This window comes from Paracoccus limosus, assembly GCF_009711185.1.
In the GTDB taxonomy this organism is placed as follows: domain Bacteria; phylum Pseudomonadota; class Alphaproteobacteria; order Rhodobacterales; family Rhodobacteraceae; genus Paracoccus; species Paracoccus limosus.
Window position 1 is genome coordinate 57,672 of sequence record NZ_WMIF01000009.1, and the last position, 57,167, is coordinate 114,838.

52 protein-coding genes, 1 tRNA gene and 1 pseudogene (2 of these 54 cut by a window edge) are annotated in these 57,167 nt (G+C 65.0%); 10 read left to right on the top strand and 44 right to left on the bottom strand.

From position 1 onward, the window contains the following. Positions 1 to 1,233: the 3' portion of a propionyl-CoA synthetase gene (locus tag GL279_RS08355; RefSeq protein WP_155064175.1), read on the top strand. The gene continues 672 nt to the left of window position 1, outside the view; the window shows 1,233 of its 1,905 coding nt (coding positions 673–1,905); its start codon lies beyond the left edge, outside the window; its stop codon occupies positions 1,231 to 1,233. A 135-nt stretch (positions 1,234 to 1,368) separates the two neighbouring features. Here GL279_RS08355 and aroA read toward each other — a convergent pair whose 3' ends face one another. The 31 genes and pseudogenes from aroA to moaA form a co-directional block, all read right to left on the bottom strand. Continuing rightward, entirely contained in the window at positions 1,369 to 2,700 is a 1,332-nt protein-coding gene (gene aroA / locus GL279_RS08360; RefSeq protein WP_155064176.1) for a 3-phosphoshikimate 1-carboxyvinyltransferase, read from the bottom strand. A 111-nt stretch (positions 2,701 to 2,811) separates the two neighbouring features. Further along, positions 2,812 to 3,522, bottom strand: a complete 711-nt coding sequence (gene trmB / locus GL279_RS08365; RefSeq protein ID WP_155064177.1) for a tRNA (guanine(46)-N(7))-methyltransferase TrmB — start codon at positions 3,520 to 3,522, stop codon at positions 2,812 to 2,814. A gap of 36 nt (positions 3,523 to 3,558) precedes the next feature. Further along, positions 3,559 to 5,235: a ribonuclease J gene (locus GL279_RS08370; protein ID WP_155064178.1), complete on the bottom strand. Its 1,677-nt coding sequence runs from the start codon at positions 5,233 to 5,235 to the stop codon at positions 3,559 to 3,561. Continuing rightward, positions 5,228 to 6,007: a type III pantothenate kinase gene (locus GL279_RS08375; protein WP_155064179.1), complete on the bottom strand. Its 780-nt coding sequence runs from the start codon at positions 6,005 to 6,007 to the stop codon at positions 5,228 to 5,230. Before GL279_RS08375 ends, GL279_RS08370 begins: the two co-directional genes overlap by 8 nt. 9 nt (positions 6,008 to 6,016) lie before the next feature. After that, positions 6,017 to 6,763: a biotin--[acetyl-CoA-carboxylase] ligase gene (locus GL279_RS08380; RefSeq protein ID WP_211371286.1), complete on the bottom strand. Its 747-nt coding sequence runs from the start codon at positions 6,761 to 6,763 to the stop codon at positions 6,017 to 6,019. Next, the gene (nuoN, locus tag GL279_RS08385; protein ID WP_155064181.1) at positions 6,756 to 8,273 is read right to left on the bottom strand and encodes an NADH-quinone oxidoreductase subunit NuoN; all 1,518 of its coding nucleotides are present in this window, start codon (positions 8,271 to 8,273) and stop codon (positions 6,756 to 6,758) included. Before nuoN ends, GL279_RS08380 begins: the two co-directional genes overlap by 8 nt. A 10-nt stretch (positions 8,274 to 8,283) precedes the next feature. Then, a complete protein-coding gene (locus GL279_RS08390) occupies positions 8,284 to 9,825 on the bottom strand; it encodes an NADH-quinone oxidoreductase subunit M (RefSeq protein ID WP_155064182.1) in 1,542 nt (513 codons plus the stop codon). 1 nt (position 9,826) lies between these two features. Then, positions 9,827 to 11,953 carry an NADH-quinone oxidoreductase subunit L gene (nuoL, locus tag GL279_RS08395; protein ID WP_155064183.1) on the bottom strand — a complete coding sequence of 709 codons (2,127 nt, stop codon included), beginning with the start codon at positions 11,951 to 11,953 and terminating at the stop codon, positions 9,827 to 9,829. A gap of 7 nt (positions 11,954 to 11,960) precedes the next feature. Further along, positions 11,961 to 12,266 (bottom strand): NADH-quinone oxidoreductase subunit NuoK, encoded by a 306-nt coding sequence (nuoK, locus tag GL279_RS08400; RefSeq protein ID WP_155064184.1) that lies wholly within the window; start codon positions 12,264 to 12,266, stop codon positions 11,961 to 11,963. A 101-nt stretch (positions 12,267 to 12,367) separates the two neighbouring features. Beyond that, the gene (locus tag GL279_RS08405; RefSeq protein ID WP_155064185.1) at positions 12,368 to 12,970 is read right to left on the bottom strand and encodes an NADH-quinone oxidoreductase subunit J; all 603 of its coding nucleotides are present in this window, start codon (positions 12,968 to 12,970) and stop codon (positions 12,368 to 12,370) included. Continuing rightward, complete coding sequence (locus GL279_RS08410) at positions 12,967 to 13,371, bottom strand: carboxymuconolactone decarboxylase family protein (protein WP_155064186.1); 405 nt, start codon at positions 13,369 to 13,371, stop codon at positions 12,967 to 12,969. The genes GL279_RS08405 and GL279_RS08410 overlap by 4 nt, the downstream gene beginning before the upstream one ends. Further along, the gene (gene nuoI, locus GL279_RS08415; protein ID WP_155064187.1) at positions 13,368 to 13,859 is read right to left on the bottom strand and encodes an NADH-quinone oxidoreductase subunit NuoI; all 492 of its coding nucleotides are present in this window, start codon (positions 13,857 to 13,859) and stop codon (positions 13,368 to 13,370) included. Before nuoI ends, GL279_RS08410 begins: the two co-directional genes overlap by 4 nt. Then, positions 13,859 to 14,041 (bottom strand): hypothetical protein, encoded by a 183-nt coding sequence (locus GL279_RS08420; protein WP_155064188.1) that lies wholly within the window; start codon positions 14,039 to 14,041, stop codon positions 13,859 to 13,861. Before GL279_RS08420 ends, nuoI begins: the two co-directional genes overlap by 1 nt. Before the next feature lie 2 nt (positions 14,042 to 14,043). Further along, a complete protein-coding gene (gene nuoH, locus GL279_RS08425; RefSeq protein ID WP_155064189.1) occupies positions 14,044 to 15,081 on the bottom strand; it encodes an NADH-quinone oxidoreductase subunit NuoH in 1,038 nt (345 codons plus the stop codon). 18 nt (positions 15,082 to 15,099) lie between these two features. Next, positions 15,100 to 15,882, bottom strand: a complete 783-nt coding sequence (locus tag GL279_RS08430; protein ID WP_155064190.1) for a hypothetical protein — start codon at positions 15,880 to 15,882, stop codon at positions 15,100 to 15,102. A 3-nt stretch (positions 15,883 to 15,885) separates the two neighbouring features. Beyond that, entirely contained in the window at positions 15,886 to 17,907 is a 2,022-nt protein-coding gene (gene nuoG / locus GL279_RS08435) for an NADH-quinone oxidoreductase subunit NuoG (protein WP_155064191.1), read from the bottom strand. 90 nt (positions 17,908 to 17,997) lie between these two features. Further along, positions 17,998 to 18,447: a hypothetical protein gene (locus GL279_RS08440; protein ID WP_155064192.1), complete on the bottom strand. Its 450-nt coding sequence runs from the start codon at positions 18,445 to 18,447 to the stop codon at positions 17,998 to 18,000. Positions 18,448 to 18,455: 8 nt separating this feature from the next. Then, positions 18,456 to 18,854 (bottom strand): DUF5333 domain-containing protein, encoded by a 399-nt coding sequence (locus GL279_RS08445; protein WP_155064193.1) that lies wholly within the window; start codon positions 18,852 to 18,854, stop codon positions 18,456 to 18,458. A gap of 149 nt (positions 18,855 to 19,003) precedes the next feature. Further along, complete coding sequence (gene nuoF, locus GL279_RS08450) at positions 19,004 to 20,299, bottom strand: NADH-quinone oxidoreductase subunit NuoF (protein WP_155064194.1); 1,296 nt, start codon at positions 20,297 to 20,299, stop codon at positions 19,004 to 19,006. A gap of 4 nt (positions 20,300 to 20,303) precedes the next feature. After that, on the bottom strand, positions 20,304 to 20,552 hold the full coding sequence (locus GL279_RS08455) for a DUF5337 domain-containing protein (RefSeq protein WP_155064195.1): 249 nt from the start codon (positions 20,550 to 20,552) through the stop codon (positions 20,304 to 20,306). Further along, complete coding sequence (locus GL279_RS08460) at positions 20,552 to 21,175, bottom strand: hypothetical protein (protein ID WP_246175246.1); 624 nt, start codon at positions 21,173 to 21,175, stop codon at positions 20,552 to 20,554. The genes GL279_RS08455 and GL279_RS08460 overlap by 1 nt, the downstream gene beginning before the upstream one ends. 79 nt (positions 21,176 to 21,254) lie before the next feature. Next, positions 21,255 to 21,953, bottom strand: a pseudogene (gene nuoE / locus GL279_RS08465) (NADH-quinone oxidoreductase subunit NuoE); the annotation flags it as partial. Further along, on the bottom strand, positions 21,953 to 23,194 hold the full coding sequence (locus GL279_RS08470) for an NADH-quinone oxidoreductase subunit D (RefSeq protein WP_155064197.1): 1,242 nt from the start codon (positions 23,192 to 23,194) through the stop codon (positions 21,953 to 21,955). The pseudogene nuoE and the gene GL279_RS08470, both read right to left, overlap by 1 nt. After that, on the bottom strand, positions 23,191 to 23,619 hold the full coding sequence (locus tag GL279_RS08475) for a GFA family protein (RefSeq protein WP_155064198.1): 429 nt from the start codon (positions 23,617 to 23,619) through the stop codon (positions 23,191 to 23,193). The genes GL279_RS08470 and GL279_RS08475 overlap by 4 nt, the downstream gene beginning before the upstream one ends. After that, positions 23,619 to 24,230, bottom strand: a complete 612-nt coding sequence (locus GL279_RS08480) for an NADH-quinone oxidoreductase subunit C (RefSeq protein ID WP_155064199.1) — start codon at positions 24,228 to 24,230, stop codon at positions 23,619 to 23,621. Before GL279_RS08480 ends, GL279_RS08475 begins: the two co-directional genes overlap by 1 nt. A gap of 3 nt (positions 24,231 to 24,233) precedes the next feature. Continuing rightward, on the bottom strand, positions 24,234 to 24,758 hold the full coding sequence (locus tag GL279_RS08485) for a NuoB/complex I 20 kDa subunit family protein (protein WP_155064240.1): 525 nt from the start codon (positions 24,756 to 24,758) through the stop codon (positions 24,234 to 24,236). Continuing rightward, positions 24,758 to 25,123 (bottom strand): NADH-quinone oxidoreductase subunit A, encoded by a 366-nt coding sequence (locus tag GL279_RS08490; protein WP_343039749.1) that lies wholly within the window; start codon positions 25,121 to 25,123, stop codon positions 24,758 to 24,760. Before GL279_RS08490 ends, GL279_RS08485 begins: the two co-directional genes overlap by 1 nt. A gap of 191 nt (positions 25,124 to 25,314) precedes the next feature. After that, positions 25,315 to 25,704, bottom strand: a complete 390-nt coding sequence (locus GL279_RS08495) for a DUF4260 domain-containing protein (protein ID WP_155064200.1) — start codon at positions 25,702 to 25,704, stop codon at positions 25,315 to 25,317. Beyond that, positions 25,701 to 26,405 carry a 3-keto-5-aminohexanoate cleavage protein gene (locus GL279_RS08500; protein WP_155064201.1) on the bottom strand — a complete coding sequence of 235 codons (705 nt, stop codon included), beginning with the start codon at positions 26,403 to 26,405 and terminating at the stop codon, positions 25,701 to 25,703. The genes GL279_RS08495 and GL279_RS08500 overlap by 4 nt, the downstream gene beginning before the upstream one ends. Next, a complete protein-coding gene (uvrA, locus tag GL279_RS08505) occupies positions 26,406 to 29,264 on the bottom strand; it encodes an excinuclease ABC subunit UvrA (protein ID WP_155064202.1) in 2,859 nt (952 codons plus the stop codon). A gap of 125 nt (positions 29,265 to 29,389) precedes the next feature. After that, a complete protein-coding gene (gene moaA, locus GL279_RS08510; protein ID WP_155064203.1) occupies positions 29,390 to 30,397 on the bottom strand; it encodes a GTP 3',8-cyclase MoaA in 1,008 nt (335 codons plus the stop codon). Positions 30,398 to 30,538: 141 nt separating this feature from the next. Here moaA and GL279_RS08515 point away from each other — a divergent pair, with 141 nt between their 5' ends. After that, the gene (locus GL279_RS08515; RefSeq protein WP_155064204.1) at positions 30,539 to 31,087 is read left to right on the top strand and encodes a hypothetical protein; all 549 of its coding nucleotides are present in this window, start codon (positions 30,539 to 30,541) and stop codon (positions 31,085 to 31,087) included. A 108-nt stretch (positions 31,088 to 31,195) separates the two neighbouring features. Here the strand turns inward: GL279_RS08515 and GL279_RS08520 are convergent, their stop codons facing one another. The 8 genes from GL279_RS08520 to GL279_RS08555 form a co-directional block, all read right to left on the bottom strand. Then, entirely contained in the window at positions 31,196 to 31,885 is a 690-nt protein-coding gene (locus tag GL279_RS08520) for a DNA alkylation repair protein (RefSeq protein ID WP_155064205.1), read from the bottom strand. A gap of 104 nt (positions 31,886 to 31,989) precedes the next feature. Further along, positions 31,990 to 33,279, bottom strand: a complete 1,290-nt coding sequence (locus GL279_RS08525; protein WP_155064206.1) for a PQQ-dependent sugar dehydrogenase — start codon at positions 33,277 to 33,279, stop codon at positions 31,990 to 31,992. A gap of 420 nt (positions 33,280 to 33,699) precedes the next feature. Then, positions 33,700 to 34,320 carry an SCO family protein gene (locus GL279_RS08530; RefSeq protein ID WP_155064207.1) on the bottom strand — a complete coding sequence of 207 codons (621 nt, stop codon included), beginning with the start codon at positions 34,318 to 34,320 and terminating at the stop codon, positions 33,700 to 33,702. After that, a complete protein-coding gene (locus GL279_RS08535; RefSeq protein WP_155064208.1) occupies positions 34,307 to 35,302 on the bottom strand; it encodes a copper chaperone PCu(A)C domain-containing protein in 996 nt (331 codons plus the stop codon). The genes GL279_RS08530 and GL279_RS08535 overlap by 14 nt, the downstream gene beginning before the upstream one ends. 67 nt (positions 35,303 to 35,369) lie before the next feature. Further along, positions 35,370 to 35,825, bottom strand: coding sequence for a hypothetical protein (locus GL279_RS08540; protein WP_155064209.1), 456 nt, complete (start codon positions 35,823 to 35,825; stop codon positions 35,370 to 35,372). A gap of 379 nt (positions 35,826 to 36,204) precedes the next feature. Beyond that, entirely contained in the window at positions 36,205 to 37,017 is an 813-nt protein-coding gene (locus tag GL279_RS08545) for a sugar phosphate isomerase/epimerase family protein (protein ID WP_155064210.1), read from the bottom strand. Next, positions 37,014 to 38,702 carry an FAD-dependent oxidoreductase gene (locus tag GL279_RS08550; RefSeq protein ID WP_343039750.1) on the bottom strand — a complete coding sequence of 563 codons (1,689 nt, stop codon included), beginning with the start codon at positions 38,700 to 38,702 and terminating at the stop codon, positions 37,014 to 37,016. The genes GL279_RS08545 and GL279_RS08550 overlap by 4 nt, the downstream gene beginning before the upstream one ends. Positions 38,703 to 38,826: 124 nt before the next feature. Next, entirely contained in the window at positions 38,827 to 39,234 is a 408-nt protein-coding gene (locus GL279_RS08555; protein WP_155064212.1) for a metallopeptidase family protein, read from the bottom strand. A gap of 80 nt (positions 39,235 to 39,314) precedes the next feature. Between GL279_RS08555 and gltX the strand changes: the two genes are divergently transcribed. The 3 genes from gltX (at position 39,315) to GL279_RS08570 (ending at position 42,562) form a co-directional block, all read left to right on the top strand. Next, positions 39,315 to 40,640 (top strand): glutamate--tRNA ligase, encoded by a 1,326-nt coding sequence (gltX, locus tag GL279_RS08560; RefSeq protein WP_155064213.1) that lies wholly within the window; start codon positions 39,315 to 39,317, stop codon positions 40,638 to 40,640. A 328-nt stretch (positions 40,641 to 40,968) separates the two neighbouring features. Next, positions 40,969 to 41,045, top strand: a tRNA-Met gene (locus GL279_RS08565). Between the two features lie 407 nt (positions 41,046 to 41,452). After that, positions 41,453 to 42,562, top strand: a complete 1,110-nt coding sequence (locus GL279_RS08570; RefSeq protein WP_155064214.1) for an SGNH/GDSL hydrolase family protein — start codon at positions 41,453 to 41,455, stop codon at positions 42,560 to 42,562. Positions 42,563 to 42,685: 123 nt separating this feature from the next. On the opposite strand, the gene GL279_RS08575 is transcribed toward GL279_RS08570, so the two are convergent. After that, entirely contained in the window at positions 42,686 to 44,293 is a 1,608-nt protein-coding gene (locus GL279_RS08575) for an alpha-glucosidase family protein (RefSeq protein WP_155064215.1), read from the bottom strand. A gap of 132 nt (positions 44,294 to 44,425) precedes the next feature. Here GL279_RS08575 and glgB point away from each other — a divergent pair, with 132 nt between their 5' ends. From glgB to GL279_RS08600, 5 genes are all read left to right on the top strand, one after another. Further along, on the top strand, positions 44,426 to 46,597 hold the full coding sequence (gene glgB, locus GL279_RS08580) for a 1,4-alpha-glucan branching protein GlgB (RefSeq protein WP_155064216.1): 2,172 nt from the start codon (positions 44,426 to 44,428) through the stop codon (positions 46,595 to 46,597). A gap of 24 nt (positions 46,598 to 46,621) precedes the next feature. Further along, positions 46,622 to 47,881, top strand: coding sequence for a glucose-1-phosphate adenylyltransferase (glgC, locus tag GL279_RS08585; RefSeq protein WP_155064217.1), 1,260 nt, complete (start codon positions 46,622 to 46,624; stop codon positions 47,879 to 47,881). 93 nt (positions 47,882 to 47,974) lie between these two features. Next, entirely contained in the window at positions 47,975 to 49,402 is a 1,428-nt protein-coding gene (gene glgA / locus GL279_RS08590; RefSeq protein WP_155064218.1) for a glycogen synthase GlgA, read from the top strand. Then, on the top strand, positions 49,399 to 51,474 hold the full coding sequence (gene glgX, locus GL279_RS08595) for a glycogen debranching protein GlgX (RefSeq protein WP_155064219.1): 2,076 nt from the start codon (positions 49,399 to 49,401) through the stop codon (positions 51,472 to 51,474). Before glgA ends, glgX begins: the two co-directional genes overlap by 4 nt. Positions 51,475 to 51,688: 214 nt before the next feature. After that, on the top strand, positions 51,689 to 54,091 hold the full coding sequence (locus GL279_RS08600) for a glycogen/starch/alpha-glucan phosphorylase (protein WP_155064220.1): 2,403 nt from the start codon (positions 51,689 to 51,691) through the stop codon (positions 54,089 to 54,091). A gap of 27 nt (positions 54,092 to 54,118) precedes the next feature. Here the strand turns inward: GL279_RS08600 and GL279_RS08605 are convergent, their stop codons facing one another. From GL279_RS08605 to yihA, 4 genes are all read right to left on the bottom strand, one after another. Continuing rightward, entirely contained in the window at positions 54,119 to 55,057 is a 939-nt protein-coding gene (locus GL279_RS08605; RefSeq protein WP_155064221.1) for a class I SAM-dependent methyltransferase, read from the bottom strand. Between the two features lie 33 nt (positions 55,058 to 55,090). Next, positions 55,091 to 55,609 carry a SixA phosphatase family protein gene (locus GL279_RS08610; protein WP_155064222.1) on the bottom strand — a complete coding sequence of 173 codons (519 nt, stop codon included), beginning with the start codon at positions 55,607 to 55,609 and terminating at the stop codon, positions 55,091 to 55,093. A gap of 81 nt (positions 55,610 to 55,690) precedes the next feature. Beyond that, a complete protein-coding gene (gene argB, locus GL279_RS08615) occupies positions 55,691 to 56,590 on the bottom strand; it encodes an acetylglutamate kinase (protein ID WP_155064242.1) in 900 nt (299 codons plus the stop codon). Positions 56,591 to 56,653: 63 nt separating this feature from the next. Next, positions 56,654 to 57,167: the 3' portion of a ribosome biogenesis GTP-binding protein YihA/YsxC gene (gene yihA, locus GL279_RS08620; protein WP_155064223.1), read on the bottom strand. The gene runs 137 nt beyond the window's last position; the window shows 514 of its 651 coding nt (coding positions 138–651); its start codon lies off the right edge, out of view — the gene reads right to left on this strand; its stop codon occupies positions 56,654 to 56,656.

Consider the following 57,167-nt stretch of genomic DNA (forward strand, 5'->3'; position numbering starts at 1 on the left):
TGCGTCCCGGTCGAGGGCAATCACCCGGCCTATATCCTTTACACCTCGGGTACGACCGGCCAGCCCAAGGGCGTGGTGCGCCACACCGCCGGCCATCTGGTCGCGCTGCAATGGTCGATGAAGAACATCTACAATATCGAGGCTGGCGACCGCTTCTGGGCCGCCTCGGACGTGGGTTGGGTCGTCGGCCACAGCTATATCTGTTATGGCCCGTTGATCGCCGGCGGCACCACCGTGGTCTTCGAAGGCAAGCCGGTCGGCACGCCGCATCCGGGCGTGTTCTGGCGCATCATCCAGAACCACCGCATCAAAAGCTTCTTTACCGCACCCACCGCGCTGCGCGCGATCCGGCGCGAGGATCCGAACGGCGAATGGATCCGGCGCTACAAGCTGCATGACCTGCAGGCACTGTTCCTGGCCGGCGAGCGCGCCGATCCCGATACGGTGAAATGGGCCCAAGACCATCTGGGCGTCCCCGTGGTCGATCACTGGTGGCAGACGGAAACCGGCTGGGCCATCGCGGCCAACCCCATCGGCATCGAGACGCTGCCGACCAAACTTGGCAGCCCTTCGGTGCCGATGCCCGGCTATGACGTGCAGGTGCTGGACGAAGGCGGCAACCCGGTGCCCCCCGGCACGCTGGGCGCTATCGCCATCAAGCTGCCCCTGCCCCCCGGCACGCTGCCGACACTGTGGAATGCCGAAAGCCGCTTCCGCAAAAGCTATCTCGACCATTTCCCGGGCTATTACGAAACCGGCGATGCGGGCTATGTCGACGAGGACGGCTATCTCTACATCATGGCGCGCACCGATGACGTGATCAACGTCGCCGGCCATCGCCTCTCGACCGGCGCGATGGAGGAAGTGCTGGCCAGCCACCCCGCCGTCGCCGAATGCGCCGTCATCGGCGTGGCCGACAGCCTCAAGGGCCAGTCGCCGCTGGGCTTCCTCTGCCTCAAGGCCGGGGTCGACACGCCCCATGCCAAGGTGGTCGCCGAGGTGGTCAAGCTGGTGCGCGAACGCATCGGCCCGGTCGCGGCCTTCAAGGAAGCCTGCGTCGTGGACCGCCTGCCCAAGACCCGCTCGGGCAAGATCCTGCGCGCCACGATGGCGAAGATCGCCGATGGCGAGGCCTTCAAGATGCCCGCCACCATCGACGATCCGGCAGTTCTGGACGAAATCACCGAGGCGCTGCGCCAACTGGGCTATCCGCAGGTCGCGACAGCAGGCTGACCGCGGCGCCTACGGCAGCGCCGCATGGGTATTTGGAAAATGGCGAAAGACCGGACGGCGCGCCCGCTGCTCCGGTTCTTTCGTGGTCAAATATCCTCGGGGGTCCGGGGGCAGACAGCCCCCGGTGCCATGGTCTCAGGCGATCTCGGCGCCCAAAGCCTGCATCAGCGGCAGGAAATCGGGGAAGGAGGTCGCGATCGGGCTGCCGTCATCGACGCTGATCGGCTGCTGCGAGGCCAGACCGGCAACGAGGAAGGACATGGCGATGCGGTGGTCGATATGGGTCGCCGCCGTAGCGCCGCCCGTCAGCCCGCCGGTGCCTTCGACGGTCATGCTGTCCTCGGTCGAGGTGACCTTGGCGCCATTGGCGATCAGCCCGTCTTCCATCGCGGCGATGCGGTCGCTTTCCTTGACGCGCAATTCATGCACGCCCTGCATCACCGTCATGCCTTCGGCGAAGCAGGCGATGACCGACAGGATCGGAAACTCGTCGATCATGCTGGCGGCGCGTTCGGCGGGAACGGTCACGCCCTTCAGCGCCGAGTGGCGGACCAGCAGGTCAGCGACGGGCTCGCCGCCCTCTTCGCGCTGGTTTTCAAAGGTAATGTCGGCGCCCATTTCCACGAGCGTGACATAGAGGCCATCGCGGGTCGGGTTGCGGCTGACGCCGGGCACACGGATTTCCGAGCCGGGCACGATCAGCGCCGCCGCCACCGGAAAGGCCGCGCTGGAGGGGTCGCGCGGCACCGCGACCGGTTGCGGTTTCAGCTCGGGGCGGCCAGTCAGGGTGATGACGCGGCCCTCGTCGGTGATCTCGGTGGTGATGGTGGCGCCAAAGCCTGCCAGCATGCGCTCGGTATGGTCGCGGGTCGGCTCGGATTCGATGACCACGGTCTGCCCGGGCGCGTTCAGCCCGGCGAGCAGCACCGCCGATTTGATCTGAGCGCTGGCGACCGGGGTCTTGTAGCGCACCGGCACCGGATCGGCGGCGCCCTTGATCGTCACCGGCAGGCGCTTGCCTTCGCGCGCGGTGACCTCGCAGCCGAAGAGTTCCAGCGGGTCGGTCACCCGCCCCATCGGGCGGCGCGACAGGCTGGCATCGCCGGTGAAGGTGGCAGAGATCGGCGTGGTCGCCATCGCCCCCATGATCAGCCGCACGCCGGTGCCGGAGTTGCCGCAATCGATCACGCCCTCGGGCTCCGCAAAGCCGCCGACGCCGACGCCGTTGACCTTCCATTCACCGATCCCCAGACGCTCGATCTGCGCGCCAAAGGCCTGCATGGCCTTGGCGGTGTCCAGCACGTCCTGTCCTTCCAGAAGGCCGGTGATATGCGTCTCGCCAACCGACAGCGCGCCGAGGATCAGCGCGCGGTGGCTGATCGACTTGTCGCCGGGGATGCGGGCCTCGCCCCTGAGCGGGCCCGAGCGGCGCGCGGTCATCGGAAGCGGTTCGGCGGAATGTGACATCGGGGCCCCCTCGTGCTTGTCGCGCAAGGTGATAGCGGTCACGGGCGCCGGGCGCAATGCGCCGGAGTGGCGCGCCCCGAATTCAGCCGGTGAATTCAGCCCGTGCCGAATTCAACCCTGCCGGCGGAAGGTGACGTAATGCGGCACCCGGCCCTCGCGCAGGGCTTTTTGCTCATAACGGGTCGACAGCCAGTCGTCCCAAGGCTGCGGCCCTTCATGGACCAGATCGAATCCCGCGCCCGGCACCTCTTCCAGCGTCTGGCGGACATAATCGGGAATGTCGGTTGCCACGCGAAATTCGGCGCCGGGCTTCATGACACGGGCCAGCGGGATCAGATGCTCGGGCGTGACGAAGCGGCGGCGGTGGTGGCGCGCCTTGGGCCATGGATCGGGATAGTTCAGGAAAGCCTTGTCGATCGATTGCGCCGGCAGCACGTCCATCAGGTCGCGCGCATCGCCCGGATGCACGCTGACATTCTGCACTCCGGCGGCGCGGATCTTGCCCAGAAGCATGGCGACGCCGTTGATGAAGGGCTCGCAGCCGATGATGCCGATTTCGGGATAGCGCGCGGCCATGTGGACCATGTGCTCGCCGCCGCCAAAGCCGACCTCCAGCCAGACCGGGCGGGCATCGCCAAAGATCGTCGTGGGATCCACCGGCTTGCGTTCGGGGTTCTCAACATGGGTGATGCCGCGCGGCCGCAACTCGCCGAGATCCTCGGAGAGATAGCCCTTTTGCGACTGGCGCAGGGTCTTGCCATGACGGCGGCCGTAGAAGTTGCGGCGCGGCGGATTGGGATCGAATTCTGACTTTTCGCTCATGCGGGGGCTTTGCCCGGCCCCCGCAGCAAGGTCAAGTCATTCCGCAGCAAGGCGCGAGATGATCACCGTCACCTCGGGTTTCTTGCCGATCTCCTCCATCGAGACCTGCCGGGTGATCTTGCGGATCGCCTCTTCCAGCTTGTCGTCATTGCGCACCGTCTTGCCATCGGCACGGTCCAGGAATTCGGCCAGCTCGCCCTCGATGCTTTGCGCCACCGGCACGCCGGCGCGACCGGTTTCGGGCAAGCCCGAAAGTTCAACCCAAGCGTCGGGCAGCGGGCTGTCATCCTCATCGATAATGACGGAAACCATGGCATGACCGTTCAACGCCATGCGGATACGGTCGCGCACGACGCCGTCCATGGCGCCGATCAGCACGCTGCCGTCCAGATACAGCCGGCCGGTGTCGATCTGATCGACGACGCGCGGCACCGGGCCGGTCAGGTCGATCATGTCGCCATTGGTCGCCACCATCGCGGCCAGCCCCTTTTTCGTGGCCAGCTTGGCATGTTCGCGCAGGTGCATGTGTTCGCCATGCATCGGGATGACGATCTGGGGTTTCAGCAGGTCATGCACCGCCTCGATATCGGGGCGGTTGGCATGGCCCGAGACGTGATAGACGCCGTCATCGGCATCGAACAGATCGACGCCCATTTCCGAAAGCTGGTTCTGGATGCGGATCACGCCGCGCTCATTGCCCGGAATAGTGCGGGACGAGAACAGGAAGCTGTCGCCCTCTTTCAGCTCGATGCCCAGATAACGGCCACGCGACAGCTGCGCGCTGGCGGCGCGGCGTTCGCCCTGACTGCCGGTCACGATCAAAAGCACCTTGTCGCGCGGCAGCTCGGCCGCCTCTTCGGGGCTGACGACCGGGGGAAAGCTGGTCAGGATGCCGGTTTCGATGCCGACGGTGATCATCCGCCGCATGGCCCGGCCCAGCAAACAGATCTTGCGACCTGCCGCCACCCCGGCCTCGGCCAGCGTCTTCAACCGGGCGATGTTGCTGGCAAAGGTCGTGGCGACCACCATCTGGCGCTGCGCCATGACGAAATCAAGCAGCGGATTGGCCAGCAGCGCCTCGGACCGGCCGGGCTGCGGCGAAAAGATATTGGTGGAATCGCAGGCCAGCACCTTGATGCCCTGCCCTTCGCCCGCGATCTCGTGCCACATGATCGGATCAAAGGCCTCGCCCACCACGGGCGTGCCGTCCAGCTTGAAATCACCGGTATGCACGATACGGCCCGCCGGCGTGTCGATGATCAGCGCCGAGCTTTCCGGGATCGAATGGCTGATCGGCACGAATTGCACCTGGAATGGGCCGGCGGTGATCACTTCGGGGCGCGGCGCGTGAATCTGCAACTGATCGACGGGCTGGCCCATCTCTTCCAGTTTTAGCCGGGCCAGCGCGCCGGTAAAGCGGCGGCAATGCACCGGCTTCTGGATCTTGGGCCAGAGCAGGCCAAGCGCACCGACGTGATCTTCATGCCCATGGGTGATGAAGATGCCCTCGATGCGGTCACGGTTGGCTTCCAGCCAGCCGACATCGGCCATGATCAGGTCGATCCCCGGCGCGCTGTCCATATCGCCGAAGGTCACGCCCAGATCGACGACGATCAGCCGCTCGCGGCCGGGCTCGCCATAGCCATAGACATAGGCGTTCATGCCGATTTCGCCCGCGCCGCCCAGCGGCAGATATATCAGGCGCTCAGCCATTGCCCATCTCCTTGTTGTAATCATGGATCAGACGCAGACCATGCATGGTCAGATCGTCCTCGATCGCGTCGAACAGATCAAATCCCTGATCGAATAGCGGCGCGAGGCCACCGGTTGCAATCACCTTCATCGTCCGGCCACGTTCTTCGCGGATCTTTTCGACAATGCCCTGCACCAGACCGATATAGCCCCAGAAAATGCCCGACTGGATGCAGGCCACGGTATTGGTGCCGATCACCTTGGCCGGCATGGTCACATCGACATGCGGCAGGCTGGCCGCGCCCATATGCAGCGCCTCGAGGCTGAGGTTCACGCCGGGCGCGATGACGCCGCCGACATAGGCGCCATCGGTGTCGACCACGTCGAAGGTGGTGGCGGTGCCGAAATCGACCACGATCAGGTCCGGCCCATGCCGGTCATAGGCGCCGACAGTGTTCACCAGCCGGTCGGGGCCGACCACAGTGCCAAAATCGACGCGCGGCGCCACCGGCAGCAGGCAGTCGGGCTTGCCCACCACCAACGGGCGGGTGTCGAAATAGCGGTTGCAGAGCACGCGCAGGTTAAAGACCACACGCGGCGCGGTCGAGCTGATGATGCATTCGGTGATGTTCAGCTCAAACTTCTGCAGCAGCATCAGCGTCGAGAGCCATGTGAAATATTCATCCGCCGTGCGGCGATGGTCGGTCGCGATCCGCCACATCGCCAGAAAGCGCGTCCCATCCCAGACGGAGAACACCGTATTGGTGTTGCCGGTGTCGATGCAAAGCAGCATGGCCGCCCCCTAGAAGAACACGTCGGCCGCAGGCAGGATCTGCTGCCCTGCCGGCGTTTTCAGGATCAGCGCGCCGCTGTCGTCGATGCCCTCGAACACGCCCCGCGTCTGGTTGGTGCCGGTGCGGGCGGTGATCACCTCGCCCAGCCGCGCGGCGCGCGCCAGCCATGCGTTACGCAGCGGCTGAAACCCCCATGTCTCCAGCTGCGTCAGCCAATGCGCAAAGGCCGGCGCCAGCAGGTCCAGAAACTCCTCGGAGCCGATGGTAAAGCCTGTCTCACCCCGGACCGAAACCGGCGTGACCGCGCCCGGCTCGACCGCACCGCTGTCCGGCGCCGCCGCCAGATTGACGCCGATGCCGACTGCAACCGAGGTCAGCTCGGGCCCGCTGCTTTCCAGAAGGATGCCTGCGACCTTGCCGCCGTTCAGCAGCACGTCATTGGGCCATTTGATCGCCAGCCGGGCCGAAGGGCCGCAGGCATCGGCAAGCGCATCGTAAAGCGCCAGCGCGGCGACAAAGGACAGTTGCGGCGCCGCGGCGGCACCGCCCTTGGGGCGCAGGACCAGCGTGCCGGCGAAATTTCCCGCCGGCATCACCCATTCCCGCCCGCGACGGCCACGGCCGCCATATTGTTCGTGCGTCAGGATCCACGCGGGGCCGCTTAGCCCCGGCGCAAGGCGCAGCGCCTCGGCATTTGTGCTTTCGGTGCGGGCCAGGACATGCCTGGCCACGCCCTCGGGCCAGCGATCACTCAACGGGTTTGGGCTCGGCGTTGTCCGCCCCGCCGACCGCCATCGCCGCGACCGGCTGGTCGCCGGCCAGAACCGGCGCCACCAGCGTTTCGGCAGCCCGGCCCGCAGCGGCATCGACGCCGAACATGCTGACCGCCCCGATGACCATGGCCGCCGCCGGAACGATCAGCGCCAGATATTGCACCGGGCTCATGCGCGAGGTCACGCCCTGCCCTTCGGCACCGAAATACATGTAGTATACGATGCGCAGGTAGTAGAAGGCACCGATAACCGAGGCGATCACGCCCGCCACCGCCAGCCAGCCCAGACCCGATTGCACGGCGGCGTTCAGCACGCCGAACTTGGCAAAGAAACCAAGGGTCGGCGGCACGCCGGCAAGGCTGAACATCAGGACCAACACCGCGAGCGCCTTGGTCGGCTCGGACCAGGCAAAGCGGTTCAGCGCCGACAGATCGGTGATCGGGGCGCCGTCACGCTCAAGCGACAGGATGAAGGCAAAGCTGCCAACGTTCATCACCGCATAGATGGTCATATAGATCAGCATGGCCTGCACGCCGACCGCCGAACCGGCCGCCAGACCGACCAGCGCAAAGCCCATATGTGCGATCGAGGAATAGGCCATCAGACGTTTGATATTGGTCTGGCCGATGCCGGCGATCGAGCCCACGAACATCGACATGACGGCCAGCGCCGCGATGATCTGGCTCCAGTCGCCGATGACATGGCCAAAGGCGTCAAAGACCAGACGCGCGATCAGCGCCATGGCCGCGACTTTGGGTGCGGTGGCAAAGAAGGCGGTAACCGGCGTCGGCGAGCCTTCGTAGACGTCGGGCGTCCACATGTGGAACGGCACCGCCGAGACCTTGAAAGCCAGACCGACCAGCATGAACACCAGCCCGAACAGCACACCCAGCGAGAGATGGCCGGCGTTCAGCGTGGTGATGATACCCTGAAAGCTGGTGCTGCCGGCAAAGCCATAGACCAGCGAGGCACCGTAAAGCAGCAGGCCCGAGCTGAGCGAGCCCAGCACGAAATATTTCAGCCCCGCCTCGGACGAGCGCGCCGAGTCGCGCCGCATCGCCGCCACGACGTAAAGCGCCAGCGATTGCAGTTCGAGCCCCATATAAAGCGTCAGCAGATCGCCCGCCGACACCATGATCATCATGCCGATGACCGACAGGGTGACGATGATCGGGAATTCAAAGCGCAGCATGTTGCGGCGCTGCATGTAATCGGCGCTCATCGCCAGAACGGCGCTGGCGGCGACCAGCATCACCACCTTGGCAAAGCGCGAGAAGCCGTCATCGATGAACATGCCGTAGAAGGCCGGCTGATCGGCGCGGCCGCCCAGACCCACCATGGCGGCGACGACAAGAAAGGCCGCGACCGTGGCCCAGAGCAGCGCCTTGGCCAGCGTGTCCTTGCCCAGATAGGCGCCGACGAGCAGCGCCACCAGCGCATAACCAGAGAGCACCGCCTCGGGCAGAATGGTCGAAAAATCGAGCGAGGTCATCCCGGCCCCCTTAGTGACTGGCCGGCGCCGTGACGGCGGGTGCCGCAGGCAGGCTCTGGTGATAGTGGTTCAGCAGATCGGCGACCGCAGGCCCGGTCACGTCGGTGATCAGGCGCGGATAGACGCCCAGCAGCAGGGTCATCGCCACCAGCGGCGCAAAGATCCATTTCTCGCGCGGGGTCAGGTCGGTGATGGTCTTCAGCGCCTCTTTCACCAGCTCACCGAAGGTCACGCGGCGATAAAGCCAGAGCGCATAGGCAGCCGAGAAGATCACCCCGGTGGTTGCGACCAGCGCCACCCAGGTATTGACCTGGAACGCGCCCATCAGCGTCAGGAACTCGCCGACAAAACCCGAGGTGCCCGGCAGGCCGACGTTGGCCATGGTGAAGAACATGAAGATCAGCGCATAGGCCGGCATCCGGTTCACGAGGCCGCCATAGGCCGCGATCTCGCGGGTGTGCATCCGGTCATAGATCACGCCCACGCACAGGAACAGCGCGCCCGAGACAAAGCCGTGCGACAGCATCTGGAAGATGGCGCCGTCGACGCCGACCTGATTGGCGGCAAAGATCCCCATGGTCACGTAGCCCATATGCGCCACGGACGAATAGGCGATGACCTTTTTCATGTCGCTCTGCACCAGCGCCACAAGCGAGGTGTAGACGATGGCGATGGCCGACATCCAGAAGATCACCGGCTGCATGATGTCCGAGGCGACCGGGAACATCGGCAGGCTGAAGCGCAGGAAGCCGTAGCCCCCCATCTTCAGAAGCACTGCGGCCAGCAGGACCGAGCCGCCGGTCGGCGCCTGAACGTGCGCGTCGGGCAGCCAGGTGTGCACCGGCCACATCGGCATCTTGACCGCGAAGCTGGCAAAGAAGGCCAGGAACAGCAGCATCTGCGTGCCGCCCACGACCGTCATGCCCAGCAGGCGATAGGTCTCATGCGGGAAGTCGAAGGTCAGCAGCGTCGGAATGTCGGTGGTGCCCGCCATGCGATACATGGCGATCATCGCGACCAGCATCAGCACCGAGCCGAGAAAGGTGTAGAGGAAGAACTTGAACGCCGCATAGATGCGATCCTTGCCGCCCCAGATGCCGATCATCAGGAACATCGGGATCAGACCTGCCTCGAAGAACAGGTAGAACAGCACCAGATCCAGCGCGGTGAACACGCCGATCATCATGCCCTCCAGCACCAGGAAGGCGATCATGTATTCCTTGACCTTAACGTTCACCTCCCAGGTCGAGAGGATGGTCAGCGGCATCATGAAGGTGGTCAGCAGGACGAACAGCACCGAGATGCCGTCCACGCCCATCTTGTAGCGCAGGCCCATGATCCAGGCGTGGTCTTCCACGAACTGGAAACCGGTGTTCTGCGCGTCAAAGCCAAAGAGCACGAAGAGCGAGATCAGAAAGGTCGCCGTCGTGGTCAGCAGCGCCAGCCATTTGGCATTGCGCGCCGCCGCCTCGTCCTGACCGCGCAGGAACAGGGCCATGATCCCCGCCGCAACGATGGGCAGGAAGGTGATGATGGAAAGAAGGTTCGTCATATCAGTGCGCGCCCCGCATCATCACCCAGATCAGCAAGCCTACGATGCCGAGGACCATCGCAAAGGCATAGTGGAACAGATAGCCCGTCTGCACCCGGACCGCAGCGCGGGTCAGCCGTGGGATCAACCCCATGGCGATCCCGTTGATCGTGCCGTCGATCACCGTGCCATCGCCGCGTTTCCACAGGAAACGGCCCAGCCACAGCGTCGGACGCACGAAGATGAAGTTGTAGATCTCGTCGAAATACCACTTGTTCAGCAGGAACTGATACAGCGCCGGCTGCGCCCTGGCCAACCGACCCGGCAGGTCGGGGCTGCGGATGTAGAACATCCAGGCGGTGAAGAGGCCGATCAGCATCGCGATGAAGGGCGAGACCTTGACCCAAGCCGGGGCATGGTGCGCCTCTTCCATGATGTGGTTGTCGGGCGCCATGTAGATCGCGCCGCCCACCGGGGCCACCACCGCAGCATGACCGGCGTCCGTGCCGTGCTCGGCCGCAGCCGGAGCCTCGGCGGTCGTCGCCACAGCTTCGGTCGTGGTCGCGGGCTCGGTCGAGGCATGGGTTTCAGCCGCAGCCTCACCCTCGGTCGCTTCATGCTCGGCGCCGGCGATGTGGAAATACTCCACCACCTTCTCGTGATTGCCGAAGAACGGGCCATACCAGACCATGCCGGCAAAGACCGCACCCACCGCAAGGATGCCCAGCGGCACCGTCATGATGGCGGGGCTTTCATGGGCATGTTCATGCGCATGATGGTCGCCACGTTCCTTGCCATAGAAGGTCAGGAAGATCAGGCGCCAGGAATAGAAGCTGGTGAAGCAGGCCGCGATGACCAGCATCACATAGGCATAGGTGTTGCCGGCCCAGGCGCTTTCGATCACGGCATCCTTGGACAGGTAGCCGGCGAAACCGATATGGGTCAGCGGGATGCCCACGCCGGTGATGGCAAAGGTGCCGATCATCATCGCCCAATAGGTCAGCGGGATCTTTTTGCGCAGGTTGCCATAGTTCCGCATGTCCTGCTCGTGGTGCATCGCATGGATGACCGAGCCGGCGCCCAGGAACAGCATCGCCTTGAAGAAGGCATGCGTCAGCAGGTGGAACATGGCGACCGAATAGACGCCCACGCCAGCGGCCACGAACATGTAGCCCAGCTGCGAACAGGTCGAATAGGCGATCACGCGCTTGATGTCGTTCTGCACCAGCCCGACCGTCGCCGCAAAGAACGCGGTGGTCGCGCCCAGAATGACGATGAAATGCTTGGTATAAGGCGCGAATTCATAAAGCGGCGACATGCGGCAGACCAGGAACACGCCCGCCGTGACCATGGTCGCGGCGTGGATCAGCGCCGACACCGGGGTCGGGCCTTCCATTGCGTCCGGCAGCCAGGTGTGCAGGAACAGCTGCGCCGATTTGCCCATGGCGCCCACGAACAGCAGGAAGGCCAGAAGGTTGGTCGCGCTCCAGTCACGCCACAGGAAATGCAGGCTTTCCTGCGCCAGCTGCGGGATCTGGGCAAAGATCTCGTCGAACTGGATCGTGCCGGTCATCCAGTAAAGGCCAAAGATGCCCAGCAGGAAGCCGAAGTCACCGACCCGGTTGACGATAAAGGCCTTCATCGCCGCCGCGCCTGCCGATTGCTTGCGGTAGTAGAAACCGATCAGCAGATAAGACGCGACGCCCACGCCTTCCCAGCCAAAGAACATCTGCAGCAGGTTGTCCGCCGTCACCAGCATCAGCATGGCGAAGGTGAAGAACGACAGATAGGCAAAGAAGCGCGCCTTGTAATGCGCGTGATGGCCGAAGTTCTCATCATGGGCCATGTAGCCCATCGAATAGGTGTGCACGAGCGCCGAAACCGTGGTCACAACGATCAGCATGATGACCGTCAGGCGGTCGATGCGGATCGACCATTCCGAGTGGAAATCGCCGACCGAGATCCAGTCCAGCACCGGAATGTGCCGGGTCACGCCGTCAAAGGACAGGAACAGATACCAGCTCAGCAGGCAGCTCAGGATCAGGATGCCCGTGGTCAGGTATTGCGCGGTTTTCTCGCCGATCAGCTTCCAGCCAAAGCCAGCGACCAGCGAGCCCAGAAGGGGCGCGAAAAGAACGATCTTCTCCATGCTCTCGTCAGCCCTTCATCACGTTGACGTCTTCCACCGCGATGGTGCCGCGGTTGCGGAAGAAGACCACAAGGATCGCCAGGCCGATGGCGGCCTCGGCGGCGGCCACGGTCAGGATGAACATGGTGAACACCTGCCCCGCCAGATCGCCAAGGTGGGTCGAAAAGGCGACGAAGTTGATGTTCACCGCCAGCAGCATCAGTTCGATCGACATCAGGATGACGATGACGTTCTTTCGGTTCACGAAGATCCCGAAAATGCCGGTGACGAATAATATCGCCCCCACAACAAGATAATGAGTCAATCCGATCATCGTCCTGGTCCCTCCGGGTCGTTCACCCGTTGAATATCCGTTCGCTACATGGGCCGCTTGCGCGCGACCCGAATTGGCTTGGATGCCCTTGGGCCAAGGGCTTACAGCCCCTGCCCCGGCTTCACGTCTTTCAGTTCCATCGCCTTGGCCGGGTCGCGCCACATCTGCTCCAGCACGTTCTGACGCTTGATGTCGCGGCGGTGGCGCATGGTCAGCACGATCGCCCCGATCATCGCCACCAAGAGCACCAGACCGGCGATCTGGAAGGCCAGCAGGTAGCGATCATAGATCACCATGCCCAGACCCAGCGTGTTGTGCACACCCTCGGCCACCGGGGCGGCGCGCAGGCTTTCGGCGGTCTCGGCCGGGGTCCAGCCCGAAAAGGCGATACCCAGCTGTGCCAGCAGCACCACGGCGATGATCAGCGCAAGCGGCAGATAGCGCGCCAGCTCGCCCTTCAGCTCGGCAAAATCCACGTCCAGCATCATGACGACGAACAGGAACAGCACCGCCACCGCGCCGACATAGACCACCACCAGCAGCAGCGCGACGAATTCGGCGCCCTGCAGGATGAACAGCCCCGCCGAAGCGAAGAAGGCAAGGATAAGCCACAACACCGAATGCACCGGATTGCGCCCGATCACGACCATGAAGCCCGCAACGCAGGCACTGATCGCGAACAGGTAGAAAGCAAAACTCATCATTCCTCGTCCTCCTCGGCATAGACGCTCTGGGCGATCTCGAGCGCCTTCTGCATCGCAGGCAGCCCGCCGAACATGCTCATCTGATAGATCGTCTCGGCGATCTCACGTTTCGTTGCTCCCGCGGCCATGGCCTGCCGGATGGTCAGGCGCAGCTGCGGTTCGGCCAGCGCACCCTGAACGGTGATCGCGCCGATGGTCAGAAGCAGACGCGTCTTGGCGTCCAGCCCCTCGCGGTTGAAGGTCTTGCCGAACCACATCTCCAGCATGTCGGCCGGCATCACCGGCACCAGCTTTTCCAGCGCACGCATGTCGATATTTTCCAGCGCCGGATTGAAGGCACGCGCCATCTCCTGGCTGGATGCGATCATCTGCGCGAAAAGCTTGGTGAACGGATCGGTCATCTGTAGGGCGCATCCAGTTGCAGGTTGCGCGCGATCTCGGCCTCCCAACGCTCGCCGTTCGCAAGGAGTTTCTCCTTGTCATAGAACAGCTCTTCGCGGGTTTCCGTCGCATACTCAAAGTTCGGGCCTTCGACGATGGCATCGACCGGGCAGGCTTCCTGACAGAAGCCGCAATAGATGCATTTCGTCATGTCGATGTCGTAGCGCGTCGTGCGGCGCGAGCCGTCGTCGCGCGGTTCGGCGTCAATGGTGATGGCCTGCGCCGGGCAAATCGCCTCGCAGAGTTTGCAGGCGATGCAGCGTTCCTCGCCGTTCGGATAGCGGCGCAGCGCGTGCTCGCCCCTGAAGCGCGGCGACAGCGGGCCCTTTTCATGGGGATAGTTCAGCGTGGCCTTGGGCGACACGAAATAGCGCATGCCCAGGCCAAAGCCCTTGATGAAATCCCACATCAGGAAATACTTGGTCGCGCGAACCAGATCGAAGGCCATCAGAAACGCTCCCCTGCCTTCGGCGCCGCGAAACGATCGAAGGCCGCGACGATGCCGCGCACGAAGGCGCTGTCCTTGGCATGTTCGCCATTGTCGACGTTATTGGCCAGGAAATGCGCAAGTTCCACCTTGTCGGTCTCACTGGCGGCGGCAAGAGCCTCGGCTAGCTTGTTGGAATACATGATTATCCTCCGAGGGTGAAGCGAGCCCAGAAGCCGCCCAGAACTTCGTAACGTGCCAGGATCGCGACCAGGACCACCCAGCCCAGCGACAGCGGCAGGAAGACCTTCCAGCCAATGCGCATCAGCTGGTCGTAGCGATAGCGGGGCACGATCGCCTTGACCATGGCGAACATGTAGAACCAGAACCACATCTTGATGACCATCCACCACCAGCCGTCGGCGATGAACGGAACCGGCGACAGCCAGCCGCCAAAGAACAGCAGCGAAAGCAGCGCGCACATCAGATAGATGGCGATATATTCGCCGGCCATGAACAGCAGGTAGGGCGTGGACGAATATTCGACCATGTGGCCCGCGACCAGCTCGGATTCCGCCTCGGCCAGATCGAAGGGCGGGCGGTTGGTTTCGGCTAGAGCCGAGACGAAGAACAGCACGACCATCGGCAGGTGCGGCAGCCAATACCAGTTCAGCAGCCCGTAAGAGCCTTTCTGGGCATGCACGATCTCGGTCAGATTCATCGAGCCGGTCGAGATGATGATGCCGATGATGATCAGCCCCATCGAGACCTCATACGAGATCATCTGCGAGGCCGAGCGCAGCGACGCCAGGAACGGGTATTTCGAGTTCGAAGCCCAGCCGCCCATGATCGCGCCGTAGACTTCCAGCGACGAGGCGGCAAAGACGAACAGGATGCCGACGTTGATGTTGGCCATGACCCAGCCGTCATCAAAGGGGATCACCACAAAGGCGAACAGCGCCAGCATCATCGACAGGAAGGGCGCCAGGAAGAAGATGAACTTGTCGGCGCCGGCCGGGATGACGATTTCCTTGACGATATATTTCAGCGCATCGGCAAAGGTCTGCAGCAGGCCCCAGGGACCGACCACGTTCGGACCACGGCGTATCTGCACGGCCGCCCAGATCTTGCGGTCGCCATAGACCATGAAGATCAGCGATCCCATGACGAATGCGATGACGGCCAGCCCCTGCAAGAGCAGGCTGAGCGCGAAACCGAAGGGCGAACCCCAGAATTCAGCCATGATCTTTCGTCCCTCTTATCACGCCGCGGGAATGCCGCGCGCCTTGCATTCCTGCAAGGTGTCTTTCGTTGTCATTACCGTCAGCCCCATCGGTTTCTTGTCCGAAAGGGTAAAGACCGAGCCGACCATAATCTTGCCATTGCGCTTGTCGCTCAGCGTGCGGATGTGGCGCGCATAGGGCGCGCCCTTGCTCTCCGCCCAATGGGCCAGCGCGCATGTGGCATAGGCGAAGGCGGTGTCGGCGTCCACCCCGCTGCGCAGATTTGCCGTCACTTCGACAAGGCTGTCACCTTTGCGACGCGGGCTGTCATAGCTTTTGACCGAACTGGCCAGGAAGTCTTTGGAATCGGGCTTGAAACTGGCCGGCAGGTTCAGTTTCAGCGGCTGGGTGCGGGCCTTGAATTCGGCCAGCGCCTTTTCCTGCGCGGTCGGGCCGCGCTTGCGCACCGCCCCCATCGCGCGCACGCCGGACAGGTCCAGCCCAAGGTTTTCGTTCAGCGCCGCCAGATCGGCCTCGGACACCTCGAAGGCGTCGCGGCCGCCGGGGCTGTCCAGCGCCATCGGCGTCACCGACCCATCGGGTTCAAGAATCAGGATATCGCCCGACTTGGTCGAGATGCGCGCCCGCGCCATTGCCTTCTTGCCCGGCGAGCCGGCATCGCTTTGCAGCACCGCGACGTTCAACGCCTCGGGCTTGGTCTTGGGACGGCCATTGTCCCCGGTCGATTCGTCCGAGGCACAGCCGGCCAGCATCGCGGCCATCAAACCCAGTCCGACACAGCGCGAGAAGGTTTTGCGCATGAACTACTCCGCTGCCAGCGCGGTAGCCGCACGGGCCGCCGCCATTGCCGAAAGTTCCCCCATCAGCGGCGACGAGCGTGCGATCGGGTTGGTGAGATAGAAATCCTTGATGGCATAGCGGAAGCTGGCGACGCCCAGATCCAGACGCGTCAGCGCCTGCCATTCGTTTTCCGGCACCTGATCGATCTGGGCCAGATGCGGCACCGCCTGCACCAGCGCCCGGCGCAGCCCGGCAAGGCTGTCCCAAGGCTGGGTCTTGCCCAGCTCGGCCGACAGCGCCCGCAGGATCGCCCAGTTCTCCTTGCCCTCGCCCGGCGCGAAATTGGCGCGCATCGCCAGTTGCGGCCGGCCTTCGGTGTTCACGAACAGGCCGTTTTCCTCGGTATAGCAGGCGCCCGGCAGGATGATGTCGGCGCGATGCGCGCCGCGGTCGCCATGGCTGCCCTGATAGATCACCACGGGGCCGGCGGCGACATCCACCTCATCCGCGCCAAGGTTATAGACCACTTCCGCGCCCTCGATGGCGGCGACCAGACCACCTTCGGTCACGGCGCCCACATCCATCGCCCCGACGCGGCTGGCGGCCGTGTGCAGGATCAGCAGTTTCGAGTTGCTGTTTTCGGCCAGCTTCATGGCGTGCGCCAGAACCGCCTCGCCGTCAGCCTCGCGCAGGGCGCCCTGCCCGACGATGACCAGCGTCGGCTTGGCCTTGGTCGCGTCGGTGATCTCCATCGACGACAGCTTGGCCAGCGCGGCGCGGTCATTGCCCAGATGCGCGTAATCATAGGTCAGATCGACCGGCTCGCCGACCAGCCCGATCTGTGCGCCCCGCGCCCAGGCCTTGCGGATGCGGGCGTTCAGCACCGGCGCCTCTTCGCGCGGGTTGGTGCCGATCAGCTGGATCATCGCGGCCGTGTCGATATCCTCGATCCGCGCCGTGCCGACATAGGCCGAGCGGTTGCCGGCCGGCAGCCGCGCGCCATCGGTGCGGCATTCCACCTTGCCGCCCAGACCTTCGATCAGCTGCTTCAGGCTGAAGGCGGCCTCGGTCGGGACCAGATCGCCGATCAGGCCGGCAACCTTCTTGCCCTTCATCGCCTTGGCGGCGGCCTCCAGCGCCTCGGGCCAGCTCGCGGGGCGCAGCTTGCCGTTCTCGCGGATATAGGGGCGGTCAAGACGCTGGCGACGCAGCCCGTCCCAGACGAAGCGGGTCTTGTCGCTGATCCATTCCTCGTTCACGCCGTCATTGTTGCGCGGCAGGATGCGCATGACTTCGCGGCCCTTGGTGTCGACGCGGATGTTCGCGCCAAGCGCGTCCATCACGTCGATGGTCTCAGTCTTGGTCAGTTCCCACGGCCGGGCGGTAAAGGCATAGGGCTTCGAGACCAGCGCGCCCACCGGGCACAAGTCGATGATATTGCCCTGCATGTTCGAGGCCAGCGTTTCGTTCAGATAGCTGGTGATCTCGCTGTCCTCACCACGGCCGGTCTGGCCCATCTGGGTGATGCCGGCGACCTCGGTGGTAAAGCGCACGCAGCGGGTGCAGGAAATGCAGCGCGTCATATGGGTTTCGACCAGCGGACCAAGGTTCAGGTCCTCGGTGGCCCGCTTCGGCTCGCGGTAGCGGCTGAAGTCGATGCCATAGGCCATGGCCTGATCCTGCAGGTCGCATTCACCGCCCTGATCGCAGATCGGGCAATCCAGCGGGTGGTTGATGAGCAGGAACTCCATCACCCCCTCGCGGGCCTTCTTGACCATGGGGCTGTTGGTCTTGATCTCCGAGGGCGCGCCATCGGGACCGGGGCGCAAGTCCTTGACCTGCATGGCGCAAGAGGCGGCGGGTTTCGGCGGGCCGCCCACGACCTCGACCAGACACATGCGGCAGTTGCCGGCAATCGACAGGCGCTCGTGATAGCAGAAGCGCGGCACCTCGATCCCGGCCTGCTCGCAGGCCTGGATCAGGGTCAAATTGGGATCGACCTCGATAATCTTGTCGTCGATCTTGAGCTTGCGAAGATCTGCCATCTTTCGTCTTCCCTCATGCCCCGCAGCGGCCACGGGCCGTCGCGGGTTTCAAATGCTGGCCCAAGGCTGGCCGGTTCGTGTCTTGCGCCGTCATCCCTGTACCTTCACGAAGGCACGCGGAAAGACTTGCGGCACTATTCTGTCCTGTTCGCCATCGCGCTGCACCAGCACGCTGCCGGTATCCGCGCCGGGGCGGAAAGTGACGGTCGCGCGGATCGCGCCCGAGGTATTGTAGCGCAGGCTGCGGTTCAGATCGGTGGTATAGCGGCTGCCGTCCGGCCGCCAGCAGCTGATCACCGCCTGATCGGCATTGCCGGTGATGCGCAGCAAGGGCGCGCCAGTGATGCCCCGGGTGACTTTGGTGCGCACGCCCGGCCCGGTCGCATCGCATTGCAGATCGCCCGGCGCGAAGATCGAGAATTGCAGGTAAAACTTCTGCGCCGTCGGCTCGAACCCCTGCGAAGGCTCACCGGCAAAGGCGTCGGCTGCGATCATCGCGGCGGCAGAGGCGGCCATCAGGGCCAGTCCGATGCGGTTCATCCACTTCTTCATTTCGCCACCAACAAGCTGCCGATAATAGATTTTGCCGCGATTTCCTGCTTGCCGATGGCACAGAAGCTTTGCGGATCATTCGCTTTGGCGCCCTTGCGGGTCAGGTAATCCTCGGCCACGCCATAGATGCGCTTTTTCTCGGCCTTGTCATGCAGGAAGGCGTCGATCTGGACGTTGGAATAACCCTTGTTCTGGGCATAGGATTTCAACCGGCGCGCCTCGCCAAAGGCATAAAGGATACGGCCGTCGATGGTCGGACAGGTGCGGCGGATGCGGTCAGCGATGCGCGCGGCGATCAGCCGGTCGTTGATGTATTTTTCCTTGGCAATCGGTTCCAGCGCGACGGCGGGCGTCGCCAGCAGGGCGCCGATCAGCGCGAGGGGCAGAAGTTTCATGGCTTTGGCCTTTCCGTGGTGACATGTCGTCATACCACGGCACCGCCCAGCGGTTCCGACACCTTGTCTTGAGCGTCCCCCGGCCACGCGCGATCCCGCCCCCAGAGGGGCGTGACGCAGCGCGGCTGGGAAAAGGCCCGCCATCGTGATTACTCCGCCGCCATGGCGCCCATGCGCCCGGTGCGTTTGGCCTTGATGCGGTCCTCGATTTCCTCGCGGAAGTTGCGGATCAGCCCCTGGATCGGCCAGGCGGCCGCGTCGCCAAGCGCGCAGATGGTGTGGCCTTCGACCTGCTTGGTCACGTCGAACAGCATGTCGATTTCCTCGACCTCGGCCTCGCCCTTCACCAGACGGTCCATGACGCGCATCATCCAGCCGGTGCCCTCGCGGCAGGGCGTGCACTGGCCGCAGGATTCGTGCTTGAAGAAGGCCGAAAGCCGCCAGATCGCCTTGATGATGTCGGTCGACTGATCCATCACGATCATGCAGGCGGTGCCGAACGAGGACCGCAGCTCGCGCATGCCGTCGTAATCCATGATGGCATTTTCGCATTGCTCGGCGGTCAGCACCGGGCAGGAGGCGCCGCCGGGGATCACGGCCTTCAGGTTCTTCCAGCCGCCGCGCACGCCGCCGCCATGCTTTTCAATCAGCTCGCGCATCGGGATCGACATGGCCTCTTCGACCACGCAGGGGGTGTTGATATGGCCGGTCATGCCGAACAGCTTGACGCCGGCGTTGTTGGGACGGCCAAAGCCTGCGAACCACTCGGGGCCACGGCGCAGGATGGTCGGAACCACGGCAATGGATTCGACGTTGTTCACCGTGGTCGGGCAGCCGTAAAGCCCCGCACCGGCCGGGAACGGCGGCTTCATCCGGGGCATGCCCTTCTTGCCCTCAAGGCTTTCCAGAAGCGCGGTTTCCTCGCCGCAGATATAGGCGCCGGCGCCGTGGTGCAGGTAAAGATCGAAATCCCAGCCCGAACCGGCGGCATTGCGGCCCAGAAGGCCCGCGTCATAGCATTCGTCGATGGCCGATTGCAGCGCCTCTTTCTCGCGGATGAACTCGCCGCGGATGTAGATATAGGCGGCATGCGCGCCCATGGCGAAGCTCGCGATCAGCGCCCCCTCGATCAGGGTGTGCGGATCATGGCGCATGATCTCGCGGTCCTTGCAGGTCGCGGGCTCGGATTCGTCGGCGTTGATGACCAGATAGGACGGGCGGCCATCCGATTCCTTGGGCATGAAGGACCATTTCATGCCGGTCGGGAAACCCGCGCCGCCGCGACCACGCAGGCCCGAGGCCTTCATTTCGTTGACAATGCCGTCGCGGCCCTTGGCGATGATCGCGGCGGTGCCGTCCCAGCAGCCGCGCTTCTTGGCGCCGGCCAGGCTCCGGTCGCCCATGCCGTAGAGGTTCGTAAAGATCCGGTCCTGATCGTTCAGCATCGTCTTATCCTTGTCCCTGCGAGGACGCATTGCGCCGCCGCCAGATCCGCCAGGTCACCAACAGCGACCAGATCAAGGCCCCCATCGCCGCGAGATCGGCGAGAAAGGCGTATTTCGCCGGCCAGCCGGATTGGCTGCCCAGATATTGCACTCCCAACCAGCACAACATGGTGACGGCGATCACCGCCCCCACCAGCCGCATCTGGCGCGTGTCCGCCCCAGCCGGCGGATTATGCTTTGCCGGTCCCGGCATCAAGTCGCCTCGCCGCGCGCGATGCGGCGGGAATGTTCCGTCTCGCCCCCCGAGGCGAGGATCCGGGCCTGCCCGACCCAGTCATCCGCCTCGATCCGGCCACCCATGCGGCCCAGTCGCTGGGCGAAATCCGCAATCTGAGCCGAATCCCAGGCCGCGATCTGTTCGAACCGGGTCACGCCGCTTTCGGCCAGCCAGTCCGACAGTTTGGGCCCGATGCCCTTGATGCGGCGCAGATCATCGCCCGCCTGAACCGACCCCTGCACACGGGATGCCAGCGGGTTGGCTCCGGGGATCGCACCGGCTACAATCGGCAGTTGCGTGGCCGAGGTGATGCCCTCGGGCCCGCCAGTGGCCGCCAGCAGCGCCTCAGGCTGGCGCTCGGCCATTTCGCGGTCCCAATCCGCCCCGGTCATGCCCAGCCCGGCCTCGAACGGCGCCTGCCCTTCGTGGCAGACCAGCCAGACCAGCAGCGCGCCGAACAACAGCCCCGCCACCAGCCCCAGAAACAGGCCGGCGCCCCAGGCCAGATCACCGATGCCCGAGGTGAACAGCAGCACGAGCACCCCGACGATCGCGCCCGAGATCCAGCAGTTCCTGTTGCACTCCGACCGTTCCATCATGACCCGCCCGCCGTCGCTTCTAGCCGTTCATACCATCCTTTGTGGCGGTGGTCGCCCCTGCATCGCCACCCTTGCCTTTCAGCCAAGGCGTGGTGATCGGCTCCTCGGTGCCGTCGATGCGCTTGATGGTTTCGCCCAGCCGCACGGCGCGGGCCACGCTGCCGTTATACTGTTCCTCGCCTTGCAACCCGGCCAGAGCGGTCGGCCCACCCAGCGCCTCGGACGAGAAGCGGCCGTTCTGCGGCCCCGGCACCGGAACTTCGCCGGCGGCAAAGCGGTCGATCAGCGCCGACAGCTTTTCAGCGGTCAGGTCTTCGTAGAAATCCTTGCCGATCTGGGCCATCGGCGCATTGGTGCACGCGCCCAGACATTCGACTTCTTCCCAAGAAAAGCGGCCATCGGCCGACAGCTCATGCGCATGCGGCGCGATCTTTTCCTTGCAGACCCGCATCAGTTCCTCGGCGCCGCAGATCATGCAGGTCGTGGTGCCACAAATCTGCACATGCATAACACTGCCAACGGGTTGCAGCTGGAACATAAAGTAGAATGTCGCCACTTCCAGCACGCGGATATAGGCCATGCCCAGCAGATTGCCGACATATTCAATGGCCGGGCGGCTCAGCCAGCCCTCTTGCTCCTGCGCGCGCCACAGCACCGGGATGACCGCCGATTGCTGGCGGCCTTCCGGGTATTTGGTCATCTGGGCACGGGCCCATTCCAGGTTCGCCGGAGTAAACTCGAAGGACTCGGGCTGGATGGGGGACAGACGGCGCAGCATCAGCGGTCAACCTCTCCGAAAACGATATCAAGAGTGGCGATGATCGCCGGAACATCGGCCAGCATATGGCCCTTGGACATCCAGTCGATGGACTGGAGATGCGCGAAACCGGGCGCCCGCAGCTTGGCGCGCCACGGCTTGTTGGTGCCGTCCGCGACCAGATAGACGCCGAATTCGCCCTTGGGCGCCTCGACGGCGGCATAGACCTCGCCAGCCGGCACCTTGAAGCCCTCGGTGTAAAGCTTGAAGTGATGGATCAGGCTTTCCATGTCGCGCTTCATGTCGCCGCGTTTGGGCGGGGTCAGCTTGCCCCGCGCCAGCACGTCGCCGGCCGGCTCGGCGCGCAGCTTTTGCACGGCCTGCTTCATGATTTTCACCGACTCGCGCATTTCCTGCATGCGGATCAGGTAACGGTCATAGCAGTCGCCGTTCTTGCCCACCGGGATCTGGAAGTCGAATTCGTCATAGCATTCATAGGGCTGGCTGCGACGCAGATCCCACGCCAGACCCGAGCCGCGCACCATGACGCCGGTATAGCCCCAGTCAAGGCAGTCCTGCTCGGTGACGATGCCGATATCGACCAGGCGCTGCTTGACGATGCGGTTTTCCGTCAACAGCGTGTTCAGGTCATCGACCAGGTTCAGGAACGGATCGCACCAGGCCTCGATATCGTCCAGAAGCGCCGGCGGCAGATCCTGATGGACGCCACCCGGACGGAAATAGGCCGCGTGCAGACGCGCGCCGCAGGCCCGCTCATAGAACACCATCAGCTGTTCGCGCGCCTCAAAGCCCCACAGCGGCGGGGTCAGCGCGCCGATGTCCAGCATGCCGGTGGTCAGGCCCATCAAGTGGTTCAGGATGCGGCCAATTTCCGAATAAAGCACCCGGATCAGGCTGGCGCGACGAGGCACCACCGTGCCGGTCAGCCGCTCGATGGCCAGACACCAGGCATGTTCCTGGTTCATCGGCGCCACATAATCCAGCCGGTCGAAATACGGCAGGTTCTGCAGATAGGTCCGGCTTTCCATCAGCTTTTCGGTGCCGCGATGCAGCAGGCCGATATGCGGATCGGCGCGTTCGACGATCTCGCCGTCCAGCTCCAGCACCATGCGCAGCACGCCATGCGCTGCCGGGTGCTGTGGGCCGAAGTTGATGTTGAAATTGCGGATGCTTTGTTCGCCGGTCAGCGCGTCCACCGAACCGTCGTCATAGCTGTTCTTGCGGATATCGCCGTCCATCATGCGCCAGCCTCGGAATTGGATGCGTATTGGGCCAGGAATTGGGCCTCGGTCATGGTCTCGTGCTCGCCCGCCAGGGCATAGCTTTCGGGTTTGCAGTCGATGAACAGCTCATGGCGCAGCGGATATTTGCCTGGATCGGCAAAGGCCTGAACCGAGACAAAGGCCATGGCGCCATCGCGCGACACCCATGCCAGCGACGAGCCGCAGCGCGCACAGAACACCCGCTCGCCCCATTCGCTGGACTGAAAGCGCGTGATCGGCGCGTCATCGGCGAATTCCAGACTGCCCGAGCAATCGGTGACGATGAACACCCCGCCCGAAAACTTGCGGCACATGCTGCAATGGCAGGCGCCGGCCTCATCGGAAACCGGCGTGGCCGTGAAGGTGCAGGCCCCGCAAAGGCAGGTGCCGGTTTCGCTCGCCATCACTTCGCCGCCCCCTTCTCATCGCCGGGCAGCACATATTTGGCGCCTTCCCAGGGCGAGAGGAAATCGAACTGACGGTATTCCTGCACCAGCTTGACGGGCTCATAGACGACGCGCTTTTCGACGTCGTTCCAGCGCACCTCGACATAGCCGGTGGTCGGGAAATCCTTGCGCAGCGGATGGCCGCGGAAACCATAGTCGGTGATGATGCGGCGCAGGTCCGGGTGCCCCGAGAACAGGATGCCGAACATGTCAAAGACTTCGCGCTCATACCAGTTCGCGCCGGGGAACACCCCGGTCAGCGAGGGCGCGATCTCGTCCTCGCGCAGCTGCGCCTTCACGCGGATGCGCTGGTTGCGATACATCGACAGCAGATGCACCACCAGATCAAAGCGCGCCGGGCGGTTCGGGTAATCCACTGCCGTAATGTCGATCAGCGTCGAGAAGCGGCAATTGGCATCGCTGCGCAGGAATTCGATCAGCCCGACCAGCCCCGACAGGGTGGCGGTGACGTTCAGCTCGCCATGGGCGATTTCGGTTTCCACCACGTCGCTGGCGCGGCGCAGGGCGATATGTTCGGCCAGTTCGGCAAGGGCTTCGGTGTCGAACATGGCTTACCTCACCAGCGTGCCGGTGCGCCGGATGCGGCGCTGAAGTTGCAGGATGCCGTAAAGCAGCGCCTCGGCCGTGGGCGGGCAGCCGGGGATATAGATATCCACCGGAACGATGCGGTCGCAGCCGCGCACCACGGAATAGGAATAATGGTAATAGCCGCCGCCATTGGCGCAGCTGCCCATCGAGATGACATAGCGCGGCTCGGGCATCTGGTCATAGACCTTGCGCAGCGCCGGCGCCATCTTGTTGGTCAGCGTGCCCGCGACGATCATCAGGTCCGACTGGCGCGGCGAGGCGCGCGGCGCGGTGCCGAAACGCTCGATGTCATAGCGCGGCATCGAGGTCTGCATCATCTCGACCGCACAGCAGGCCAGACCAAAGGTCATCCAGTGCAGCGAGCCGTTGCGCGCCCAGTTGATGATATCCTCGGTCGTGGTCAGCAGGAAACCCTTGTCCTGCAGCTCGCGGTTCAGCTCGGCGGTGGCGAACTCGCGGTCGGGTCCGGCCGTATTGGCTCCGGTCATCACGCCCATTCCAGCGCCCCCTTCTTCCATTCATAGGCAAAGCCCACCGTCAGCACGGCCAGGAAGACCATCATCGACCAGAAGGCGACTTCGGTCAGGCCGGCAAAGCTGACCGCCCAGGGAAACAGGAAGGCCACTTCAAGGTCGAAGATGATGAACAGGATCGACACCAGATAGAAGCGCACGTCGAATTTCATCCGCGCGTCGTCGAATGCGTTGAAGCCGCATTCATAGGCGCTGACCTTTTCGGGATCGGGATTGCGGATCGCGACGATGGCGGCGGCCAGAATCAGCACGATCGCCAGCGCGGATGCCATTCCCAGAAAGACCAGGATCGGCAGATATTCTTGCAGCAGGTATTCCACTGGAGTTGGGCTCCCTTTCGCTCGCAGGAACCCAGGTGGCGGCCCGCGATGGGTTTGGCTGAGGCTCGTTTATCCCCGGCGGCGGGCAGGGTCAACGGTACGCGCCGCTTTGGAAGGCATTGTAACCTTTCGCTTTGCGCAACGCCATCGCTATGCCGACAAGATATGCAGATCGCAGGGTGGCAGAAGAATCACGAATCGCTGGGCCGGCCGATTCCCCCCAGATGCGTATGACGAAAACCCTCAGGTAATTTAAGCCCATAGCCCAGGGCGCGGTCGATGCCGATATGCGCCAGCCACAGCCCGCCTGCAGCGATACAGCCGGTCTTGCCGGCGGCGACGCCCAGCAGCATCAGCAGAAACGGCAGCGCATAAACATGCGCAAGGTTATAGACCACGGCCCCGACCCGGCGGCCCAGCAGATATCCCGCCATCGACAGATCCGGGGCCAGCAACGCCAGCAGCCAGACCCACCACGGCCAGCCGACCGAGGCGAAACCGGCAATCGCCAGCCCGCCAAAGGCCAGCCCCGCGCCTTCGGCCTGCTGCCATAGCCGCGCGGGCGCAAGGTCAGGCGTCATGGCCGAAGGTCCAGAATTTGCCGGGCGGCGGCGACCAGTGCGGCATTGCCCGCCCTGCTGCCATCGGGCAGATGCAGGCAATCCTCCAGCCCGATGCGGTTGTCGCAGCCCAGATCGCGCGCCGCCGCGACAAAGGGCCAGGCGGTGTCGTCAAAGCCGTGCAGCAGGATCGGCAAGCCGCGCGGACGCAGGCGCATGAACATGCGCCCTGCCCGTGGCATCACGGTCTCCGGCTCGCCGGCCTCCATCTCGATCATCGCGCGCAGGGCATGGGGCAGGTCCAGCCCCTCCAGCCGGTCCAGATCAGCCTCATGGGCCAGCCCCAGCTCGACCTTGACGCCGATCCCGGCCATCAGCGCGATGACCTCGGGCGCATCGGGTTCGGACAGATTGACCGAAACGTAATCGGGCTTTTCGACCCAGGCCCTCATGTCCTCCAGCCGCCCGGCGCGCGGCGCGATCCAGTCGCCGGTCGAAATCCCGACCGGCATGCCCGGCACCGCCGCCCGCACCGCACGCAGATGCGCGGCGACATCCTCGGGCGCCAGAGACTCGCGCCCCTGCGTGTCGCGGGGATGGATATGGAGGCAATCCGCCCCCGCCGCGCGGCAGGCCAGCGCATCCGCCGCCACCGCCTCGGGCGTCAGCGGCAGATGCGGCGTATCGGCAGGGCGCGCGCCGTTCAGGCAGGCTTGCAGCATCTATTCCGCCGCGCGCTGCCGCGCGGCCTCCAGCATCGGGGCCAGATAGCGGCCGGTATGGCTTTCGGGGTTCTGCGCCACATCCTCAGGCGTGCCGCTGGCCACGATCCGGCCACCGCCATCGCCGCCCTCGGGGCCGATGTCGATGATCCAGTCGGCGGTCTTGATGACGTCAAGATTGTGCTCGATCACCACCACAGTATTGCCCTGATCGACCAGCGAATGCAGCACTTCCAGCAGCTTGCGCACATCCTCGAAATGCAGGCCGGTCGTCGGCTCGTCCAGGATATACAGCGTCTTGCCCGTCGCCCGCCGCGACAGTTCCTTCGACAGCTTCACCCGCTGCGCCTCGCCGCCCGACAGCGTCGTGGCCTGCTGGCCGACCTTGACATAGCCCAGCCCCACCTCGACCAGCGCATCCATCTTGTCGCGGATCGAGGGCACCGCCTTGAAGAACTCCTGCGCGTCCTCGACGGTCATGTCCAGCACATCGGCGATGGACTTGCCCTTGAACTGCACCTCCAGCGTTTCGCGGTTGTAGCGCTTGCCCTTGCAGGTCTCGCAGGTGACATAGACATCGGGCAGGAAGTGCATCTCGATCTTGATGACGCCGTCGCCCTGACAGGCCTCGCAGCGCCCGCCCTTGACGTTGAAGCTGAACCGCCCCGGCTTGTAGCCGCGCGCCTTGGATTCGGGCAGGCCGGCATACCAGTCGCGAATATGGGTATAGGCACCGGTATAGGTGGCAGGGTTCGAGCGCGGCGTGCGGCCAATCGGACGCTGGTCGATGTCGATCACCTTGTCCAGCAGTTCCAGCCCCTTGATCGTCTCGCAGGGCGCGGGCGTCTGCTTGGCACCGTTCAGCCGCAGGCTCGCGGTCTTGAACAGCGTCTCGATCGTCAGCGTGGACTTGCCCCCCCCCGAGACGCCCGTCACGCAGACGAACTTGCCCAGCGGGAACTCGGCGGTGACGTTTTTCAGGTTGTTGCCGGTGGCGCCAACGACCTTGATCGCCTTGCCATTGCCCTTGCGCCGCACATCGGGGACATGGATCTCGCGCAGGCCGGACAGATATTGCCCGGTCAGGCTGTCGGGATTGGCGGCGATTTCGGCGGGCGTGCCCTTGGCCACGACGCTGCCGCCATGCACCCCGGCCCCCGGCCCCATGTCAAAGACGTAATCGGCATGGCGGATCGCATCCTCGTCATGCTCGACCACCAGAACCGAGTTGCCCTGATCGCGCAGCCCCTTCAGCGTGTCCAGCAGCCGGTCGTTGTCGCGCTGATGCAGGCCGATGCTGGGTTCATCCAACACATAAAGCACCCCCGTCAGGCCCGAGCCGATCTGGCTTGCCAACCGGATCCGCTGGCTTTCGCCGCCCGACAGCGTGCCCGCAGCCCGGCTCAGCGTCAGGTAGTCCAAGCCCACATTGACCAGAAAGCCCAGCCGCTCGCGGATTTCCTTCAAGATGGCCGCCGCGATCTCGTTCTTCTGTTTCGTCAACTGACCCGGCGCAGCCTCGACCCAGGCCAGCGCCTCGCGGATCGACAGTTCGGTGACCTGCCCGATATGGCTGCCCGCGATCTTGACCGCCAGCGCCTCGGGTTTCAGCCGATAGCCGTGGCAGGCGCCGCAGGGGCGGTTGTTCTGATACTTCTCGAACTCCTCGCGCACCCATGCGCTGTCGCTTTCGCGCAGCCGGCGCTCCATGTTGGGGATGATGCCCTCGAAGGTGCGGGTGATCTCATAGACGCGGCCGGCCTCGTCAAAGCGGAACGGGATCTCTTCCTTGCCCGAGCCGCGCAGGAACATGTCCTGCACCTCTTTCGGCAGGTCCTTCCACGGCGTCTTCTTGTCAAAGACGTAATGCTTGGCCAGCGCGTTGACGGTCTGGGTCAGATAGGCCGATTTCGACTTGGCCCAAGGCGCCAGCGCCCCCTGCGCCACCGACAGCGCCTGATCGGGCACGATCAGCCGGTCGTCAAAGAACAGCTCCATCCCCAGCCCGTCGCAGACCGGACAGGCGCCAAAGGGCGCGTTAAAGGAAAACAGCCGCGGCTCGATCTCGGGGATGGTGAAGCCCGACACCGGACAGGCGAAATTCTCGCTGAAGGTGATGCGCTCGCCCTCGCCCTCTGCCGGGGCAGTTTCCAGCAGTGCGATGCCGTCGGCCAGATCCAGCGCGGTGCGGAAACTGTCGGCCAGCCGCGTCTCCATGCCCTCGCGCACGACGATGCGGTCCACGACCACGTCGATATTGTGGCGGAATTTCTTGTCCAAAGTCGGCGGCTCGTCCAGCTCGTGGAAAGTGCCGTTCACCTTGACGCGCTGGAACCCCTGCTTGCGCAGTTCCAGGAATTCCTTCTTGTATTCGCCCTTGCGGTCGCGAACGATGGGCGCCAGCAGATAGGCGCGCGTGCCCTCGGGCAGCTCCATCACCCGGTCCACCATGTCCTGCACCTGCTGCGCCTCGATCGGCAGGCCGGTCGCCGGCGAATAGGGCGTGCCGGCGCGCGCAAACAGCAACCGCAGATAGTCATAGATCTCGGTCACCGTGCCCACGGTCGAGCGCGGGTTCTTCGAGGTCGTCTTCTGCTCGATGGAAATCGCCGGAGACAGGCCGCTGATGTGATCCACATCCGGCTTGCCCATCATGTCCAGAAACTGCCGGGCATAGGCCGACAGGCTTTCGACATAGCGCCGCTGCCCTTCGGCATAGATCGTGTCAAAGGCCAGACTGGATTTTCCCGATCCCGACAGGCCGGTGATGACCACCAGACTGTCGCGCGGAATATCCATGTCCACGTTCTTCAGATTGTGCTCGCGCGCGCCGCGAACCTCGATGAACTTCTGTTCCATCGCGCCCCGTCCAGATCATGCCTGATTCCGCCAAGCGCATCAGATAGGCATGATCGCGGAAATGGCAACCTTTAATGGAACATCATGCGAACATACACGCCGCCTGCCCGGGCAACGGGCACGGCTCAGCCCCCGGTATGGCTCATGAAGCGGCCGACCTGACCCGCGACATGCTGGCGCGTATAGTCGAAATCATGGCCCTTGGGCTTGCGGGTGATCGCCTCGCGGATCGCCTCGCGCACCGGGGCATCGTCATCGCTGGCGCGCAGCGGCGCGCGCAGATCGGCGCGGTCCTCCTGCCCCAGACACATGTAAAGCTCACCGGTGCAGGTCAGCCGCACCCGGTTGCAGCTTTCGCAGAAATTATGCGTGAGCGGCGTGATAAAGCCGATCTTCTGCCCGGTTTCCTCGACCCGCACATAGCGGGCCGGGCCGCCGGTGCGCTCGGCCAGCGGCGTCAGGGTCAGGCGTTCGGAAAGCCGCGCCCGCAAGTCCGACAGCGCCCAATACTGGTCCAGCCGCTGCTCCTCGCCCATGTCGCCCATCGGCATGACCTCGATAAAGGTCAGGTCATGGCCCTGCCCCGCGCACCAGTCCAGCAGCGAAAACAGCTCGGCCTCGTTGAAGCCCTTCAGCGCCACGGTATTGATCTTGACGCGGATGCCGGCGCGGGTGGCGGCCTCGATCCCCTCCAGCACCTGCTCCAGCCGGCCCCAGCGGGTGATCTGCGCGAATTTCGCCGCGTCCAGCGTGTCCAGCGAGACATTGACCCGGCGCACGCCGCAATCGGCCAGCTCACCCGCGAACCGCGCCAGCTGGCTGCCGTTGGTGGTCAGCGTCAGCTCGTCCAGCCCGTGACCCAGATGCCGCGACATGGCGCGAAAGAATCCCATGATATTGCGCCGCACCAAGGGCTCGCCGCCCGTCACACGCAGCTTGCGCACGCCCAAGGCCACAAAGGCCGAACACAGCCGGTCCAGTTCCTCCAGCGTCAACAGGTCGCGCTTGGGCAGGAACTGCATGTGCTCGGCCATGCAATAGGTGCAGCGGAAATCGCAGCGATCCGTGACCGAGACCCGCAGATAGGTAATCGGGCGGGCAAACGGGTCGATCAGAGGCAGTTGCGCGTTCATCCCCCCAAGATAAGCCTGCCCGAACGCCTTCACAAGCAGCCGAACCGTTGACGCTCTCGTAACCTTGTTCGCGGCTATGGGTGGACAGGGCTCGGGACCGACGGCTAGCCTGCCGCAAAAGTCCAGAACAAGGATTTCACGATGACCATGCCCGTTCTGCGCCTGACCGGCGCCCTGCTGATCCTTGGCCTTGCCGCCTGCACCAACACCGGAAAGACCCCCGCCTCCAGCCCCGCCCCGGTGATGGAGACCATGACCGATCCGGCGACCGGCCAGCCGGTGATCGCGGGCCCGGTGCTCAAGGGCACGGCCCCGCGCACGCCGGGCAAAAGCAGCTCGGCCTCCAGCATCGGCGAAAGCGCGGGCCAACCTGCGGCGGCGCTGAACACCGCCACGCGCGAGGAACGGGCCGAGGCCGCGGCCCCGGTGCGCGCGGGCGGCAAGCGCCTGGGCACCACCGTCGCCTCGCTCGGCGATCCCTCGCTGCCCGGCTTCTGGATCAAGACGCCGCTGGTCGGCTCGGAAAGCGCCGGACGCATCGTCAACCCCGCCACCGGGAAATCGGCCAATGTCCGGCTGATCCCGCTGGGCGGCCCGGCCAGCGGCGGCAGTCAGGTCTCGCTGCCGGCGCTGCAGATGCTGGGCGTCAGCCTGACCGACCTGCCCACGATCGAGGTCTATGGCAGCTGACCGCCGCGCGGTTGCGAGGCGGCGAATTGCACGATTGTGGCATCACAGCTGCCCGCCGCGCCATGCGCGCAGGACGACCGACCGCCGCGCGGCTGCAGCAGGGCCGGATCAGCCCCGCCCCATGCGTTTCAGCCAGCGGCCCGCCTCGCTGCGGGCCACGGGTTTCAGCCGCGCGCCATGCGCATCCAGCCAGTCGCGCACCCGCTGCGGATCGTGTTTGGACAGGTCGCGCAGCCAGCCGCCGATCGCCTTCTGGATCGAACTGTCGCGGTCATGGGCCAGCCGCTCCAGCCAGCCCAGCAGGCGTTCGCGCTGCGCCAGTTCCTCGGGCTTGGGGTTGCGCAGCCGCGTCCATGGCAGCGTGCCGACCAGCGCCGCGCGCCGCACCCAGGGATTCGGATCGTCCAGCCAGATCTCGACTTGGTCCAGCCGCGCCGGATCGGCCTGCAAGCGGCGCCCGGCAGCGCCCATGACGTGATCGGCGATGGCCCAGCCGTCGAATTGCGGCACCCAGCCCGCGATCAGCTCCCAGACTGCCGCATCCGGCCGGATCCGCGCCTGCGTCAGCAGCTTGGCGGCGGCGACGCGCGCCTCGTGGATGTCGCTCTCCCACAGCCGCGCGGCCAGATCCAGCCGGCCGGGCAGGTCCAGCGCCTCGCGCCACAGCCGCGCCAGTTCGTCGATCGGCGGATTGGCCACGCCCAGATAGACCCGTCCGACCTTGTGATAGGCTTCCATCTGGGCGGCGCGCTCGGCATCGGCCAGTGCGCGCAGGGCGTCGAGTTCGGGAAAGTCCATGCGCAAGCTCCTTCGTGGCCGATCACAGGTATTCGGTCCGGCCATGCCCCGCCGCGCCGGGCTTGGCAACAGCCAAGCCGCATCATCGCCACAAAGGCCCCGCCTCAGGCGGCGCTGACCCGCCAGATCACATCGCCCACGTCATCGGCCATCAACAGCGAGCGCCGGTCCGGCCCGATGCACACCCCCACCGGCCGGCCATAGGAATATTTCTCGTCCTCGCTCAGGAACCCGGTCAGGATGTCGCGCGGCGGCCCCGAGGGGCGCCCGCCGGCAAAGGGCACGAAGATCAGCCGATAGCCCGACAGGATCGAGCGGTTCCACGAGCCATGCTGCCCGATGACCATACCCGGACCAAAGCCCGGCAGCACGCCCTCGGGCAGCCAGCACAGGCCCAGCGAGGCAGTATGCCCGCCCAGCGCATAATCGGGCCGGATCGCGCGCGCGACCTCGGCCGGGTCCTGCGGCACGCGCTCGTCGATGATCTGGCCCCAGTAGCAATAGGGCCAGCCGTAAAAGCCGCCATCCTGCACCGAGGTCAGGTAATCGGGCGGCGTCTCGTCGCCCAGCCCGTCGCGTTCGTTGACCACCGTCCACAGCGCGCCGGTCTGCGGCTCCCAGGCCAGCCCGACCGGATTGCGCAGACCCGAGGCAAAGATCCGCGCCGCACCGCTCTCCAGATCCAGCCGCCAGATCGCGGCGCGGCCCTGTTCGGCGGCCATCCCCTCGTCGCCGATATTGGTCAGCGAGCCGACGCCGACGTAAAGCGCCAGCCCGTCCGGTGCTGCCAGCAGGCTGCGCGTCCAATGCCCGCCCGGCTGAAAGCTGACCAGCCGCCGCCCCTCGCCCGCCAGCCGGGTGTCGCCGGCGCGATAGGGAAAGGCCAGCACGCCATCGGTATTGCCAAGATAGAACGTGTCCCCGACCAGAGCCATGCCAAAGGGCTGACGCTGGTTCTCGACAAAGACCTCGCGGATCTCGGCGCGCCCGTCGCCATCGGCATCGCGCCACAGCGTCACCCGATTCGCGCTGACGCCCAGTGCCCGCGCCCGGCGCATGGTGGCCTGAGTCGCGCGATCCATCAGCGAGCGCGGCGGCCCGGCGTCCTGCAGCGCCTCGGCGACCAGCACATCGCCATTGGGCAGCACCTCGATCCAGCGCGGATGCAGCAGATCGCTGGCAAAGGCATCGACGCGCAGCCCGGCCGCCGCCTGCGGTTTCTGCCCCGGCGCCCAGCCGCGCGCGGTCGGCATCTTCAGCGTCATGATGCCCTGCTCGCGCGCCTCGGGGATCTCTGGCGACTGCCCCAGCGCCCGGACGCGGGGTGCGTGCTTGCGCCGCAGCGCCACCATGGCCGCACCGACCAGTTCCGTCGCCTTCGCCACCAGATCCATCTGTTCCCTCCGCTGTTTGGCGACAGGCTAGCCCAGCGCGCCGGGCTTGTCATCGGGCCGAGTGCACCCGCCGACCCCAACCTGACAAATTAAGTCAACTATATGATTTCAAAAGTTTTCTTGACGCCCGCCATCGGCGTGCCTATATCGGTTTCAGATCGCAAGCCAGCATCACGCCAGCCAGCTTTCCACTTCCCGCCAGTCAGGTCCCTGCCGCAATATGCGGCGCACCTCGCCAGCTTGGGCGCAATCCCTCCGCACGCCATTCCCCTCTCGCCACCCAGCCCCGCCCCTGCGGTGCGCCCGGCAGCCAGACAGGTCCTTGGGCTCCGCAGCATCCCGCCACGCAAGCCCCCACCAAGCAAGCCACAGTCCCTATGCAAATGCCGGCGCCACCCCGATGGGCGCGCCGGCACGCCGCTAGTTCGCCAGCAGCTTTTCAAGGCTGGCGCGGGTCTTGGCCGGGTCTTCCTGATAGCCGATCAGCCCGGCGTAATCGCCCTTGGCATCGAACAGCAACACCATGGCCGAATGGTCCATCGTATAGCCGCCGCCCTCGGTCGGCACCTTGCGGGCATAGACGCGAAAGGCCCGCGTCGCCTTGGTCATCTCTTCGGGCGAGCCCGAGACCCCGGTGACGCCCGGCACCCAGGACACGTAATCACGCAGCCCGTCGACGCTGTCGCGCTCGGGATCGACGGTCAGGAAAAAGATGCGCAGGCTCTTGCCGTCCTTGCCCAGATCCTCCTGCCATTGCGCCATATCGCCCAGCGTCGTCGGGCAGACATCGGGGCAATGGGTAAAGCCGAAGAACACCGCCGAGGGCTGCCCCTTCAGGCTGTCTTGCGTAAATGTGCTGCCATCCGTCGCCTGCAGCCGGTAATCGCCGCGCCCAAGGCTGGCGGTGCCCGCATCCTGCAACCGATCCAGCCGGGGCGAGATGATCTGCGTCCAGACCACGGCGGCCAGCGCCAGCGCCACCAGCGCCCAAAGCAGCAGGCGGATCGGGAACAGGCCCGATTTCGGTTCAGTGCCCGGCATGATCACCTCCGGCAGCGCGTGCATTGACCGGCCCGACCTGCAAGGTCGCGTCCAGTTTGCCGGCCTTTTCAAAGGTCAGGGTCAGCGGCACGGTTTCGCCCTGCGCCAGCGGCTGTTTCAGCCCCATCAGCATCAGGTGATAGCCACCGGGTTTCAGCTCGACCGTCTGGCCGGCGGGAATGGGCAGGCCATCGGGCTGCGGGCGCATGGTCATGACGTCTCCCTGCATCACCATCTCGTGGATTTCGACATGATCGGCCAGCGCGGTGGAAACCTCAACCAGCCGGTCCGCCGCGCCCCGGTTGTGGATGGTCAGGAAACCGCCGGCCAGATCGGCGCCGGGCGGTGTGGCGCGGGCAAAGGCGCCGTCAACGCGGATGTCGCCCGCCTGATCGGCGGCGGGCGCTGCGGCCTGATCGCCGCCGGCGTCATGCGCCGCATGGCCCCCGGCATCATGCCCACCATGGCCGGCCTGCGCCGCCACGGGCGCGGTAACGGTCAGCGCCGGGGCCGGATGCTCCACCCCTTCGGCGCCGGTCACGTCGATCCAGCCGGCGCGCGTCTTGCCGCATTCCTGCACGGTCGGGAAATACAGCACCGTGCCCGGCGCGACCTCGGGGCCGATGGTGCCGCGCAGCGTGAATTCGTCATACCATGCGTCGGGCAGCTCGCCCCCCGACCAGATGATCTCGCGCGTGCCGCTGGTCATCACGTCGCCATGCTTGTCAAAGGGCCGGGCATAATCGCCGGTCACGGTCTTCAGCGTCCAACCCGGCTTGGGCATGGGCTTGGCGTCGTAAAATCCGTCGGGCAGCTTGACGCGCAGCGCCGTGGTGGCCTTGCCCTCGCAGCCATGGCCGATGCGCAGTACCGCCTTGTAGCCGGCCCCGGCGGGGGCCTCGGGCTGGTCCAGCGCCACATGCGCCAAGGCCGGGCCGGCAAACAGGCTCGCCATCGCGGCGGCCAGAATCATGGGTTTCATCGGTATCGTCCTGATCTTCGGGTGATCGCGGCAGGCCATCGCCTGCGCGCGGGGTCGGGGGATCGGTTCAGGACATGCGGGGCGGGCCACGCGCCAGCGGCTGCAAGGGCGCCGCCGGGGCCATGGCAATGGCAAAGCGCGGCGGCGGCACAAAGGCGCGCGGCAGGCCAGAGGCGGCAGGCAGCGCCGGCACCGGCAGGCCCAGAAATTGCTGGGCATGGCTGGCCCAGCCGCAGGGCGGATGGTCGGCGACATGGTCCGGGGCATGGTCTGCGGGCGCAAGACTGCCATCCGCCGCCACCGTCATTTCCACCGGCGCGCTGTCGCCGCACAGGATCACCATGACCCGGCCCATGGCATCGGGCGCCAGCATGGTGCCGGGCGTCAGCAGCGAAAAGGCCAGAAACGGGATCAGCAGCGCCAAAGCCAGCGCCCGCAGGCGCGCGGTCGCAGACGAGCCCGCACCGGCCAAGACCCGGCCCGGCCCAATCCCGCAACGCGCCTGCACTCTGGCCGATCCCATCGCCATCCTCCGCTGCGGCCCTGCCTGCCAGATTTTGCCGTCGGGGGAAAGCTCCGCGAATGTCGCAGCCCCGACCCGCAAGGGTCAGGGCGACGACGAGCCTGCGCGCCGACGAAAGCAGGAGGGGGCACTGCAACCACCGCCCGGCACACAACCAGACGCTGCGGGCACGCGCTCCGGCCGAAGATCCGGCAGGGGCAGCCCGGCGCCATCCGCTGGGATCCCTGCGGATGCCACGCCCCCGCAAGGGAACGGCGCCGCCGGATCCAGACCGCCCCCTACATGACCGCAGTGGAAACGGACAAGACCGGCTGGGCTTGATGCTTCGTCACGGCGGCGAACCGCGCATCTTTTGCCGCAGAAATGTGCAATTCCGGCGTCAGAGCCCCGCCAGAAACGCCCGGCTGCGCTCCAGCGCGCGGCGCACCGCGACCTCGACGCCCTCGGCCCGGGTCAGCGCGGTCATCGGCACCTCGATCCCCACCGGCATGTCGTCGGGCAGCGCGCGCAGGATCGGCGCCAGCGGGATCTGCCCCTCGCCCGCCGGCAGCCGCTCGACCCGGCCGGCAAAGAACAGCTCTTCGGTGGTATAGCTCGCCTGCACCGGCGCGTCGCACAGATGGACAAAGGGCATGCGCGGCAGCGCGCGGGCCAGATCCTCGATCCGGCTCTGCGAGCGGTTGAAATGCAGCGTATCGACCAGTAGCCCCAACTGCGGCCCCGCCGCCTCGGCCACCTCCAGCGCACTCGCCAGATCCGGCACCGGGGTCCAAGGAAAGAACTCCAGCACCGCCTGCAAGCCATGGCCGTGGCAGGCCTCGGCCATCTGGCCAAGGTTCTGCGCCAGCCGGCCCAGGTCCGGGTCATAGGGCGCGCAGATCACCTGCTTCGCGCCCAGCCGCGCGGCGGTCTCCAGAAACGGGCCCAGCGCCGCCAGATCGAAATCCGGGTTGATGCGCACGAACTCCACATCCTGCACGCGCAGCCCGGTCTCGGCCAAGGCCGCCAGCGTCGCGGCCAGCAGGGCGCTGTCCTGCATCAGCGGATAGCCGGGCGTGTCGGGCGTCACCCGGATCAGCCGCAGCCCGACCGCGTCATAGCCGACACGCGCCGCCAGCCGGATCATCTCGGGCGGAGACAGCTCGACCGCACTCAGATGCGCCAGCGAAATCTGACGGGAAGCCAATGTCATGGGCGATGTTCCTCATAAAGACCTGCCGCATCCAGCGCGGCGATATGGCCAAATGTCATGGCGGGGCCGATGTTGATGCCCCCCGCCGGATAATAGCCGCCCATCACGCTCGCCATATCGCAGCCGGCGGCGTAAAGCCCGGCGACCGGCGCGCCGCCCGCATCCAGCACCCGGGCGCGGCCATCGCTTTTCAGCCCGGCAAAGGTGCCGAAACTGCCGGGCGTCACCCGCACGGCATAGAACGGCCCCTTGGCGATCGGCGCCACGCAAGGGTTGGGCGTCACATCGGGATCGCCCTGCAAGCGCATATAGGCGCTGGTGCCGCGCCCAAAGGCCGGGTCCTCGCCCCGCGCCGCGCCCGCGTTCCACTCGGCCAGAGTCGCCACCAGCCCCTCGGGGTCGATGCCGCAGGCCCGCGCCAGCTCCTCGGGGGTGTCGCCCTTTTTCAGATAGCCGTTGCGCAGCCACGCGCCCAGCGGCACCGGCGCCGGACGCGAGATCCCCAGCCCATAGCGGCGCTGGAACGCGTGCGAGCAGACCAGCCACGATTCCGGCACGCCCTGCGGTCCGACCGCCTCCAGCAGCGCCGTGACATAATCGTGATAGCCCAGCCCCTCGTTGCAAAATCGCCGGCCATTCGCCAGCACGCCGATGATGCCGGGCTTGCCGCGCTCGATGATATGGGGAAACACGCCGCGCCGCCCGTCGGGCCAGGGCACCTCGGACACCGGGCACCACGCGCCGGGGCTGGCCAGCCCGCGGTCCTGCACGCCGCCCACCGCCTCGGCCAGCCGCAGCCCGTCGCCCGAGGCTTCGGGCACCGACAGGCTGGTGTGGCAATCGTCATGCGGAAACTGCGCCGCCCGCCGCGCCGCGTCATGGCCAAAGCCGCCGGTCGCCAGCAGCACGCCCCGCCGCGCCACCACCCGACGCGCGCCCTCCGGCCCGCCCAGCACCGCGCCGCAAACCCGGCCCGTGCCATCACTCAGCAGCTCCTGCGCCGGAGCATTGGTCAGAAACCGCACGCCCAGACCATCGGCCGCCAGCATCAGCCGCGCCACCAGCGCATTGCCATTGCGCAGCTGCATGCCCCGGCCATGCCGCGCCAGATCCCACAGATGCCGGCCAAAGCGCCGCGTGACATGCGCAAATGCCGGGCCCGAGCGCAGCATGGTCATGAAGGCGCGCAGATCCGGCCCGGCCTGAATGGTCATGCCCATGAAGCTCGTCTCGCGCATCGGCTTGCGCAGCAGCCCGATCAGCGGCCCCAGACGCCGCCCGTCGAACGGCGCTGCAATGACCGAGCGTCCGCCCATCCCCGCCCCCGGCTGATGACCATAGGTGTCGGGGATCTTCAGTCCACCCTCGAATTCCAGCCCGGCCGCTTCCAGAAAACCAACCATGCGCGGCGCGTGATACAGAAAGGCATCGACCTTGCCGGCGTCGAAATGCGGCCCCAGCACCGATTGCAGATAGCGGCGCGGCGCCTCGGGATCCTCGACGATGCCGGCGCGGCGGGCCACCGGGTTCAGGGGCGCCCATGTCCAGCCGCCCGACCATGCGGTGGTGCCGCCCAGCACCTCGGCCTTTTCGGCGACGATCACCGACAGCCCGCTTTTCGCAGCCGTCACCGCCGCTGTCAGCCCGGCCGCCCCCGAGCCGATCACCAGAAGATCGCAGTCCACCGCTTCCCCGCCATCGAATAACTTGAATGGCATTCAAATAATGAAACGCCCCCCGCAAGACAAGCAAAAACGCAAAAGGCCCCGCGCATGGCGGGGCCCTTGCAAGGCAGCGGTGCAGGCGGCGCTATTCCCACCACCTGTCGATGGCGGCGATATCGGCGTCCGACCAGCCGAAGTGATGGGCGAACTCATGGATCACCACATGGCCGACCAGCGCGCCCAGCGTGACATCGCCACGCGCCGCCCATTCGTCCAGAATGGCGCGGCGAAACAGCCAGACCGTATCGGGGAAATGCTGCGGATCGCTGGCCGATTTCTCGGTCATCGGCACGCCGTCATAAAGCCCGGTCAGTTCCAGCGGATCGTCGATCTGCAACTCGTCCAGAAATTCCTCGCTGGCGAAATCCTCGACGCGCAGCACCACCTGCGCGGCGGGGCCCGCGAACTCCGGCGGCAGGCCGGCGATGGCCTCGCGCGCCAGTTCCTCGATCAGCCCGGCGTCGGGGGCCTCGGCACTCTTCCAGTCCAGCATGGCGTCACCTCGTGATTGCCCGCCCCGATATGGACAAAAACCGCCGTTTGTGAAAGAGCGAAGCCGACAGGAGACCTCCCATGACCACCACCCGTTTCGCCCCCTCGCCCACCGGCCATATCCATGTCGGCAACCTGCGCACGGCGCTGATGAACTATCTGATCGCGCGCAAGTCGGGCGGCACCTTCATCCTGCGTCTGGACGACACCGACCGCGAGCGGTCGAAACAGGAATATGCCGATGGCATCCAGCGCGATCTGGAATGGCTGGGCCTGACCTGGGACCGGATCGAACGCCAGTCCGACCGGCTGGACCGCTATGCCGAGGCCGCCGAAGGCCTGCGCGGCGCGAACCGCCTTTACGAGGTGTTTGAAACCCCGGTCGAGCTGGACCTGAAACGCAAGAAGCAGCTCAACATGGGCAAGCCGCCGGTCTATGACCGCGCCGGGCTGAGCCTCTCGGCCGATCAGATTGCCGCCTATCGCGCCGAAGGCCGCGACGGCTACTGGCGATTCCTGCTGGATCAGGAACGCATCGAATGGCCCGACGGCATCCTGGGCGACATTTCCATCGACGCGGCCTCGGTCTCGGACCCGGTGCTGATCCGCGCCGATGGTCAGGTGCTTTACACCTTCGCAAGCTCGGTCGATGACGCCGACATGGGCGTGACCCATATCGTGCGCGGCGCCGACCATGTGACCAATACCGCGACCCAGATCCAGATCATCCGCGCGCTGGGCGCCACGCCGCCGGCCTTTGCCCATCACAGCCTGCTGACCGGCGCGCATGGCGAAGAGCTGTCGAAACGTCTGGGCGTGCTGGCGATCAAGGATCTGCGCGAATCGGGCGTCGCCCCCGAGGCGCTGCTTTCGCTGATGGCGCGTCTGGGTTCGTCGCAGCCGGTCGAGCTGAAAATGTCGCTCGACGAGTTGGCGGCGGGCTTCGAGCTGTCGCAATTCGGCGCCTCGCCCACCAAATTCGACGCCGAGGATCTGTGGCCGCTGACCCGCGAGGCCAATCAGGCCCGCCCGTTCGAGGTGGTGCGCGACCGCATCGCGGCCCTCGGCGTGCCCGCCGATCAGGCCGAGCGGTTCTGGCGCGTCGCCTCGCAGAACATCACCAAGCTCGACGATCTGGCCGGCTGGTGGGAGATCTTCTCGAACGGCGCCACGCCGCAGATCGACCCCGAGGATGCCGATTTCGTCGCCGAAGCAATGAAGCTGCTGCCGCCGCCGCCCTATACCGACACCAGCTGGTCCGAGTTCACCACGGCGGTCAAGGCCGCCACCGGCCGCAAGGGCAAGGGCCTGTTCATGCCGCTGCGCAAGGCGCTGACCGGGCAGGCACATGGCCCCGACATGTCCGAGGTGATGCCGCTGCTGCAAAAGGTGCCCGCGCGCGGCTGACCGCGCCTCACCCGTCTGAAAATTCCGGGGGCAGGTCGTCAGACCTGCCCCTTGTTTTTTGCCGACCCCGCCACGCAACGCGCGCAGCCTGTGTACGCGCGGTGTACGCCCGGTGCACGGATGCTGCACGGGTTGCGCAGCGCAATCCCTTGCGATCCATAAGAATTTCCTCGCCACACTCCACCCCGCCGCCACCGCAACGCCCGCAGCCGTTGCGCCGCCCGGCGGCCGGGCGAATTCATCCACAGGGAATTTTGGTTTTGCGAAAAAACCCGTCCCGACCCCCTTGACCCCACCCGCCCCACGCCGTAAATCCGCCGCACTCCGTGGCGGAGTAGCTCAGCTGGTTAGAGCAGAGGAATCATAATCCTTGTGTCGGGGGTTCAAATCCCTCCTCCGCTACCATTCCTCCCCCTGATCGTTTCGGATCACGGAGGAGACGTTCATCAAAAACCAAAGTCGGTTAGACTCTCGATCTGATCGAGCAGCGATGCACTCGGCCCCAATAGGCCCTGCTGCACATCGCATCGGCCATGCCCTCGATTCGGAGATGCCGCCTGATACAGGCGAGCAGATCACGATGATCGGAAAGCCCAACCCCCAATCACACCCCGATCAGCCGCTGTTGCACGAGCGGATGAAAGACAGAACCGCCGATTGTGCCCATCGCGAACGCTCGTTCCGATCAACCGCTTGCTTTGGCAGCAGGCCGAACATCGGCCTTCCATCGCCCTCGGTCCAACGCAATCTGGGATTGCGAAACTTGAACTCTTCGGTTTAGTCGAACTCAGACCTTCAACCGAGGATGGATGATGAAGAACATCGCTGCAATCGCTATCGGTGGATCCAATACGGTGATGCGACCGGGCTACCTGACCGAGCTGCCCCGGTGCCTGAAGAGGTTCGGCATCAACCTGCGCATTGCCGCAAACCTCGCAGTTGGCAATACGACAATTTTCAATGGGCTCATCAACTTGAAGATGAACAAGGCGGCGCTGGAAAAGGCCGACCTGCTCATTATCGAATATACGCTTAATGATACGAGCGTCTTCGCGTCGTCGACGGCCGGCCTCGCAAGGTGGGTCAAGGGCATGGAGGGTGCAATCCGCTATGCGCGTGAAGTGAACCCGACCATCAAGATCGTTCCCGTGATCTTTGCGACACGCACCGGCATCCACAGATCCACGATCAATCCCCTCCATGGCGGCGTCCATTATCTGGCGAACTATTACGGCCTCACGGCGGTAGACGTGAATGCGGCGCTGGTCAGAAGGTTCGGTCGGGACTTCTTTGAATCTCCGGGTGCCTACGGGGACTACGCCCACTATCAGCGGCCAGTATTCACGACCCTCGCAGCAGAGATCATCGCTGACGGAATTAAGGATTACCTGCTCTCAAAGATGGGCCCGGCCGATATGCCCGCAGCCGTCGACCCGGACAATTTCAGCGCCGCAACGCTGATCGACGCATCAAGCGTTCCCGACCTGCCTCAGGAACGCTTCAAGAACTATCTATATGATGAGACGGCCTTCGATCTGGGCGCCGGCTCGCTCGAAGTCGAGATCGACGGTGGCAATCTGCTGGCCGCAAAATTCGCCTGCACCGGTGACATCTGCCGTTGCTTCGTCAATGTGAACGGCATCTGGCACGTTGCTAACACCATGCAGCCCGGCATGGAGGATCCCAAGTACAAGTTCCTGCTATCCATGATCTCGTTTGAAGGAATTCCGGCACCGAAGGCTGGAACCACGATCATTCTGACAGGAAAAGAGCCGAAGAACTGCGCCGCAAAGGAACTGGCCCAGCATGGCGCAAAGGCCCCGGTCCGGGACGAGGTGCGCCTGCCAATCTGCGCCATCCTGCACACCGGAATGCTGAAAAGCGTCAAGGCAAGCTCGTTGCTCAAAGCAGATGCGGCATAGGCATCAGGAAACGCAAGCTTGAACGCCCGCCAGTTGGCAGGCGCTCTCATGCCGGGATACCGCATGACGGTTGCGACCCCACGGCCCGGACGGATACCCGCCCGGGAATGACGGGAACGCCGCCTAGACGCTCAGCCCCAGCCCCTCGCCCGCAAGCCAGGCAAAGCCATTGGCGGGCAGATGCAGGCTGCCGGATTTCAGCACTGCCTCGCTGGTGCCCAGCAGGGTCGAGGGGGCGGCCAGCTTCAGTTCTGCCGGTTCTTTGGACAGGTTGAAGACGCAGGTGACCGCCTGCCCGTCCACGGCGCGGGTAAAGGCCAGCAGCGGCTCGGGCAGGTCGATGAAGGCGACATCGCCCCAGCGCAGTGCCGGCTGCTGGCGGCGAAAGCCCAGCACCTCGCGATAGGCGTTCAGCACCGAGCCGGGGTCCGCCGCCTCGCCATCCACCGCCCGGCCCGCCTGTTCGGGCTTGACCGGCAGCCACGGCTTGACCTCGGAAAAGCCGGCGTTCGGCGCATCCCGTTCCCAGACCATCGGCGTGCGGCAGCCGTCGCGGCCCTTGATCTCGGGCCAGAAGCGCAGCGCCGGCGGATCGGTCAGCTCTTCATAGACCAGCTCGGTCTCGGTCTGACCCAGTTCCTCGCCCTGATAGATGCAAAGCGTGCCGGGGAACGAGGCCAGCATGGCGATCGCCTGCCGCGCCAGACTGGCAGTGTCCTTGCCATGCGCCGCCCAGCGGCTGGCATGGCGGATGACGTCATGGTTGGAAAAGCTCCAGCAGCTGTGACCATGCGGCGAGCCCTCGCGCACCCCCTCGATCACGCGGCGGAAATGCCGGGCGGTGAATTCGGGGCTGAGCATTTCAAAGCTGTAGCACATGTGCAGCCGCTCGCAGCCCTCGGTATAGGCGGCCATGATGTCGATGGCGGCCTGCCCGCCGTCGCCGACCTCGCCCACCATCATGCGGCCGTCGAATTCGTCGGTCAGCGCCCGCAGCCGCTGCAGGAAGGCGATGTTTTCCGGCTGGTTCTTGGAAAACAGCGGGATCTGGAAACCATAGGTGTCGGGCCCGGTGTGATCGGGGTTGAACGGATTGTCGCGCAGATGCCGGTCGTGGAAGTAATAGTTCACGGTGTCCAGCCGGAAGCCGTCCACGCCCCGCTCCAGCCAGAAGCGCATCGTGTCCAAGAGCGCGTCCTGCACCTCAGGGTTCCAGATGTTCAGGTCGGGCTGCTCGGCAAGGAAGTTGTGCAGATAGTATTGCCGGCGCTGCGGCTCCCATTCCCAAGCCGGGCCGCCAAAGACCGAGGGCCAGTTGTTGGGCGGCGTGCCGTCGGGCTTGGGATCGGCCCAGACATACCAGTCGGCCTTGGGGTTCTCGCGGCTTTTGCGGCTTTCGGCGAACCACGGGTGCTTGTCGCTGGAATGGCTGATCACCTGATCGATGATGACCTTGAGCCCCAGCGCATGCGCCCGCGCCACCAGCGCATCGAAATCGGCCAAAGTGCCGAACAGCGGGTCGATGTCGGTGTAATCGGACACGTCATAACCCATGTCCTTTTGCGGCGAGGTAAAAAACGGCGACAACCAGATCGCATCGGCGCCCAAGGCCGCCACATGGTCCAGCCGCCGCGTGATGCCGGGCAGATCCCCGATCCCATCAGCATTGCTGTCCTGAAAACTGCGGGGATAGATCTGATAGATCACTGCGTCCCGCCACCATTCCCGCATTCCGTCGCTCCCTTTCGCAACTCTTTTCCAAATCAAACAACATCACTCTAGCGCCGCGCAACAGTCATGGTTAGCGTTAACTGGCGCATTGTCTGAAACTTCGGGCCGGTTAGAGTAAGCGTAATGGTAAAGATGCAAGCACCTCCGCACCTGTCCCCGGCTGATGGCCGTTTGTTGCAGCAAGGGCGTTGCGACCATCCCTTCGATCTGCTCGGTCCGCATGGCGAGGGCGCCGAACGCTGGCTGGTGGTGTTCCTGCCCGATGCCGCCGCACTGACCGCGCTCAGCGGCGATCAGGCCATCGCGATGCGGCGGCTGGCGGGCGACGTCTTTGCCGCCCCGCTGCCGCCCGGCGATTACCGGCTGCGTGCCGAACGCGGCGACGGCAGCACGGTGGAATTCGACGACCCCTATCGTTTTGGTCCGGTGCTGGGCGAAGTGGACCTGCACCTGATCGGCGAGGGCACGCACCGCCAGCTGTGGCAGGCGCTTGGCGCGCATGTGATGACACATGAGGGCGTCGTGGGCACGCATTTCGCGGTCTGGGCACCCAATGCCCGCCGCGTCTCGGTGGTGGGCGATTTCAACCGCTGGGACGGGCGCGTGCATGTGATGCGCCGGCGCTCGGGCGGCATCTGGGAGATCTTCCTGCCCGGCGTGGCCGAGGGCGCGCTTTACAAATACGAGATCCTCGACGCGCAGGACGATCTGGTGCTGAAGGCCGATCCGCTGGGTTTTGGCAGCCAGCATCCGCCGGAAAAGGCCAGCATGGTGCGCGACATCGCAGGCTACGGCTGGCACGATGGCGGCTGGATGGACCGCCGTCAGGCCGCGCAGGATCGCCACGCCCCGATCAGCATCTATGAGGTGCATCCGGGCAGCTGGCGGCGCCGGCTGGATCAGGATGGCCGGCCGCTGTCCTACAAGGAGCTGGCTCGCGATCTGGTGGCCTACGCGCAGGGCATGGGCTTTACCCATATCGAACTGATGCCAGTCAGCGAATACCCCTTTGACGGCTCATGGGGCTATCAGCCGGTCGGGCTCTATGCGCCGACCGTGCGTTTCGGCCCGCCGCATGAATTCCGCGATCTGGTCGATGCCGCGCATCAGGCGGGGCTTGGGGTGATCCTTGACTGGGTGCCGGGGCATTTTCCGACCGATGCCCACGGGCTGGCGCGTTTCGACGGCACCGCGCTTTATGAGCACGCCGACCCGCGCGAGGGGTTCCATCAGGACTGGAACACCCTGATCTACAACTATGGCCGGACCGAGGTGCAGAACTTTCTGATCGCCAATGCGATCTACTGGTTTCAGGAATATCATATCGACGGGCTGCGGGTCGATGCGGTGGCCTCTATGCTCTATCGCGACTATTCGCGCAAAGACGGCGAATGGGTGCCCAACAAGGATGGCGGGCGCGAGAATTACGAAGCCATTTCCTTCATGCAGAACATGAACATCGCCACCTATGGCGCATGTCCCGGCATCATGACCGTGGCCGAGGAAAGCACCAGCTTTCCCAAGGTCTCGGCCCCGGTCGATGCGGGCGGGCTTGGCTTTGGCTACAAGTGGAACATGGGCTGGATGAACGACACCCTGCGTTACATGGCCTATGAACCCATCCACCGCAAATATCACCACGATCAGATGACCTTCGGCCTGATCTATGCCTTTTCCGAGAATTTCATCCTGCCGATCAGCCATGACGAGGTGGTGCATGGCAAGGGCTCGATGCTGCGCAAGATGCCGGGCGACGAATGGCAGCAATTCGCCAACCTGCGCGCCTATTACGGCTTCATGTGGTGCCATCCCGGCAAGAAGCTGATCTTCATGGGCTGCGAATTCGGCCAGCCCGAGGAATGGAACCACAATGGCGAGCTGAACTGGCCCGCCGCCGAAAAGCCGTTGAACAAGGGGCTGCAAAGCCTGATCCGCGACCTGAACCATCTCTATCGCGACACCCCGGCGCTGCATGTGCTGGATGCCGATGCCGCCGGTTTCGCATGGCTGCGCAATGATGCCGATCAGTCGATTCTGGCCTGGCTGCGCAAGGGGCGCGTGGGCGATCCGCCGGTCGCGGTGATCTGCAACATGACGCCGGTCCCGCGCGAGGGGTTCCGCATCGGCCTGCCGCAGGCCGGGCGCTGGCGCGAGGCGATCAACACCGATGCCACGGTCTATGGCGGCAGCGGCGTCGGCAATCTGGGCGGCGTCGAGGCCAGCGGGACGGCGCTGGACGGACAGCTCGCCTCGGCTGCGCTGACCCTGCCGCCGCTTTCGGTGGTGGTGCTGGTCGCTGATTGAATGCTGTTTGGGAGGGGAAAAGACATGGTTGAAAACAGGCGTGTGACCCGCAAGGCGATGGCCTTTGTGCTGGCCGGGGGCCGGGGCAGCCGGCTGCACGAGCTGACCGACCGGCGGGTGAAGCCGGCGGTCTATTTCGGCGGCAAGACGCGGATCATCGACTTTGCGCTGTCGAATGCGATGAACTCGGGCATCCGCAAGATGGCGATCGCCACGCAATACAAGGCGCACAGCCTGATCCGGCACGTCCAGCGCGGCTGGAACTTCTTTCGTGCCGAGCGCAACGAGTTCATGGACATCCTGCCCGCCAGCCAGCGCCGCTCCGAGGATCACTGGTATCGCGGCACGGCCGATGCGGTGACGCAGAACATCGACATCGTCGACAGCTATGACGTCGACTACATCATCATTCTGGCCGGCGATCACATCTACAAGATGGATTACGAGATCATGCTGCGCGAGCATGTGGCCAATGGCGCCGACGTGACCATCGGCTGCCTGACCGTGCCGCGCGCCGAAGCCAGCGCCTTTGGCGTCATGGCGGTGGATGATACCGGGCGCATCACCTCGTTTCTGGAAAAACCCGCCGATCCGCCGGCGATGCCGGGCGATCCCGACAGCTCGCTGGCCTCGATGGGGATCTATGTCTTTGACTGGCCCTTCCTGCGCGACCTGCTTCTGAAGGATGCCGAGGACCCGAACTCCAGCCATGATTTCGGCAATGACCTGATCCCCGAGATCGTCAAGCACGGCAAGGCTATGGCGCATCGCTTCGACAGTTCCTGCGTGCGCGCGCCGGGGGCGCCGACCTATTGGAAGGACGTGGGCACGGTCGATGCCTTCTGGCAGGCCAATATCGACCTGACCGATTTCACGCCCGAGCTGAACCTGTGGGACCGCGAATGGCCGATCTGGACCTATTCCGAGGGCACGCCTCCGGCCAAGTTCATCCATGATGAAAAAGGTCGCAGGGGGGTGGCGATTTCCTCGATGGTCTCGGGCGGATGCGTGATTTCAGGGACCGAGATCCGCAACTCGCTTTTGTTCACGCAGGTCCATACCAACAGCTACGCGGTGCTGGATCACGCTGTGGTGCTGCCCTATGTCACGGTGCATCGCAGCGCGCATCTGCGCAACGTCGTCATCGACAGCGGCGTGGTCATCCCCGAAGGGCTGATCGTGGGCGAGGATCCGGTCGAGGACGCGAAATGGTTCCGGGTCACGGATCGCGGCGTCGTGCTGATCACGCAGGACATGCTGGAGCGGCGCGCCGCCCTTCTTTGAGGATTGCGGCGCCCCCTTCGGGGGAGCCGTTCACATGGAATTAAACTTTGCCTGCTTTCATCGGGCATGAGTTCAACAAGCGGGGCGGCGCCGATGCGGGTTCTGTCAGTCACTTCGGAATGCGCGCCTTTGGTCAAGACCGGGGGGCTGGCCGACGTGGCCGGCGCCCTGCCCGGCGCGCTGGCGCAACAGGGGGTGCAGATGCGCGTTCTGCTGCCCGGCTATCCGGCCGTCATGGCAGCACTTGCCGACGCGGCCGAGGTTGCGCGCTATGACGATCTGTTCGGCGGCCCGGCCCGGCTGCTTTCGGGCACCGCGCATGGGCTGGAGCTGATGGTGATCGACGCGCCGCATCTCTATGACCGGCCGGGCGGCCCCTATCTGGCGCCGAACGGTCAGGACTGGCCCGACAATCCCGAACGTTTCGCGGCGCTGTCATGGGTGGCGGCAGAGGTGGCAGCGCATGGCGCGGGCGGCTGGCGACCGCAGGTGCTGCACGGCCATGACTGGCAGGCCGGGCTGATGACGGAATATCTGCAGGCGACCGGGGTGCGCGACGTGCGCACGGTGCTGACCATCCACAATATCGCCTTTCACGGCACCACCGGCGCCGACCGCATCGCCTCGCTGCGGCTGGATCCATGGCGCTTTCACAGCGGCGCCTATGAATATTGGGGGGCCGTCTCGGCGCTGAAAGCCGGGCTTCTGGGGGCCGACGCGCTGACCACCGTCTCGCCCCGCTATGCCGAGGAACTGATGATGCCGGAATTCGGCATGGGCCTTGACGGGGTCATGCGCGACCGCCGTGCCAGCCTGACCGGGATCCTGAACGGCATCGACACCGGCATCTGGGATCCCGCCACCGACCCCTTGATCCGGTCCTATGGCGCGGCGCGCGGCAAGGCGCCCAACAAGGCCGCACTGCGCGAGGAATTCGGCCTGCCGCAAGCCGAAGGCCCGCTTTGCGTCATCGTCTCGCGCATGACGCATCAAAAGGGGCTGGACCTTGTGCTTGAGGCGCTGCCGGTGCTTTTGGAGCATGGCGGGCAGCTGGCCTTGCTGGGTTCAGGGGAAAGCGGGCTGGAACAGGGCTTTCGCGTGCTGGCCGAACAACAGCCCCAGGTCGCCGTCCGCATCGGTTATGACGAGGCGCTGTCGCATCGCATGATGGCGGGTGCCGATGCGATCCTCGTGCCCTCGCGGTTCGAGCCCTGCGGCCTGACCCAGCTTTATGCCCTGCGTTACGGCACCCTGCCCCTGGTCGCGCTGACCGGGGGGCTGGCCGATACCGTGATCAACGCCTCGCCTGCGGCGCTGGCACGCGGCGTCGCCACCGGCATCCAGTTCGCTCCGGTCACGGCCGATTCGCTTAGAAACGCATTCGTGACACTGTGCAAGCTTTTCAAAGACCAGAAAACATGGTCTCGGATGCAGCGCAACGCGATGGCGCAGCCGGTGGGATGGGACCTGTCGGCCCAGGCCTATGCCCAGCTTTACGACAGGCTCATCGGACAGGAATGACCCAGACCTACGCGATCACCGCCGGCCACCCCTCGCCGCTGGGAGCCACGTTCGACGGCGCGGGGGTGAACTTCGCGCTGTTCTCGCAACATGCGGATCGGGTGCAGCTGTGCCTGTTCGACGCGCATGGCCGCGAAAGCCGCTTTGACCTGCCCGAGCGCGACGGCCATGTCTGGCACGGCTATATCTCGGGGCTGCGTCCGGGGCAGCGCTATGGCTATCGCGTGCACGGCCCCTACAAGCCCGAGGAAGGTCACCGCTTCAACCCCAACAAGCTGCTGATCGATCCCTATGCCAAGCGCCTGACCGGCAGTCCGGTCCAGCATGATGCGCTATACGGCTACAAGGCGCGCGACCCGGCGGCCGATCTCAGCTTCGACACCCGCGACAGCGCGCCTTTCGTGCCGCGCTCGGCCGTGGTGGACCCCAGCTTCAGCTGGGGCGCCGACCCGCCGCTGCGCTATCCGATGACCGATACGGTGATTTACGAGGCGCACGTAAAGGGCCTGACCGCCGGGCGCAGCGACATCCCGGATCGCGGCACCTATTTGGCCATGGCCTCGGACCCGATCCTTGAGCATCTGAACAAGCTTGGCGTTACCGCGATCGAGCTTTTGCCGGTGCATGCCTTTATCGATGACGCCTTTCTGGTGGAAAAGCGGCTTCGCAATTACTGGGGCTACATGTCCTTGGGCTTTTTCGCCCCCGAGCCGCGCTATATGCGCGATGGCGATATCGCTGAATTCCAGCAGATGGTCTCGCGCTTTCATCAGGCCGGGATCGAGGTCATTCTGGATGTGGTCTACAACCACACCGCCGAGGGCAACGAGCTGGGCCCGACGCTCAGCTTTCGCGGCCTCGACAACGCCGCCTATTACCGGTTGGCCGACAATCCGCGCTACTACATCAACGACGCCGGCACCGGCAACGTCCTGAACCTCGATAGCCCCTTTGCGCTGCGGCTGGTGATGGACAGCCTGCGCTACTGGGTCGAGGTGATGCATGTCGACGGCTTCCGCTTCGACCTTTGCTCGGTTCTGGCCCGGTCGCATGGCGTCTTTGACCGCGAGGGCTCATTCCTGCGCGCCGTGCGGCAGGACCCGGTGCTGAACCGCGTCAAGCTGATTGCCGAGCCGTGGGATCTGGGCGATGGCGGCTATCAGCTGGGCTCGTACCCGGCGCCGTTCGGGGAATGGAACGACCGCTTCCGCGATCAGGTGCGTGGCTTCTGGCGGCGCGATCCGGGGCTGGTCGGCAAGCTGGCCAAGCGCATCGCCGGCTCGGCGGCGCGATTCGATCACGACGGGCGGGCGGCGACCAGTTCGGTGAACTTCATCTCGGCCCATGACGGGTTCACGCTGCTGGATACGGTCAGCTACGATCACAAACACAATGAGGCCAATGGCGAGGACAACCGCGACGGCCATGGTCACAATATCTCGGACAATTGCGGGGCCGAGGGCGAAACCGACAATCCCGAGATCCTCGCCCGCCGCGCAAGGCGCCGTCGCAATCTGATGGCGACGCTGCTGCTGTCTCAGGGCACGCCGATGATCCTCGCCGGGGATGAGCTGGGCAATTCGCAGAACGGCAACAACAACGCCTATTGTCAGGACAATCCCATCGGCTGGATCGACTGGGACCATGCCGATCAGGGCTTTCTGGATTTCTGCCGCCGCCTGATCGCCTTTCGCCGCGACCATCCCATCCTGCGGCAAAAGCGCTTCCTGCACAGCCAGCCGCGCGAACAGGACGGCATTCAGGATCTGTTCTGGCGCCGCGCGGACGGCGCGCCGATGCAGGTCGAGGACTGGAACGACCCCGAACTGCGCCTGCTCGCGGCCGAAATGCGCATGGCGTCGGGGACGCCGGATTACGCCGCGCTGCATGGCGCGGTCTTTCTGGTACTGAACGCGGGCCCTGAGGCGGCGGTGCACCTGCCCGAAGCCAAGCGCGGCTATTGGCGCCGCCGACTGGACACTAGCCACGACGCCGCCACCGACCGCACTGCCGCCCGGGTCGAGGTCATCCCGGCCGACAGCGTGGTGGTCTTTGTGCTTGGCGAAAGCTGATCCGGCCCTTTCGCGCGGCAGTTGTCGAAAAACCGCGGCAGAAAGCGGCCGGCGCAACAAAAGCCAGAAACTTCCGCCGATTACACCCTGTTCAACTCTATAGAAAACTGGCAACAAAAAGCGGCGCAGCCCCCTGTCGCAAGCCCCCTACCAGGCCCGCGGCACGAGTCCTCACTGCCGCAACCGTTTCGTTTCCTGCCCTGTGTTATCAGCCATGAGGCCCATTGTGACCCAGCTTCCCTCGGCACAAGACCTGTCCGACCAGATCCTGCATCACCTGACCCACACCCAAGGTCGTGGACCGGAATTCGCCACCATCTTCGACTGGCGGCTGGCGATCAGCTATACCATCCGCGACCAGATCGTGACGCCCTGGATGCGCAACCACCGCACCTCGCGCAATCAGGGTCTGAAGCGGGTCTATTACCTGTCGATGGAATTCCTGATCGGCCGCATCCTTGGCGATGCGATCATCAACCTGGGTCTGGACCAGCAGATGGACGCCGCGCTGGACATTCTGGACCTCGACAAGCAGGCGATTCTGGGCGACGAGCCCGACGCCGCTTTGGGCAACGGCGGTCTGGGCCGGCTGGCGGCCTGTTTCATGGAATCGCTCTCGACGCTGGGTGTGCCGGCCTATGGCTATGGCATCCGCTATGAGCACGGGCTGTTCCGGCAGCGGTTCGAGGGCGGCCAGCAGGTCGAGGCGCCCGAGGACTGGCTGAACCAGCCCCACCCCTGGGAGTTCGTGCGCGTCGATTACAGCTACGAGATCGGCTTCAAGGGCCATGTCGAAACCGTCGACGGCCGCACGGTCTGGCATCCGGGCGAAAGCGTCATCGCGCGGGCCTATGACACGCCGGTCGTCGGCTGGAAGGGACGCTGGGCGAATACGCTACGGCTGTGGGGCGCGCAGCCGACGAACCTGTTCGACCTGCACCGCTTCAACTCGGGCGACCATGCCGAGGCCGCCAAGCCAGAGGCGCTGGCCCGCACGTTGTCGCGGGTCCTTTATCCCGACGACACCACCGACAGCGGCAAGGAACTGCGGCTGAAACAGGAATATTTCCTGACCGCCGCTGCGCTGCAGGACATCCTGCGCCGCTATATGGACGAACATGGCGACGACCTGACCGGCCTGCCCGACAAGGTGGCGATCCAGCTCAACGACACCCATCCCGCGATTGCCGGGCCGGAACTGATCCGGTTGCTGATGGACGAGCACGGCTACGGCTTCCCCGAGGCGCTGCAGATCGCGCGGGCGACGCTGAACTATACCAACCACACCCTGCTGCCCGAGGCATTGGAGCGCTGGTCGACCTGGCTGATGGGCCGCGTCCTGCCGCGTCACCTGCAAATCATCGAGATGATCGACGCCGAGCATCGCACCAGCACGCGCCGCCCCGGCCATGTCGGTATCCTGAAGGACGATCAGGTGCTGATGGGTGAGTTGGCCTTTATCATGGCGAACAAGGTCAACGGCGTCTCGGCGCTGCATACCGATCTGGTGCGCTCGACGGTATTTTATGACCTGAACAAGCTGCATGGCGAAAAGATCGTCAACGAAACCAATGGCGTGGCGCCGCGCCGCTGGCTGCGCATGTCCAACCCGCCGCTGGCGAAGCTTCTGGACGCGACCATCGGCACCGAATGGACCGGCGATCTGGACCAGTTGCGCCTGCTCGAGCCGCATGCGACCGACCCGGCCTTTCTGGACGCGCTGCATGCCGCCAAGCGACAGAACAAGGTGGCGCTGTCGCAGGGGCTGCTGGCCGATCTGGGGCTCAAGGCCGACCCGGATGCGCTGTTCGACGTGCAGGTCAAGCGGATGCACGAATACAAGCGCCAGCTTCTGAACATCCTTGAAACCATCGCGCTGTGGCACCGCATCCATGAAAGCCCGAATGGCGACTGGACGCCGCGGCTGAAGATCTTCGGCGGCAAGGCGGCGCCCGGCTATTGGCTGGCGAAATCGGTGATCCATCTGATCAACGACGTGGCCGCGACGATCAACAAGGATCCGGTGACGGCGAAATATCTGCAGATCGCCTATCCGCCGAATTACAACGTCTCGATGGCGGAAAAGCTGATCCCGGCCGCCGATCTGTCGGAACAGATTTCGACCGCCGGCAAAGAGGCCTCGGGCACCGGCAACATGAAATTCACCATGAACGGCGCGCTGACCATCGGCACGCTGGACGGCGCCAATGTCGAGATCCGCGAACTGGTCGGGCCCGAGAATTTCTTCCTGTTCGGCCTGACCGCCGAAGAAGCCGCCGCCGAAAAGGCCAAACCGGGCCACGCCCGCGCCGCGATCGAGAAAAGCGAGAACATGAAGATCGCGCTGCAACTGATCGCCGAGGGCCGCTTTGGCCGGGCCGAGAGCTATTTCTCGGTGCTGGACCGGACGTGGAACGACGATCCCTTCCTGGTCGCGTCGGATTTCGATGCCTATTTCGACAGCCAGCGCCAGGTGGATGCGGCCTATCGCGACACGCGCGACTGGGACCGGATGGCGGTGCTGAACATCGCGCGCTCGGGCTATTTCTCGTCGGATCGCACCATCCGGGGCTATATGGCCGACATCTGGCATGTCGAGCCGGCGCCGGGTCTGTGACACGGCCGGGGGCGGTGCGCCGCCCCCTTACACCTGCGGCAGGAACCGGATTGCAACCTGCTGATGCAGGGGCACGCAGCCGATGAATTCATAGCGCCGCCCGGTGCGATCGCAGAATTCGGTCAGGGCGCGGATCTCGTGCTGTTCCCAGCCCGGATAGTTGAAGAACTCGTCAAAGACGATGATCGCATCCGGGGCGATGTGATGCTCCAACACCTCCAGCACCGTGCGGGTCGAGGAATAGAGATCGCAGTCCATATGGATGAAATTGGTCTGCCCCTGCCCCATGACCGTGTCGCGGAACCCCGGCAGCGTCTGGTTGAACCAGCCCTTGATCAGATGCACGCTTGCCGGCACCTCGGGCAGTTCCGTGCGGGCGAAATGCCCCTGCTGGAACTCGGCGCGCCATGTCTCGGGCAGGCCCTCGAAGGAATCAAAGCCATAGACCGCAATATCGGGGCCAAGCGCCTCGGCGATGGCCGAGATGGTGCGGCCGCTGAACACACCGAACTCCAGCGGCAGCCGGATGCTGGTGCCCAGCTGGACCAGACAATGACGAATCAGCGCCTCATCGCTGTCAAAGACCGGCAGCGCATAAAGATGCGTGTTGAAGAAATCCGCCGAGCTGAGCCCGGCACGGATCCGCGCCAGAAAGGCCACGTCAAAGGATTCGTAGCGCCGGCCCGGCAGATAGCCATCGATCTGCCGGTTCCGGCCCCGCGCCTCGTCCAAGACCGTTCCCAGCCCCGAGCGGAGCTCGGCGCGGGTCTCGGCAATCTCGCCCGCGACCTGCAGGGATGAGGCCGCCGCGCCCTCGCCAAGGCTGCGGGCCATCTGGTCCAGACGCGTTTCCAACGCGGCCACGCGGGCCGCGTTTTCATCGCGCATCTGCGCCATGGATTGCAGCAGGGCCCGGTTGCGGGCCTCGGACCAGCGCAGAAACAGGCGCTTTACGAATGTCTTCACGAGAAAATGCCTGTTCTTGTCCGCGCGTCGTGCTCAGCTGCGCCCGTCCAGCCGGACAAAGTCCAGCACGCTGCCCTGTCCGGGCATCACCTCGCTCCAGCTGTCGACCTGAAAATCGACGACCAGCGTGGCGGCGGTCGGATAGCGGCGGAATTCGGGATCAATGGGCGCGCGCGCCGGCAGTTCGGCGGCGAATTCGGCAATGCCGGGATTGTGGCCGATCATCATCACCGTGGGCGCGGTCGCCGTGCGCAGCACCGCCAGCATGGTTTCCGGCGAGGCGTGGTAGAGCTGCGGCACGAAACGCAGATTCGGCCGCACCTCCAGCGGGGCGATGGCAACGCGGTCCCAAGTTTCGCGCGTGCGCTCGGCAGGTGAGCACAGCACTTCCTCGGGCTCATAGCCACGGCTGGCCAGCCAATCCCCCAACGCCCGGGCCGCGCGCCGGCCGCGATCATTCAGCGGCCGGTCGTGGTCAAGCTGACCCGGCACCTCCCAGGACGATTTCGCATGGCGGGTCAGGATCAGACGGCAATGTCCAGAAGGTGTCATGCAAAAAGCCTTTGCGGCCAAGGGTGATCGGAGTTGAAGCCTGCCACAGCTGTCACGCCACAGGCAAGCGGGATCAGAGGGTCAAAGTTCGCTCTCGCCCTGACGCAATCCACGCGGTTTGACGCGCGGCTCGGTCGAGCGGATCAACGAGCCGGCACCATGTTCGGTGAACAGCTCCAGAAGCGACGCATTGGGCACCCGCCCGTCCAGAATCACCACGGCACGCACGCCATCCTCGATCGCTTTCAGCGCCGTTTCCGTCTTCGGAATCATGCCGCCGGCGATGGTGCCATCGGCGATCATCTCGCGCACATGGTCGGGGTGCATCTGCGTCATCACCTCGCCCTCGGCATTCTTGACGCCCGAAACATCGGTCAGCAGCAGCAGCCGGTCGGCCTTGAGCGCGCCGGCAATGGCACCGGCGGCGGTATCGCCATTGACGTTGAAGGTCTCGTTGTCCTCCATGCCGGTCGCCACCGGAGCGATGACCGGGATCAGCCCGGCATTGTAGAGGTCGCGGATGATCTGCACGTTCATTTCGACCGGACGGCCGACAAAGCCCAGTTCCGGGTCGTCCGGCTCGCAGACCATCAGGTCGTCGTCCTTGCCCGAGATGCCGACCGCGCGGCCGCCGGCGTCGTTGATCGCCTGCACGATGCGCTTGTTCACCAGACCCGACAGCACCATCTCGACCACCTCGACCGTCTCGCGGGTGGTGACGCGCTTGCCGCGCACGAAATGGCTTTCGATGCCCAGCTTGCCCAGAAGCTCGTTGATCATCGGGCCGCCGCCATGGCAGACGACCGGGTGGATGCCGACCTGCTTCATCAGCACGATGTCGCGGGCGAATTCCGCCATCGCATCGTCGTCGCCCATCGCGTTGCCGCCGAATTTCACCACGACCACAGCACCGGAATAGCGCTGCATATAAGGCAATGCTTCCGAAAGGGTGCGGGCGGTGGCAATCCAGTCACGGTTCATGTTCTGCTTTCTCATCAGGGGCCCCTGGGTTCGTTGCGGCGGAGCCTAGGGCGCAGAGCCGGATCAGTCCAGACCCGCGATGATCGTGCGCAGGGTCGCGATGCCCTGCCCCTTGTCCGAGCTTGTGATCACGATCTCGGGATAGGCGGCGGGGTGCTTTTGCAGCGCCTCGCCGACCTGTTCGACCACCGCATCCAGCGCCTGCTTGCCGATCTTGTCGGCCTTGGTCAGCACCACCTGAAACGGCACCGCCGAGCGGTCCAAGAGCTTCATGATCTCGTGATCGACATCCTTGACGCCATGGCGCGAGTCGATCAGCGCAAAGGCCCGGCGCAGGGTCGCGCGCCCGGCCAGATAGTTCTTCAGCAGCGCCTGCCATTTGGCGACTACAGCGACTGGCGCCTTGGCAAAGCCATAGCCCGGCAGGTCGACCAGATAGGCCTGCTCGCCCAGCGTGAAATAGTTGATTTCCTGCGTGCGGCCCGGCGTGTTCGAGGCGCGGGCCAAGCCATTGCGCCCGGTCAGTGCATTGATCAGGCTGGATTTGCCGACGTTCGAGCGGCCGGCAAAGCAGACC

Excerpts from the sequence above, each read along its gene's own strand:
- GL279_RS08430 (WP_155064190.1), bottom strand. The coding sequence starts at position 15,882 with ATGCGCAAAACCTTCTCGCGCTGTGTCGGACTGGGTTTGATGGCCGCG.
- nuoG (WP_155064191.1), bottom strand. The coding sequence starts at position 17,907 with ATGGCAGATCTTCGCAAGCTCAAGATCGACGACAAGATTATCGAGGTC.
- GL279_RS08370 (WP_155064178.1), bottom strand. The coding sequence starts at position 5,235 with ATGGCTGAGCGCCTGATATATCTGCCGCTGGGCGGCGCGGGCGAAATC.
- GL279_RS08540 (WP_155064209.1), bottom strand. The coding sequence starts at position 35,825 with ATGGGATCGGCCAGAGTGCAGGCGCGTTGCGGGATTGGGCCGGGCCGG.
- moaA (WP_155064203.1), bottom strand. The coding sequence starts at position 30,397 with ATGAACGCGCAACTGCCTCTGATCGACCCGTTTGCCCGCCCGATTACC.
- GL279_RS08570 (WP_155064214.1), top strand. The coding sequence starts at position 41,453 with ATGAAGAACATCGCTGCAATCGCTATCGGTGGATCCAATACGGTGATG.
- GL279_RS08495 (WP_155064200.1), bottom strand. The coding sequence starts at position 25,704 with ATGACGCCTGACCTTGCGCCCGCGCGGCTATGGCAGCAGGCCGAAGGC.
- GL279_RS08405 (WP_155064185.1), bottom strand. The coding sequence starts at position 12,970 with ATGATGAGTTTTGCTTTCTACCTGTTCGCGATCAGTGCCTGCGTTGCG.
- nuoI (WP_155064187.1), bottom strand. The coding sequence starts at position 13,859 with ATGGCCTTCGATCTGGTTCGCGCGACCAAGTATTTCCTGATGTGGGAT.
- GL279_RS08470 (WP_155064197.1), bottom strand. The coding sequence starts at position 23,194 with ATGATGGACGGCGATATCCGCAAGAACAGCTATGACGACGGTTCGGTG.
- GL279_RS08555 (WP_155064212.1), bottom strand. The coding sequence starts at position 39,234 with ATGCTGGACTGGAAGAGTGCCGAGGCCCCCGACGCCGGGCTGATCGAG.
- uvrA (WP_155064202.1), bottom strand. The coding sequence starts at position 29,264 with ATGGAACAGAAGTTCATCGAGGTTCGCGGCGCGCGCGAGCACAATCTG.
- nuoN (WP_155064181.1), bottom strand. The coding sequence starts at position 8,273 with ATGACCTCGCTCGATTTTTCGACCATTCTGCCCGAGGCGGTGCTCTCT.
- trmB (WP_155064177.1), bottom strand. The coding sequence starts at position 3,522 with ATGAGCGAAAAGTCAGAATTCGATCCCAATCCGCCGCGCCGCAACTTC.
- GL279_RS08445 (WP_155064193.1), bottom strand. The coding sequence starts at position 18,854 with ATGAAACTTCTGCCCCTCGCGCTGATCGGCGCCCTGCTGGCGACGCCC.
- GL279_RS08460 (WP_246175246.1), bottom strand. The coding sequence starts at position 21,175 with ATGATGGAACGGTCGGAGTGCAACAGGAACTGCTGGATCTCGGGCGCG.
- GL279_RS08610 (WP_155064222.1), bottom strand. The coding sequence starts at position 55,609 with ATGACACCTTCTGGACATTGCCGTCTGATCCTGACCCGCCATGCGAAA.
- GL279_RS08410 (WP_155064186.1), bottom strand. The coding sequence starts at position 13,371 with ATGACCGATCCGTTCACCAAGCTTTTCGCGCAGATGATCGCATCCAGC.
- nuoF (WP_155064194.1), bottom strand. The coding sequence starts at position 20,299 with ATGCTGAACGATCAGGACCGGATCTTTACGAACCTCTACGGCATGGGC.
- GL279_RS08535 (WP_155064208.1), bottom strand. The coding sequence starts at position 35,302 with ATGAAACCCATGATTCTGGCCGCCGCGATGGCGAGCCTGTTTGCCGGC.
- glgB (WP_155064216.1), top strand. The coding sequence starts at position 44,426 with ATGCAAGCACCTCCGCACCTGTCCCCGGCTGATGGCCGTTTGTTGCAG.
- glgA (WP_155064218.1), top strand. The coding sequence starts at position 47,975 with ATGCGGGTTCTGTCAGTCACTTCGGAATGCGCGCCTTTGGTCAAGACC.
- GL279_RS08480 (WP_155064199.1), bottom strand. The coding sequence starts at position 24,230 with ATGTTCGACACCGAAGCCCTTGCCGAACTGGCCGAACATATCGCCCTG.
- aroA (WP_155064176.1), bottom strand. The coding sequence starts at position 2,700 with ATGTCACATTCCGCCGAACCGCTTCCGATGACCGCGCGCCGCTCGGGC.
- nuoL (WP_155064183.1), bottom strand. The coding sequence starts at position 11,953 with ATGGAGAAGATCGTTCTTTTCGCGCCCCTTCTGGGCTCGCTGGTCGCT.
- glgX (WP_155064219.1), top strand. The coding sequence starts at position 49,399 with ATGACCCAGACCTACGCGATCACCGCCGGCCACCCCTCGCCGCTGGGA.
- nuoH (WP_155064189.1), bottom strand. The coding sequence starts at position 15,081 with ATGGCTGAATTCTGGGGTTCGCCCTTCGGTTTCGCGCTCAGCCTGCTC.
- GL279_RS08575 (WP_155064215.1), bottom strand. The coding sequence starts at position 44,293 with ATGCGGGAATGGTGGCGGGACGCAGTGATCTATCAGATCTATCCCCGC.
- GL279_RS08375 (WP_155064179.1), bottom strand. The coding sequence starts at position 6,007 with ATGCTGCTTTGCATCGACACCGGCAACACCAATACGGTGTTCTCCGTC.
- GL279_RS08545 (WP_155064210.1), bottom strand. The coding sequence starts at position 37,017 with ATGACATTGGCTTCCCGTCAGATTTCGCTGGCGCATCTGAGTGCGGTC.
- GL279_RS08530 (WP_155064207.1), bottom strand. The coding sequence starts at position 34,320 with ATGCCGGGCACTGAACCGAAATCGGGCCTGTTCCCGATCCGCCTGCTG.
- GL279_RS08520 (WP_155064205.1), bottom strand. The coding sequence starts at position 31,885 with ATGGACTTTCCCGAACTCGACGCCCTGCGCGCACTGGCCGATGCCGAG.
- GL279_RS08500 (WP_155064201.1), bottom strand. The coding sequence starts at position 26,405 with ATGCTGCAAGCCTGCCTGAACGGCGCGCGCCCTGCCGATACGCCGCAT.
- GL279_RS08390 (WP_155064182.1), bottom strand. The coding sequence starts at position 9,825 with ATGACGAACCTTCTTTCCATCATCACCTTCCTGCCCATCGTTGCGGCG.
- nuoK (WP_155064184.1), bottom strand. The coding sequence starts at position 12,266 with ATGATCGGATTGACTCATTATCTTGTTGTGGGGGCGATATTATTCGTC.
- GL279_RS08440 (WP_155064192.1), bottom strand. The coding sequence starts at position 18,447 with ATGAACCGCATCGGACTGGCCCTGATGGCCGCCTCTGCCGCCGCGATG.
- GL279_RS08600 (WP_155064220.1), top strand. The coding sequence starts at position 51,689 with ATGAGGCCCATTGTGACCCAGCTTCCCTCGGCACAAGACCTGTCCGAC.
- argB (WP_155064242.1), bottom strand. The coding sequence starts at position 56,590 with ATGAACCGTGACTGGATTGCCACCGCCCGCACCCTTTCGGAAGCATTG.
- GL279_RS08420 (WP_155064188.1), bottom strand. The coding sequence starts at position 14,041 with ATGTATTCCAACAAGCTAGCCGAGGCTCTTGCCGCCGCCAGTGAGACC.
- GL279_RS08525 (WP_155064206.1), bottom strand. The coding sequence starts at position 33,279 with ATGGATCTGGTGGCGAAGGCGACGGAACTGGTCGGTGCGGCCATGGTG.
- gltX (WP_155064213.1), top strand. The coding sequence starts at position 39,315 with ATGACCACCACCCGTTTCGCCCCCTCGCCCACCGGCCATATCCATGTC.
- GL279_RS08485 (WP_155064240.1), bottom strand. The coding sequence starts at position 24,758 with ATGACCGGAGCCAATACGGCCGGACCCGACCGCGAGTTCGCCACCGCC.
- GL279_RS08475 (WP_155064198.1), bottom strand. The coding sequence starts at position 23,619 with ATGGCGAGCGAAACCGGCACCTGCCTTTGCGGGGCCTGCACCTTCACG.
- glgC (WP_155064217.1), top strand. The coding sequence starts at position 46,622 with ATGGTTGAAAACAGGCGTGTGACCCGCAAGGCGATGGCCTTTGTGCTG.
- GL279_RS08455 (WP_155064195.1), bottom strand. The coding sequence starts at position 20,552 with ATGCCGGGACCGGCAAAGCATAATCCGCCGGCTGGGGCGGACACGCGC.
- GL279_RS08515 (WP_155064204.1), top strand. The coding sequence starts at position 30,539 with ATGACCATGCCCGTTCTGCGCCTGACCGGCGCCCTGCTGATCCTTGGC.